Annotated in this window: 49 protein-coding genes, 1 tRNA gene and 1 other RNA gene (1 of these 51 running past the window's edge); 25 read left to right on the top strand and 26 right to left on the bottom strand. The window is 69.0% G+C overall.

Translation table 11 applies throughout. The features are described 5' to 3' along the window. A protein-coding gene (locus IEZ03_RS29200; RefSeq protein WP_184890118.1) for a helix-turn-helix domain-containing protein crosses the window boundary here: on the top strand, positions 1-1,203 show its 3' portion. 249 nt of this gene lie to the left of the window's left edge; the window shows 1,203 of its 1,452 coding nt (coding positions 250-1,452); the start codon falls outside the window, past its left edge; its stop codon occupies positions 1,201-1,203. Positions 1,204-1,246: 43 nt separating this feature from the next. Here IEZ03_RS29200 and IEZ03_RS29195 read toward each other — a convergent pair whose 3' ends face one another. From IEZ03_RS29195 to IEZ03_RS29180, 4 genes are all read right to left on the bottom strand, one after another. Then, a complete protein-coding gene (locus IEZ03_RS29195; RefSeq protein ID WP_132054584.1) occupies positions 1,247-1,555 on the bottom strand; it encodes a type II toxin-antitoxin system VapB family antitoxin in 309 nt (102 codons plus the stop codon). Positions 1,556-1,744: 189 nt separating this feature from the next. Continuing rightward, on the bottom strand, positions 1,745-2,944 hold the full coding sequence (locus IEZ03_RS29190) for a hypothetical protein (RefSeq protein ID WP_184890117.1): 1,200 nt from the start codon (positions 2,942-2,944) through the stop codon (positions 1,745-1,747). A 180-nt stretch (positions 2,945-3,124) separates the two neighbouring features. Next, positions 3,125-3,209 (bottom strand) — tRNA-Ser (locus IEZ03_RS29185). A gap of 10 nt (positions 3,210-3,219) precedes the next feature. Next, entirely contained in the window at positions 3,220-3,564 is a 345-nt protein-coding gene (locus tag IEZ03_RS29180; RefSeq protein WP_184890116.1) for a DUF952 domain-containing protein, read from the bottom strand. A gap of 60 nt (positions 3,565-3,624) precedes the next feature. Between IEZ03_RS29180 and ffs the strand changes: the two genes are divergently transcribed. From ffs to IEZ03_RS29155, 5 genes are all read left to right on the top strand, one after another. Next, positions 3,625-3,720: signal recognition particle sRNA small type (gene ffs, locus IEZ03_RS29175), an RNA gene on the top strand. Positions 3,721-3,775: 55 nt separating this feature from the next. Continuing rightward, positions 3,776-5,860 carry a DNA polymerase III subunit gamma and tau gene (locus tag IEZ03_RS29170; protein WP_184890115.1) on the top strand — a complete coding sequence of 695 codons (2,085 nt, stop codon included), beginning with the start codon at positions 3,776-3,778 and terminating at the stop codon, positions 5,858-5,860. A gap of 227 nt (positions 5,861-6,087) precedes the next feature. Further along, positions 6,088-6,504 (top strand): YbaB/EbfC family nucleoid-associated protein, encoded by a 417-nt coding sequence (locus tag IEZ03_RS29165; protein ID WP_229808671.1) that lies wholly within the window; start codon positions 6,088-6,090, stop codon positions 6,502-6,504. A gap of 29 nt (positions 6,505-6,533) precedes the next feature. Then, a complete protein-coding gene (recR, locus tag IEZ03_RS29160) occupies positions 6,534-7,133 on the top strand; it encodes a recombination mediator RecR (protein ID WP_184890113.1) in 600 nt (199 codons plus the stop codon). Continuing rightward, the gene (locus IEZ03_RS29155) at positions 7,126-7,683 is read left to right on the top strand and encodes a DUF5063 domain-containing protein (RefSeq protein ID WP_184890112.1); all 558 of its coding nucleotides are present in this window, start codon (positions 7,126-7,128) and stop codon (positions 7,681-7,683) included. The genes recR and IEZ03_RS29155 overlap by 8 nt, the downstream gene beginning before the upstream one ends. A 49-nt stretch (positions 7,684-7,732) precedes the next feature. Here the strand turns inward: IEZ03_RS29155 and IEZ03_RS29150 are convergent, their stop codons facing one another. The 4 genes from IEZ03_RS29150 to IEZ03_RS29135 form a co-directional block, all read right to left on the bottom strand. Continuing rightward, the gene (locus IEZ03_RS29150) at positions 7,733-8,017 is read right to left on the bottom strand and encodes a hypothetical protein (RefSeq protein ID WP_184890111.1); all 285 of its coding nucleotides are present in this window, start codon (positions 8,015-8,017) and stop codon (positions 7,733-7,735) included. 179 nt (positions 8,018-8,196) lie between these two features. Continuing rightward, a complete protein-coding gene (locus IEZ03_RS29145; protein ID WP_268248572.1) occupies positions 8,197-8,631 on the bottom strand; it encodes a DUF4345 family protein in 435 nt (144 codons plus the stop codon). Positions 8,632-8,701: 70 nt separating this feature from the next. Further along, positions 8,702-9,058 (bottom strand): hypothetical protein, encoded by a 357-nt coding sequence (locus IEZ03_RS29140; RefSeq protein ID WP_184890109.1) that lies wholly within the window; start codon positions 9,056-9,058, stop codon positions 8,702-8,704. A 192-nt stretch (positions 9,059-9,250) separates the two neighbouring features. Continuing rightward, the gene (locus tag IEZ03_RS29135; protein WP_184890108.1) at positions 9,251-9,745 is read right to left on the bottom strand and encodes a winged helix-turn-helix transcriptional regulator; all 495 of its coding nucleotides are present in this window, start codon (positions 9,743-9,745) and stop codon (positions 9,251-9,253) included. A gap of 91 nt (positions 9,746-9,836) precedes the next feature. On the opposite strand from IEZ03_RS29135, the gene IEZ03_RS29130 reads away from it, so the two are divergent. The 3 genes from IEZ03_RS29130 to IEZ03_RS29120 all read left to right on the top strand — a co-directional run bounded on the left by IEZ03_RS29130 (position 9,837) and on the right by IEZ03_RS29120 (position 13,776). Continuing rightward, positions 9,837-11,276, top strand: coding sequence for an MFS transporter (locus IEZ03_RS29130; RefSeq protein WP_221480941.1), 1,440 nt, complete (start codon positions 9,837-9,839; stop codon positions 11,274-11,276). Between the two features lie 277 nt (positions 11,277-11,553). Further along, positions 11,554-12,828 carry an aspartate kinase gene (locus tag IEZ03_RS29125; protein WP_184890107.1) on the top strand — a complete coding sequence of 425 codons (1,275 nt, stop codon included), beginning with the start codon at positions 11,554-11,556 and terminating at the stop codon, positions 12,826-12,828. Between the two features lie 279 nt (positions 12,829-13,107). Then, positions 13,108-13,776 carry a TetR/AcrR family transcriptional regulator gene (locus IEZ03_RS29120; protein ID WP_184890106.1) on the top strand — a complete coding sequence of 223 codons (669 nt, stop codon included), beginning with the start codon at positions 13,108-13,110 and terminating at the stop codon, positions 13,774-13,776. An 18-nt stretch (positions 13,777-13,794) separates the two neighbouring features. On the opposite strand, the gene IEZ03_RS38240 is transcribed toward IEZ03_RS29120, so the two are convergent. From IEZ03_RS38240 to IEZ03_RS29105, 3 genes are all read right to left on the bottom strand, one after another. Next, positions 13,795-14,664: a hypothetical protein gene (locus tag IEZ03_RS38240; protein WP_221480940.1), complete on the bottom strand. Its 870-nt coding sequence runs from the start codon at positions 14,662-14,664 to the stop codon at positions 13,795-13,797. A 145-nt stretch (positions 14,665-14,809) separates the two neighbouring features. Further along, positions 14,810-16,582 carry a S9 family peptidase gene (locus tag IEZ03_RS29110; RefSeq protein ID WP_184890105.1) on the bottom strand — a complete coding sequence of 591 codons (1,773 nt, stop codon included), beginning with the start codon at positions 16,580-16,582 and terminating at the stop codon, positions 14,810-14,812. 71 nt (positions 16,583-16,653) lie between these two features. After that, on the bottom strand, positions 16,654-17,415 hold the full coding sequence (locus tag IEZ03_RS29105) for a MerR family transcriptional regulator (protein ID WP_229808657.1): 762 nt from the start codon (positions 17,413-17,415) through the stop codon (positions 16,654-16,656). Positions 17,416-17,553: 138 nt separating this feature from the next. Here IEZ03_RS29105 and IEZ03_RS29100 point away from each other — a divergent pair, with 138 nt between their 5' ends. Then, positions 17,554-17,772, top strand: a complete 219-nt coding sequence (locus IEZ03_RS29100) for a hypothetical protein (RefSeq protein ID WP_184890103.1) — start codon at positions 17,554-17,556, stop codon at positions 17,770-17,772. A 34-nt stretch (positions 17,773-17,806) separates the two neighbouring features. On the opposite strand, the gene IEZ03_RS29095 is transcribed toward IEZ03_RS29100, so the two are convergent. From IEZ03_RS29095 to IEZ03_RS29085, 3 genes are all read right to left on the bottom strand, one after another. Next, positions 17,807-17,959, bottom strand: coding sequence for a hypothetical protein (locus IEZ03_RS29095; protein WP_184890102.1), 153 nt, complete (start codon positions 17,957-17,959; stop codon positions 17,807-17,809). Positions 17,960-18,081: 122 nt separating this feature from the next. Next, entirely contained in the window at positions 18,082-18,381 is a 300-nt protein-coding gene (locus IEZ03_RS29090; RefSeq protein ID WP_184890101.1) for a hypothetical protein, read from the bottom strand. A gap of 460 nt (positions 18,382-18,841) precedes the next feature. Beyond that, positions 18,842-19,735: a LysR family transcriptional regulator gene (locus IEZ03_RS29085; RefSeq protein ID WP_184890100.1), complete on the bottom strand. Its 894-nt coding sequence runs from the start codon at positions 19,733-19,735 to the stop codon at positions 18,842-18,844. Positions 19,736-19,825: 90 nt separating this feature from the next. Here IEZ03_RS29085 and IEZ03_RS29080 point away from each other — a divergent pair, with 90 nt between their 5' ends. Beyond that, complete coding sequence (locus IEZ03_RS29080) at positions 19,826-20,944, top strand: diaminopropionate ammonia-lyase (protein WP_184890099.1); 1,119 nt, start codon at positions 19,826-19,828, stop codon at positions 20,942-20,944. A gap of 165 nt (positions 20,945-21,109) precedes the next feature. Further along, positions 21,110-21,538, top strand: a complete 429-nt coding sequence (locus IEZ03_RS29075; protein ID WP_184890098.1) for a PucR-like N-terminal domain-containing protein — start codon at positions 21,110-21,112, stop codon at positions 21,536-21,538. Positions 21,539-21,598: 60 nt separating this feature from the next. On the opposite strand, the gene IEZ03_RS29070 is transcribed toward IEZ03_RS29075, so the two are convergent. Together IEZ03_RS29070 and IEZ03_RS29065 are read right to left on the bottom strand one after the other, a co-directional pair. Further along, entirely contained in the window at positions 21,599-23,257 is a 1,659-nt protein-coding gene (locus IEZ03_RS29070; RefSeq protein WP_184890097.1) for a catalase, read from the bottom strand. A gap of 309 nt (positions 23,258-23,566) precedes the next feature. Further along, positions 23,567-25,027 carry a methionine--tRNA ligase gene (locus IEZ03_RS29065; RefSeq protein ID WP_184890096.1) on the bottom strand — a complete coding sequence of 487 codons (1,461 nt, stop codon included), beginning with the start codon at positions 25,025-25,027 and terminating at the stop codon, positions 23,567-23,569. A 231-nt stretch (positions 25,028-25,258) separates the two neighbouring features. On the opposite strand from IEZ03_RS29065, the gene IEZ03_RS29060 reads away from it, so the two are divergent. Next, a complete protein-coding gene (locus IEZ03_RS29060) occupies positions 25,259-25,543 on the top strand; it encodes a hypothetical protein (protein WP_184890095.1) in 285 nt (94 codons plus the stop codon). Between the two features lie 197 nt (positions 25,544-25,740). Here the strand turns inward: IEZ03_RS29060 and IEZ03_RS29055 are convergent, their stop codons facing one another. Further along, positions 25,741-27,759, bottom strand: a complete 2,019-nt coding sequence (locus IEZ03_RS29055; protein WP_184890094.1) for an AfsR/SARP family transcriptional regulator — start codon at positions 27,757-27,759, stop codon at positions 25,741-25,743. 59 nt (positions 27,760-27,818) lie between these two features. Between IEZ03_RS29055 and IEZ03_RS29050 the strand changes: the two genes are divergently transcribed. Further along, positions 27,819-28,694 carry an alpha/beta fold hydrolase gene (locus tag IEZ03_RS29050; RefSeq protein WP_184890093.1) on the top strand — a complete coding sequence of 292 codons (876 nt, stop codon included), beginning with the start codon at positions 27,819-27,821 and terminating at the stop codon, positions 28,692-28,694. Here IEZ03_RS29050 and IEZ03_RS29045 read toward each other — a convergent pair. The 5 genes from IEZ03_RS29045 to IEZ03_RS29025 form a co-directional block, all read right to left on the bottom strand. Then, positions 28,654-29,220 carry a hypothetical protein gene (locus tag IEZ03_RS29045; protein ID WP_184890092.1) on the bottom strand — a complete coding sequence of 189 codons (567 nt, stop codon included), beginning with the start codon at positions 29,218-29,220 and terminating at the stop codon, positions 28,654-28,656. The genes IEZ03_RS29050 and IEZ03_RS29045 overlap by 41 nt on opposite strands. A gap of 151 nt (positions 29,221-29,371) precedes the next feature. Further along, positions 29,372-29,515 (bottom strand): hypothetical protein, encoded by a 144-nt coding sequence (locus IEZ03_RS29040; RefSeq protein WP_184890091.1) that lies wholly within the window; start codon positions 29,513-29,515, stop codon positions 29,372-29,374. An 89-nt stretch (positions 29,516-29,604) separates the two neighbouring features. Continuing rightward, a complete protein-coding gene (locus IEZ03_RS29035) occupies positions 29,605-30,363 on the bottom strand; it encodes an N-acetylmuramoyl-L-alanine amidase (RefSeq protein WP_229808656.1) in 759 nt (252 codons plus the stop codon). A gap of 161 nt (positions 30,364-30,524) precedes the next feature. Beyond that, positions 30,525-31,382 carry a CU044_5270 family protein gene (locus IEZ03_RS29030; protein ID WP_184890089.1) on the bottom strand — a complete coding sequence of 286 codons (858 nt, stop codon included), beginning with the start codon at positions 31,380-31,382 and terminating at the stop codon, positions 30,525-30,527. Then, on the bottom strand, positions 31,375-31,947 hold the full coding sequence (locus IEZ03_RS29025; protein ID WP_184890088.1) for an RNA polymerase sigma factor: 573 nt from the start codon (positions 31,945-31,947) through the stop codon (positions 31,375-31,377). The genes IEZ03_RS29030 and IEZ03_RS29025 overlap by 8 nt, the downstream gene beginning before the upstream one ends. A 167-nt stretch (positions 31,948-32,114) precedes the next feature. Between IEZ03_RS29025 and IEZ03_RS29020 the strand changes: the two genes are divergently transcribed. From IEZ03_RS29020 to IEZ03_RS29000, 5 genes are all read left to right on the top strand, one after another. Next, complete coding sequence (locus IEZ03_RS29020; protein ID WP_184890087.1) at positions 32,115-33,047, top strand: ankyrin repeat domain-containing protein; 933 nt, start codon at positions 32,115-32,117, stop codon at positions 33,045-33,047. A 435-nt stretch (positions 33,048-33,482) separates the two neighbouring features. After that, positions 33,483-33,770 (top strand): hypothetical protein, encoded by a 288-nt coding sequence (locus IEZ03_RS29015; protein WP_184890086.1) that lies wholly within the window; start codon positions 33,483-33,485, stop codon positions 33,768-33,770. A gap of 287 nt (positions 33,771-34,057) precedes the next feature. Further along, entirely contained in the window at positions 34,058-34,597 is a 540-nt protein-coding gene (locus tag IEZ03_RS29010) for a DUF1707 SHOCT-like domain-containing protein (RefSeq protein WP_184890085.1), read from the top strand. Between the two features lie 189 nt (positions 34,598-34,786). Then, complete coding sequence (locus IEZ03_RS29005; RefSeq protein WP_184890084.1) at positions 34,787-35,359, top strand: DUF6939 family protein; 573 nt, start codon at positions 34,787-34,789, stop codon at positions 35,357-35,359. A gap of 523 nt (positions 35,360-35,882) precedes the next feature. Further along, positions 35,883-37,226 (top strand): tyrosine-type recombinase/integrase, encoded by a 1,344-nt coding sequence (locus IEZ03_RS29000; protein ID WP_184890083.1) that lies wholly within the window; start codon positions 35,883-35,885, stop codon positions 37,224-37,226. Between the two features lie 358 nt (positions 37,227-37,584). Here IEZ03_RS29000 and IEZ03_RS28995 read toward each other — a convergent pair whose 3' ends face one another. Further along, positions 37,585-39,051, bottom strand: coding sequence for an ATP-dependent nuclease (locus IEZ03_RS28995; protein ID WP_229808655.1), 1,467 nt, complete (start codon positions 39,049-39,051; stop codon positions 37,585-37,587). A gap of 2,944 nt (positions 39,052-41,995) precedes the next feature. On the opposite strand from IEZ03_RS28995, the gene IEZ03_RS28990 reads away from it, so the two are divergent. Both IEZ03_RS28990 and IEZ03_RS28985 read left to right on the top strand, forming a co-directional pair. After that, entirely contained in the window at positions 41,996-42,847 is an 852-nt protein-coding gene (locus tag IEZ03_RS28990) for a hypothetical protein (RefSeq protein WP_184890081.1), read from the top strand. A 112-nt stretch (positions 42,848-42,959) separates the two neighbouring features. Continuing rightward, the gene (locus IEZ03_RS28985) at positions 42,960-43,718 is read left to right on the top strand and encodes an FkbM family methyltransferase (RefSeq protein WP_184890080.1); all 759 of its coding nucleotides are present in this window, start codon (positions 42,960-42,962) and stop codon (positions 43,716-43,718) included. Here the strand turns inward: IEZ03_RS28985 and IEZ03_RS28980 are convergent. The 3 genes from IEZ03_RS28980 to IEZ03_RS28970 form a co-directional block, all read right to left on the bottom strand. Continuing rightward, positions 43,715-47,212 carry an aminoglycoside phosphotransferase family protein gene (locus IEZ03_RS28980; RefSeq protein WP_184890079.1) on the bottom strand — a complete coding sequence of 1,166 codons (3,498 nt, stop codon included), beginning with the start codon at positions 47,210-47,212 and terminating at the stop codon, positions 43,715-43,717. The two genes, IEZ03_RS28985 and IEZ03_RS28980, sit on opposite strands and share 4 nt — an antisense overlap. 151 nt (positions 47,213-47,363) lie before the next feature. Next, the gene (locus IEZ03_RS28975) at positions 47,364-50,108 is read right to left on the bottom strand and encodes a phospholipase D-like domain-containing protein (RefSeq protein WP_184890078.1); all 2,745 of its coding nucleotides are present in this window, start codon (positions 50,106-50,108) and stop codon (positions 47,364-47,366) included. After that, a complete protein-coding gene (locus IEZ03_RS28970; protein WP_221480939.1) occupies positions 50,105-51,859 on the bottom strand; it encodes a hypothetical protein in 1,755 nt (584 codons plus the stop codon). The genes IEZ03_RS28975 and IEZ03_RS28970 overlap by 4 nt, the downstream gene beginning before the upstream one ends. A gap of 207 nt (positions 51,860-52,066) precedes the next feature. Here IEZ03_RS28970 and pglW point away from each other — a divergent pair, with 207 nt between their 5' ends. The 4 genes from pglW to IEZ03_RS38650 all read left to right on the top strand — a co-directional run bounded on the left by pglW (position 52,067) and on the right by IEZ03_RS38650 (position 57,599). Then, the gene (pglW, locus tag IEZ03_RS28965) at positions 52,067-56,644 is read left to right on the top strand and encodes a BREX system serine/threonine kinase PglW (RefSeq protein ID WP_184890077.1); all 4,578 of its coding nucleotides are present in this window, start codon (positions 52,067-52,069) and stop codon (positions 56,642-56,644) included. 273 nt (positions 56,645-56,917) lie between these two features. Continuing rightward, the gene (locus tag IEZ03_RS28960; RefSeq protein ID WP_184890076.1) at positions 56,918-57,157 is read left to right on the top strand and encodes a hypothetical protein; all 240 of its coding nucleotides are present in this window, start codon (positions 56,918-56,920) and stop codon (positions 57,155-57,157) included. Continuing rightward, positions 57,157-57,477, top strand: coding sequence for a hypothetical protein (locus tag IEZ03_RS28955; RefSeq protein WP_229808654.1), 321 nt, complete (start codon positions 57,157-57,159; stop codon positions 57,475-57,477). The genes IEZ03_RS28960 and IEZ03_RS28955 overlap by 1 nt, the downstream gene beginning before the upstream one ends. Continuing rightward, complete coding sequence (locus IEZ03_RS38650) at positions 57,414-57,599, top strand: DUF6879 family protein (protein WP_373293696.1); 186 nt, start codon at positions 57,414-57,416, stop codon at positions 57,597-57,599. Before IEZ03_RS28955 ends, IEZ03_RS38650 begins: the two co-directional genes overlap by 64 nt. Positions 57,600-57,671: the final 72 nt, after the last annotated feature.

Genomic DNA, 57,671 nt, shown 5'->3' with positions numbered 1-57,671 from the left:
CACCTCGCACTGCTGCGCGGCGACCCCGGCACGGCGGAGACGGGTTTCGACGAGGTGATCGCCCGCAGCGACGATCCCGACCTGACCGCCCGCGCGCGCTGGGGCCGTGCCCGCGCCCTGGAGGAGCTGGGCCGCACCGACAACGCGATCGCGCTGTTCGAAGAGCTGCGTGAGCACGCCGAAAGGGACCCGGGCAGGGCGAGCTGGCTGCCGCCGGTGATCGCGCTGGCCCGCTGCTACCACTCGGTGGGCGACCTGGGGCAGGCCATAGCCCTCGGCGAACGCGCCGTCGCGCGGCTGCAGCACCTCGGGCTCGGGGTGGGTGAGGAGTACACCGAAGTCGGGCGGATCCTCCTCCTCGCGTACGTGGATCGCTCCGCTCCGGCGCGCGCCCACGACCTCGGACGCCGTCTCCTGCACCCGGACGGCCCGGCGGACGAGCCGCTGAGCGTCCACTACCAGCGGGCCAGCTTGCGCGCGCTGGAGGAAGGCGCGATCGGCGACTCGCTGTACTTCGCCGACCAGGCCCTGGCCGCACGCAGCGACACCAGCCCGGCGCAGACCCGCGCACGCCTCTCCCTGGCCGCGGCCAAGGCGCTGCTCAGGGGAGTCACGCCGTTCTCGTCGGCCGCGCCGTCCGACGCGGTGCCGACGGGAGAATTCGGATTCGAACGGCCTCGTCCCGAAGGGTCGCGTGAGGCCGCGCAGGAGGCCCTGGAACTCCTGGAGGAGACCGCCGATCTCGGTGGAGCCGAATCGACCGAGAGCACGATCGCGAAGGCCCGCGCGCTGGTGCTGATCGGCGAACTGGACGAGGCCATCGCCACGCTGGAACAGTTCCTCGACACGGGCATGGCCCTGGCCGCCCCGGCGGCGACGTCCCATGCCGCGGCCCCGCAACCGGGCAGCGACCTGGCCGCGCGCACGCAGAAGACCGTCCTGGCCCGTCTCGTCCTGGCGCGCGCCCGCGTCGCCCAGGGGGACCCGGCGGCCGCGAAGGTCGTCCTGCGCGCCGCATCGGAGCAGCTGGCGACCCTGTCCGCCGGCCGCCCGGCGGCGCACCTGCTCAGGGAACTGGGCGAACTGTACGAGCTCGTCCAGGACGCCGACTCCGCGGCGGCCGCCTACCGGCGGGCACTCGAGGCCGCCGGTCTCCGCGCCCCCCGCAACCACACCGCCGACCGCGACCTGGGCCGCGTCTAGCGCGCCGCCCGGTGCACCGCTCTGACCGTCCGGTGGCCGGCGGTCAGGACATGTCGACGGCGTCCAGGTCGAGGACGCGGGCGTGCAGGACGAGGCGCTGGTGCAGCGCGGCGCGCAGGGCCCGGTGCAGGCCGTCCTCCAGGTACAGCTCGCCCTTCCACTGGACCACGTGGGGGAACAGGTCGCCGTAGAAGGTGGAGTCCTTCGACAGCAGCGACTGCAGGTCCATCTCCCGCTTGGTGCTCACGAGCTGGTCGAGGCGTACCTGGCGAGGGGGGATCTTGGCCCAGTCCCGGGACGAGAGTCCGTGGTCGGGATAGGGCCTTCCATCACCCACCGCCTTGAAGATCACTCTTCGAGTCTACGGCGTCGCGGTTGCCCGGAGAAGGCAACGCAACAACATCCGTCACTCCACTTGCCACCACTGGTAAACCAGTTACCGCCCAGCTCAGGGACGTGGTCATTAATCACCGTCGTTGGAGCGGGCGCGGCGGCGCGGCCCTCCGCGGGCGGTGCGGGCCGCGCGACGCCCGCGCCCGGCCTACCAGGTATTGATCTCCAGATCGCCCAGTTCGTGGACGGCGACGCGGTCCTCGACGGCGAGGATCGTCACCATCCGCTCGGCCTCCTCCGTCGTGACGAACCGGCCGTGCAGCTCCCGCTTCTCGGGGAAGGGCGCCTCCAGCCACAGCCGGGGCCCTTCGCGGCGCAGCTCGGCCGCCCACTCCCGCCGCTGCTCCGGAAACGTCTCGGGGGGCTTCATCTCCGGGCCGCCCATCCACATCATCTGCACGGCGTCGTCCGAGCGGCCGGCGAAGGTCAGGAAATGGCCGTCGACCGGCTCCAGACTCCGCACCCACTTCAGCGCGTCGTCCAGCATGACCGGCGACATCGGCCCGTCGCTCCGGTACCGGTTGTGCACCCGCACCATGAGCATCGGCGCGGACTCCTCCGGGCCGGCGACGAGGGTCGCGGCGCCGGTGTCCTCGCCGTGGAACAGCGGGCCCAGCCGCTCCCACAGGCGGTCGGCCGGGAGCGACACCTCCAGCTCGCTCCGGTCGTCCACGAGGATGCCGTTGAAGCGGTCCCAGTCGCGGCGCAGCCGGAGCTCCCGGTCCCGGACATCGCGCAGGAGGATCTCGATGCCGGGAGGGATGCTCCTCGCGTAGTTGTCCAGCACGGTCTCGGCGGAAATGATCATGTCCCGCGCCTTCGGGACGGACATCCCGTGCTTGGGCCCGTCGTCCCGGGTGACCAGGGCGCGCGGCACCGGGTCCCGGTCCCAGTGGCCTTCTCGTACGCTGAGGCCCTTGCCGAGGACGGCCCGCCGGAACCGCTCGGCGGGCTCCCCGTCGGCGACCTCGCCGCGGTGGGCGGGAAGGACCTGGAGTCCGCGCGCCCTCAGTTCGGGGCCGCGACTCTCCCAGAAGCCGGTCTGCCCGGGGCCGAGCAGCACGGCCCGGTCCAGTGCGAAGCCCGGCACGTCGATCGGCCTGGCGTGCACGGTGTCGCCGAACTCACCGTCCACCAGATCGGCGACGGCATCCAGCAGGGCTTCCATGACGTCGTCGCGGTACCCCCGGTTGGCCTTGGCGACCAGCACGCGGTCGTCGGTGAAGAGGTAGACGAAGGTGCCGACCGTCCCCTCTTCGACGAGGACGCCGTGCCGTCCGATGCGCCTGCGTTCCCAGTCCTGCGTCAAGCGCCGCTCCTTGGCGAGCGCGACAAGATCAAGCCCCATGCACCCGGACGCTAGTCCCCGCCGACGACACCCGTCCGAAAAGGTGCCGTCTGCGCCCGCGGGGCGCTGCCTGCCCGGACGATGACGGAGGACCGGGGGCCGCGTGGGAAGAGGGCCTGGAAAGCAAAGAGGGCGGCACCGGTGAGTGCCGCCCTGTGTGACGTCATGCCGTCAGGCGAGCGGAGGATGCGAGATTCGAACTCGCGAGCGCTTGCACGCAACACGCTTTCCAAGCGTGCGCCCTAGGCCACTAGGCGAATCCTCCACGGGGAAGCCTACCGGTTCCCGGGCAGTGACCTGACATCAATTACCGCGGAGACCGGAATCGGGCCGTAGACGTGCGGGAAGACCTCGTCGCCGGCGGGCTCGTAGCGCACGGGGGCGTCCAGCCGGGACACGTCGATGACCAGGACGACCAGGTCGGAGCGGGGAACGCCGGTGTAGAAGCGGCCGAGCACGCCGTCCACCTGGGCCATGTCCGACGAGCAGTGGACGAAGCCCTCCTCGTCCAGCGTGCGGCCGAGCGTCGACATGGCGTACGGCTCCCCCGCGTCGCGGGCGGCCTCCCAGTGGGGACGTTCGGCGATGTGCAGCAGCGTGGCGTGCGTCGGGACGGACATGAGGCGGAGACTACGCCGGAAGCGTGGCAATCCTGGGGGCGGGATGCCATAGACTCTGGGGCAGACCCCTCGCATGGCGTCACCCTGTGAACCTCCCCAGGGCCGGAAGGCAGCAAGGATAAGCAGGCTCTGGCGGGTGTGCGGGGGGTCCCTTGTTTGAAGGGTCACCGCGCTTGTGGCGCTCCGCTTCGCGAGGGAGGGCGGACCCCCGATGAGTCTGGCGCTGTACCGCAAGTACCGGCCAGCGACGTTCGCCGAGCTGAAGGGGCAGGAGCACGTCGCCGAGCCCCTGCAGCAGGCGCTGCGCAACGGCCGGATCAACCACGCGTACCTGTTCAGCGGTCCGCGCGGCTGCGGCAAGACGTCCAGCGCCCGCATCCTCGCCCGCTCGCTGAACTGCGAGCAGGGACCGACGCCCGACCCGTGCGGCAAGTGCGACTCGTGCGTCGCGCTCGGGCCCACCGGGACCGGGCACATCGACGTGATCGAGATCGACGCCGCCTCGCACGGCGGTGTCGACGACGCCCGCGACCTGCGGGAGCGGGCGTTCTTCGCCCCGGTGTCGGCGCGCTTCAAGGTGTACATCATCGACGAGGCGCACATGGTGACCCGGGAGGGCTTCAACGCGCTGCTGAAGCTCGTCGAGGAGCCGCCGCCGCACCTGAAGTTCGTGTTCGCGACGACGGAGCCGGAGAAGGTCATCGGGACGATCCGGTCCCGGACCCACCACTACCCGTTCCGGCTGATCCCGCCCGGCGTCCTCACCGAGCTCGTCGAGGAGATCCTGCGGTCGGAGGACGTCCCGTACGAGGCCGCCGCGCTGCCGCTGGCCGTCCGCGCGGGCGCCGGCTCCGCCCGCGACACCCTGTCGATCCTCGACCAGCTCCTCGCCGGGTCGGACGAGGCCGGCATCACCTACGCGCGGGCCGTCTCCCTCCTCGGGTACACCGACTCCGCGCTGCTGGACGAGGTCATCGCGGCGTTCGCGGCCCGCGACGGCGCCGCCGTCTTCGCCGCCGTCGACCGGGTCGTGGAGAGCGGCCAGGACCCGCGCCGCTTCACCGCCGACCTGCTGGAACGCGTCCGCGACCTGGTGATCCTGTCGAACGTCCCGGAGGCCGGCGGCTCGGGGCTGCTGAACGTCGCGCCGGACGAGCTGGAGCAGATGCGGCGCCAGGCGTCGTCCCTCGGGCCGGGGGAGCTGACCCGTGCGGCGGACCTGCTGCACACCGGCCTCACCGAGATGCGCGGCGCGACGTCCCCGCGGCTGCTGCTGGAGCTGATCTGCGCGCGGATCCTCCTGCCCGCCGCGTACGAGGACGAGGCGTCGATGTTCGCCCGCCTCGACCGCCTGGAACGCCAGGCCGCCCAGGGCGCCCAGGGCGGCTTCGCGGGCGGGCAAGGCGGTGGTGCTTCGCAGGCGGGGGGAGAACAACCCCCGCCCGCCCAGGGGGGCGACCCCACATCCAGTGTCAACCCCGGCCAGGACACGGCGCCGCCGGAACGAGCATCTGTGGATAACCGCGGCGGCGGCCCCGCCGCCCAGCGAGCCGGCACAACCGGGAGCCGCCCTTCCGCACCCTCCGCCCCACCCGCGAACTCGCCTGCGAGTCCGGCCCCGAACCGGCCAGCAGGTCCGGCTGCGAACCCGGCCGCGAACCCGGCCGCAGCGGCTGCGTCCGGCGGCCCGGCGGGCGGGGCCTCCGCCGGGGGGATGGACTTCGCCGCCGTCCAGCGGCTCTGGCCGGACGTCGTCGAGGCGGTGAAGCAGAAGAGCCGCGCGACCTGGATGGTCATCATGTCCGGCGTGCAGCCCGTCTCGCTCGACGGGAAGGTCCTCACGCTGGGGTTCGACGCCGAGGGACGGCGCCTCGGGTTCGTCAACGGCGGGCGCGACACCGTCCTGCGGGAAGTGTTCAAAGAGCGGATGGGCGTCGACTGGCGGATCGACACCGTCGTCGGCGGTGGACCTCCCGGCCCGCCACCGCCCCGGCCGGGCCCTAGCGCGGGGTTCGGTGGGGCGGCCACACCGGACCCGGCACCACGGCAGCAGCCGCGGCCGCCGGCACAGCCCCCTGCCCCGAGGCCCGAGGCGCCCTACGAACCGCCGCCCCCGCCACCGGACGAGCCTCCGCCGCCGCCCGAACCCGCCCCGGTGGACGAGAGCGACGAGGTCGACCCCGAGGGCGACGCGGACGCCGACGGCGCCGAGGCCGAAATGGGCGGTATGGCGCTCATCCAGCGGGAACTCGGCGGCCAGATCATCCGCGAGATCGACAACTCGTCCGCGACCTAGCCGAAGGCCGCCCCAGCGGCGAAGCCGGTCCGCACCCGGCCGCGCCCGTCCGAACCCGTCCGCGGCCTCGGGGCACGCCGGGCGGGCGCACCGGGGCCCGTACTTACGGGGGACCGCCGGAAACCCGTAGTCTCGGAGGACGGACATCCGGTGGCTGGCGGAGCGCCAGAGAGAAGGCCCTCTCGGGGGGCCGGAAGAGGAAGTGCACCGTGGAACCCGGTGGTCAGTTGAACATGCAGGAACTCCTCCAGCAGGCGCAGGCCATGCAGGAGCAGCTTTTCAGCGCGCAGCGCGAGCTCGCGGAGGCCGAGGTGAACGGCACCGCCGGCGGCGGGCTCGTCACCGCGACGGTCAACGGGCAGGGCGAGGTCACCGGCCTGTCGATCGACCCGAAGGTCATCGACGCCGACGACCCGGCCGACACGGCGGAGACCATCGCCGACCTGGTGCTCGCCGCGATCCGCGACGCGGGCCGTGAGGCGCAGCGGCTGCAGCAGGAGAAGATGGGACCGCTCGCCGAAGGCCTCGGCGGCGGCATCCCCGGCCTCGGCGGAAGCGGAGGCGAAGGCGGCGCCGGTGGAGCCGGCGGCGGGCTGCCCGGCGGTTTCCCCGGCCTCGGCGGCGGCACCGGCCCGGGCGCCTGAGCGGCCGGTAGAGAGAAAGGAGGGGTCCGTTGTACGAAGGGGTGGTCCAGAACCTCATCGACGAGCTGGGCAGGCTGCCCGGCGTCGGCCCCAAGAGCGCGCAGCGGATCGCCTTCCACCTCCTCTCCGCCGACCCCGCGGACGTCGAGCGCCTCGGCAAGGCGCTCAAGGAGGTCAAGGACAAGGTCCGCTTCTGCGGGACGTGCGGCAACGTCGCGGAAGAAGAGGAATGCCGGATCTGCCGCGACGCGCGCCGCGACCGCCACGTCATCTGCGTCGTGGAGGAGTCCAAGGACGTCGTCGCGATCGAGAAGACCCGCGAGTTCCGGGGCCGCTACCACGTGCTCGGCGGCGCGATCAGCCCCATCGAGGGCGTCGGCCCCGACGACCTGCGCATCCGCGAGCTGATGCAGCGCCTCGCGGACGGGACGGTGACCGAGCTGATCCTCGCCACCGACCCCAACCTGGAAGGCGAGGCGACGGCGACGTATCTCGCCCGGCTCGTCAAGCCCATGGGCCTCACCGTCACCCGGCTGGCAAGCGGCCTGCCGGTGGGTGGCGACCTCGAGTACGCCGACGAGGTGACGCTTGGCCGCGCATTCGAAGGACGGAGGCTGCTCGATGTCTGACACCAACAGCCCGCAGGACTGGAACGCCCTCGCCGAACGCGTGGCGTGCCATGTCGACAACTACCTGAGCGGCTTGGAGGCCGTCGCCCGCGGCGACGGCGGCGCCCGCACCATCTCGCTGCTGCTGCTGGAGGTGTCGCAGGTCATCCTGGCCGGCGCGCAGCTCGGCGCCAGCGCCGACGTGATCCTGCCCGACAACTGGGAGCCCGAGATCGGCGACGACCCCGACCTCGACGCCGTCCGGCAGGGCCTCCGCGACCGCCTCGTGGCCCTCGACGAGTACGTCGAGGTCTTCGACCCCTACAAGGACACCGAGCCCACCTCGTACCGCCTGTCGGACGACCTGGTCGACGTCGCGAGCGACCTCGTCCACGGGCTGCGCCACTACCAGCAGGACCGTCCCCTGGAAGCCCTCTGGTGGTGGCAGTACTCGTACTTCAACCACTGGGGCAACCACGCCGGCGCGGCGCTGCGCGCGCTGCACGCCTTCGTCGCGAACGCCCGCCTGAACGTGGCTCCGGAGGCCGCCCCGGAGGCCGCGACCGCCTAGCCCGCAACCACCGGCCGAAGCCATCGGCCGCCACCGCCGGCTCGAACCGCTAGCGCGGGCCGGCCGGCGTGGCGAGCGTCCACGCGATCAGCTCGGCCGCCTTCTCGGCGTCCGGGCCGATCTGCCCGCCCGGCTCCGAGTCCCATACGTACGCGTCGAGGTCGTCGTCCCAGACGACGGTGGCGGTCTGCCCCCGGTACGCGACGCGCACCCCATCGCCGTCGCGGGCGGGACGCGCCGCGGCGACCTGCGGCGCCCGGCGGCGCAGCGCCGCGTACAAGGACTCCAGCGGCCCCCTGCGGACCCTCGGCAGCTCGGCCATCAACGCTCCCATCAGCTCCCTCACCGGCCGCGCACCGGACCCCGGGCGCGACGAACCACCGGGCCGGGGCGGCCGGACGCACTCCGCCACCCAGCAATCCCGCCGCCCCGCCCCTAGGTAGACGCTTTGCCCGGCTTCCGGGTGGTCCGCCGAGAATCTCTGATTTGCCGTATTTGCGGTCGCCGCGGTAATCACATCGCCGCCGCCATCAGGAGGAGGCCGCCCCCGACGGCCTCGACCCAGAAGTAGAACCAGAGCGGGTAGAGCGCCAGCGGCCCTTCGGCGGCACGCGCGGCCAGCCGCCCGGCGGCCATGCCGAGGAGGGCGATGCCGACTGCGGCCAGCACACCGTGGCGGGCCGCGCCGGACGTGACCGCCGCCCAGATCAGCGCACCGCCGACGGCGACGCCGAACCCGCCGTACACGGCGCGGACCTCGGTCCGCGCCGCCACCGAGTCCGCCGCGATCCCGAACGGCCTGATCAGCGCGGCCGGCGCCACGAGGCCGTAGAGGCCCATCCCGAGGAACGTCGCGGCTCCCGCCGGTCCCTCCAGGTCTCCCCCACGTCCTTGACCACGACCGGGACCCGGACGGGTGCAGTAGCCGCCGCATGGCAGGACGGCCACCAAGGTGCGTGCGGAAGCGGACCCGGGGCGCCGCAGGTTCAGGTGCGGCGCCCCGATGCCGGTCGGCGGGTCAGGCGCTGATGAGGGTGCCGGCGTTCTGGAAGGCGCCGGTCAGGACGCGGCCGATCTCGTCGAGCTTCTTGCGAACCTTCGCGACGCCGATGGCTCCGCCGGACATGCCGGTCGTGGCGAGGCCGACGTCGAAGACGAGCGTGCCGTCCTGCTGGGGGTGGAAGAGCACGCGGTACTTGTAGTGGGTGCCGAACGCGCCGAGGAGCAGGGCCTTGGTGCGAGACCCCTTCTCGATGATGCATTCGCCGGCGTTCTCCCAGGTGAACCGGAAGCCCTCGCCCTGCAGCACCTGCTCCAGGACGGGACGGACCTGGTCGGGCGTACCGTTCACGTGAAGCTTGACGATGTCGGCCATGACGCTCCTTGCATACGGGGGTGGATCGAGTGTTCGACCGTCGAAGCAGCAGGACGACCTTCGGTGGCCCATGCGCCGGGGACGAAGCGGAGATGAGCATATTCCGGTCACCACCCGGGTGCCCGCGAGTTGTCCCTGATAGGCCTAGGCCGGAAATGGCACCGGCCTGCCGCGTCCGCTTCCCGGAGGGCGTCAGCGAAGGGCGGTGAGGGCCTCGCGGGCGATGGAATCGCGCTCGGCGGCCTCCCGCTCCGCCGCCTCCTTCTCGCCCTGGACGCGGGCGTCGTAGGCGGCGCGGGCCGCGGCGATGGCGTTCTGGTGCTCCTCCGTCCAGGCGACCAGCGAGCGGATCGTCTCGTGCAGCGTCGCCCCCATGGGGGTGAGCGCGTAGTCCACGCGCGGCGGGACGGTCGGGTGGACGGTCCGGCTGACCAGCCCGTCCCGCTCCAGATGGCGCAGGGTCCTGGCGAGCATCCGCTGGCTGATGCCGTCGATGCGGCGGCGCAGCTCGGTGAACCGCAGCGAACGCTGGTCCAGCAGCGCGATGACGAGCAGCGACCACTTGTCGGCGATGCGGTCGAGGATCTGCCGGACCTCGCAGTCGTTGCGCGTGTCCCACTGCTGGACGGCCTCATCGGCGGCGGTATCCCCGCAGTAACCAGGGGACGCGAAAGTTCCGTCTTCCATGGTCCCTGATAGTGACTGAGGATGCTGCCGGTAACAAGAGGGAACCGGCACTCACAAAGGGAACCGGCCCTCGTCGGAGAGGAGCCGGCTCATGTCCACATCCGCTGCCCGTATGGACGGGCGCGCCTGGGCGCAGTTGCTCGTGCTGTGCGGTGCGGTCTTCCTGGAGGGGATCGACGTCGCGATGCTCAACATCGCGCTGCCGTCGATCCGGGCGGACCTCGGCCTGTCGACCGGGATGCTCAGCGGCGTCATCAGCGCCTACGTGCTGGGATACGGCGGGTTCATGCTGCTCGGCGGGCGCACCGCCGACCTGCTCGGCCACCGCCGCGTCTTCCTGTTCTGGCTGGTGGTCTTCCTCCTGTTCTCCGGGCTGGGCGGGTTCGCGACGAACGGCTGGATGCTGCTGGCCGCCCGGTTCGTCACCGGTGTCGCATCGGCGTTCATGGCCCCGGCGGGGCTGGCGCTCGTCACGGCGATGTTCCCGGCCGGGCCTGCCCGCACCAAGGCGCTCGGCGTGTACGCGGGCATCGCCTCGGGCGGCTTCGTGCTCGGTCTCGTCGCGGGCGGGCTGCTGACCTCGATCGGCTGGCGCTGGGTGTTCTTCGCGCCGGTGATCATGGCGGCGCTGCTGCTGGCCGCGGCGGTTCCGCTGGTCAAGGAGCCGGAGCCGGCGGCGCGCCGCGCCGTCTCTGGCGGTTTCGACCTCCTGGGCGCGTTCAGCATCACCGGCGCGATGATGCTGCTCGTGTACGGGGTCGTCCGGTTGGAGCGCCCCGGCCATGACGTCGTGCTCACCGCGGCCGTCCTCGCGGGCGGTGCGGCGCTCCTCGCGGCGTTCGTCGCGATCGAGCACAGGGCGGCGCACCCGCTCGTCCGCCTCGGAATCCTCCGTTCGGGCGCGCTGGTGCGGACGAACCTGAGCGCGATGCTGTTCCTCGGCGCGTTCGCGGGCTTCCAGTTCCTGATGACGCTGTACCTGCAGGAACTGCGCGGCTGGACGACCTGGCAGACCGGCCTGGCCATGCTGGTCGTCGGCATCGACGTCGTCCTCGCGCCCACGCTGACGCCCCGCCTGGTGAACCGCTTCGGCAACGTGCGCGTCCTGCTGGGCGGCCTCGTCCTGGCGGCCGCGGCGTACGCGCTGTTCCTGCCGGTCGGCCTCGACTGGGCCTACACGGTCATGTTCCCGATCATCGGGCTGCTGGGCCTGTCGTTCGCGCTGGTCTACGGCCCGCTGACGATGGCCGCCACGGAAGGCGTCGACGAGAGCGAGCACGGCGTCGCGGGCGGCCTCTTCTACACCGCGATCCAGTTCGGCATGGCGCTCGGCCTGTCCGCGGTGACCGCCGTCAAGGTGGCGGCGCTCAGCGGCGGATCACGGGAGGCGGGCCTCGACGCCCTGCGGATCGCGCTGACGGTCCCCGTCGCCGCCGTGCTCGCCGCCGTCCTGATCACGGCGCTCGGCCTCCGCACCCGCCCGCGCCGGCCCGCCGAGCCCGCCCACGACCCCGTCAAGACAGCCGCGTAGGGGGCCGCGCAGACGTCGGCCGAACGCCGGGCGGCGCCGCGCGGTGGCCGAGGCCAGGTGCCCGCCACCGGCCGCGCCGGCTCGCGGCGCCGTCGGCGAGCGCGGGCAGGTGCCCAGCCACCGGCCGTGGCGGCGGCGTCGCGCGGCGCGCGACCCGCGCCGGGCCGCCGGTGCGGGCACGCGGTGTCCGCACCGGTTACCTGCCCGTTATCCAGTTCGGTGCGCTCTGTAGACTCTTTGCTCGGTACGCCGATCCCGATTCGAGGAGCGCCCACTCGTGGCTCTTGTCGTGCAGAAGTACGGTGGCTCCTCCGTCGCCGACGCCGATGGCGTCAAGCGGGTCGCCCAGCGCATCGTCGCAACGAAGAAGGCGGGCAACGACGTGGTGGTCGTGGTCTCCGCCATGGGCGACACGACGGATGATCTCATCGATATGGCCAAGCAGGTCAGTCCCCTGCCGCCGGGCCGTGAGCTGGACATGCTGCTCACCGCCGGCGAGCGCATCTCCATGGCGCTGCTCGCCATGGCCATCGCGAACCTGGGCCACGAGGCCCGCTCGTTCACCGGCTCCCAGGCGGGTGTGATCACCGACGGCTCGCATGGCAAAGCCAAGATCATCGACGTGACGCCCGGCCGGATCAGGACGGCGCTGGACGAGGACTCGATCTGCATCGTCGCCGGCTTCCAGGGCGTGTCGCAGAACACCAAGGACATCACCACGCTCGGCCGCGGCGGCTCCGACACCACCGCCGTCGCGCTGGCCGCGTCGCTGGACGCCGACGTCTGCGAGATCTACTCCGACGTCGACGGGGTCTTCACCGCGGACCCGCGCATCGTCCCCGCCGCCCGCAAGGTCCCGAAGATCTCCTACGAGGAGATGCTGGAGATGGCGGCGAACGGTGCGAAGATCCTGCATCTGCGCTGCGTGGAGTACGCGCGCCGGTACAACATCCCGATCCACGTGCGGTCCTCGTTCAGTCAGAAGGAGGGTACGTGGGTCGTCGACAGCAGCGACATCGAAGGACAGGACATGGAGCAGGCGATAATCTCCGGCGTCGCGCACGACCGGAGCGAAGCCAAGATCACGGTGGTGGGGGTGCCGGACAAGGTCGGTGAGGCCGCCGCGATCTTCAGCGTGCTGTCCGACGCCGAGATCAACATCGACATGATCGTGCAGAACGTGTCGGCCGCGTCCACCGGGCGCACCGACATCTCGTTCACGCTGCCGTCCACCGACGGGCAGAGCGCGCTGACCGCCCTGAACAAGCTGAAGGAGCGCATCGGGTTCGAGTCGCTCCGCTACGACGACCGGATCGGCAAGGTCTCGCTGATCGGCGCGGGCATGCGCTCGCACCCGGGCGTCACGGCCAAGCTCTTCACCGCGATCGCCGATGCCGGGGTCAACATCGAGATGATCTCCACCTCGGAGATCCGGATCTCGGTCGTCGTCGCCCAGGACGACATCGACGCCGCCGTCGTCGCCGCCCACCACGCCTTCGACCTCGACTCCGAGCAGGTCGAGGCCGTCGTCTACGGCGGCACCGGCCGCTGACCCACCGGTGGCCCGCGCCGGCCGGCGCACCCCACGCCCGCGCGCCGTTCACGTTGCCGGCCTGTGCGGGCGCTACTCGTCCGACCGGTCCTGCGCGGGTTTCGCATGCCCAGGTCCGCGTGGCCGGAGCCTGCCCGGCTGCGGCTCACTCGACGGCTCGCAGCCCGTTGACCTGTGGTTTTGTGGGGAAGGTCTGTGGTGGGGCGTTGGGAGGTCGGGTGGCGTGGCGGGCTGTGCGGGGGTGAGCCGGACGTCGCGGCGGGCTTTAGGGTGGCATGCGTGACCGAGACGAAGGCCGTGAAGTCCGAGCAGACGCGGCGCCTGATCGTCGAGACGGCGCTGCGCCTGTTCCGGGAGCGCGGGTACGAGGCGACGACGATGCGGGCCATCGCCAAGGAGGCGGGCGTCTCGGTCGGCAACGCCTACTACTACTTCGGGTCCAAGGAAGAGCTGATCCAGGCGTACTACGACGAGCTGCAGGAGGAGCACGTCGCGGCCTGCCGGGCCGTCCTGGACGCCGAGACGGAGTTCGCGCCCCGGCTGCTCGGCGTGCTGAGGGCCCGGGTCGACACGATGGTCCCGTACCACGAGTTCGCCGGGAAGTTCTTCAAGTTCGCCGCCGAGCCGACCAGCCCGCTCAACCCGTTCAGCGCCGAGTCGGGCCCGGCGCGCGACTCGGCGGTGGCGATCTACCGCGAGGTCGTGGAGGGCTCCGACCTGAAGATCGACAGGGAGTTCCGGGCGGAGCTGCCCGAGCTGCTGTGGATCTACTCGATGGGCATCGTCCTGTACTGGGTGCACGACAGCTCGCCGGGCTGCCGCAAGACGTACCTGCTGGTCGAGCGGACCGTCCCGCTGGTCAACCGCATGGTGTCGATGTCGCGCATACCGGGCTTCAAGTCGGTGACCCGGGAGCTCGTCGGGATCATCCGCGAGGTCCGCGCCTGACCGTGCCCGGCGGCCGGATCAGCGGAAGGTGATGTCCCAGTGGTCGCTCTCGCGGGCGAAGAGGGCGCCGTCGGGCGAGCGGTAGAGCCTCGCGCCGTCCCCGCGGACGCCGGCGAACGGGTGCCGCTCGACCGCGTCGTCGACGCAGCGGTTCGGCGAGATGTCGGCCTTGTAGCCGTTCCAGTGGCTGTAGGGGCCGCCCGCGTGGCCGCGCTCGGTGCCGCCGGTCACGACGATGTCGCAGCCGCTCGACCTCGCGAAGCGGACCAGGCCCTTGATCGTCCCCCAGCGGATCTGCTCGAACGACGTGCAGGTCCGTATCATCCGGTCGGAGCACCCGCCCGTCGAGCGTCGGCGGATCCCGTTCGCGCGCAGGACCACCTCGGCGAACCGGTGATCCACGCGGCGTGACTCGGGGATGCCCTCCGGCAGGGTTCCCGGCTCCACCGTTCCGGACGTGGTGGCCTCCGCCGGTTTTCCGTCCTGGGACGTGTTGTTCTGCGGCGGGACGTCCGGAGGTGCGGTGGTCGTCACCCGCGGGCCGGGAGACGGGCCGGTGAGCGCCGGCATCAGGGGCGGCCTGGCTCGCGTCCGCTGCCGTCCGGATGTGCGGAACGCCTGGTCGCTCGCCCGGGCCGCGGAGGCGGGCCGGCGGAACGTCATGAGCGCGGCGGCGCGTGCCAGGGTCGTCTTGGCCGCCGACGCGGGCCGGTGCGGCGGCGATTTCCCGGCCGCGGACGCGGCCGGCGCCGTGACGGCGAGGGTCGTGGTGGCGACGGCCAGCCCCGTCACCAGGGCCGTCAACCGGAACGCCGGGCCGTGCGGCACGGGTTTTCGGCGGCCGACGGCATGCCGGACGAGCCCATGGACGCGCTGAAGATGTTTCACGTGAATCCCCCCGGTCAGCGGCCGCCGGGGGGCGGGCCGGCTCCGTACCGGCTCCTTGATCACTCGCGGCCGGTGGGAGGCGTGCCCTGCCTTCGATCTTGTAAACGCCGGGGGCGGGCGGGGCCACCGCCCGCCCCCGGGAGGATCACGACATACCTAGATGCTTTCGGGCGAAGCCGATTTCGGCCGCCATCTGGGTGATCCGCTCCTCGACGACGAGGGAGCCGTGCCCGGCGTCGTACCGGTACACCTCGTGCGGATGGCCCATCTCGTCCAGCCGCGCCAGGTAGTTGTCGATCTGCCGGATCGGGCAGCGCGGGTCGTTCTCCCCGGCGAGGACCAGCACGGGGGCCTTGACCTCGGAGACGTACGTGATCGGCGACGACTCGCGGTAGCGGTCCGGGACCTCGTCGGGGGAGCCGCCGAACAGCGACCGGTCGAACGCCTGCAGCCCTTCCATCTCGTCCTCGTACGCGGCGACGTAGTCGGCGACGGGGACGGCGGCGACGCCGACGCTCCAGCCGTCCGGCTGGGTGCCGAGGCCGAGCAGGGTGAGGAACCCGCCCCACGACCCGCCGGTCAGCACGAGCCGCTCCGGGTCGGCGAGCCCGCTGGACACGGCCCAGTCGCGGACGGCCTTGATGTCCTCCAGCTCGGTGAGGCCGACGCGTCCCTCGATCGCGTCGCGCCACTCCGACCCGTACCCGGTCGAGCCCCGGTAGTTGACGCGGACGACGGCGAACCCGTGGTCCACCCAGGCGGCGACCGCGGGCCGGAACGAGTCGTCGTCCTGCGCGGTGGGCCCGCCGTGGACGTCGAACACCGCCGGGAACGGACGGTCGCCCTCGGGCTTGCTGACCAGCGCGTGGATGCGGCCGCCGGGGCCGTCCACCCACACGTCCTCGACGGGCACGGACGGGGGAGCGGGCGGCCCGGGGGGCGTGAGCACGACCTCGCCCGACGTGGACCTGATCACCGGCGGCTCGGCGGCCGACGACCAGGAGTACTCGATCGTCCCGTCCGGCCGGACGTCGGCCCCGCCGATCACCCCGCGCGGCGTCTCGATCCCGGTCAGGCCTCCGGTCGCCAGGTCGTACCGGTACAGCTCGTCCCGGGCCTCGTGCGAGTGGGCGATCAGCAGCGCCGTCCCGTCCGGGTACCAGGCCGCGCCGATCTCGCCGGGCAGGTCGAGGACGATCTCCTGCTCGGTGCCGACGACCGGATCCCAGATCAGCATCTCGTCGCGGCCGCGCCGCTCGTGGTTCACCAGCAGCCGCGAATCCCCCTCGACGGGGGCGAACCCGGCGGCGTGGACGCCCTTGCCGGGGCCGTCCCACAGGTCCGCGACCGTGGTGCCGTCCGGCCGCACCACGCGCAGCGCCATGTGGCGGCTGTCGCCGTGCTCGCTGTGCCCGATCGCGATCAGGCTCTCGCCGCGGGACAGCGCGGCGACGTGCGCGTCCTCCGCGTGGTGGTAGAGCACCTCGGGCTCCGCACCGGCCTGGCAGAGGTGGATCGTGTTGCCGTCCTCCGTCGTCCGCCCGACGACGGCGAGGCCGGTGCGGCCCAGGCACAGGCCGGCCGGATAGGACGGCTCCAGGCCCGTGACGGCGGGGACGCTCTCGGCCCCCTCCTCCGCGCCGAACGGCACGCGCTTCCAGACGCCGAACTCGTCGCCGTCGGTGTCGGCGAACCACCAGACCCATTCGCCGGACGGGTCGATGGTGCCGATCCAGGTGCCGTTCGGGCGGTCGGTCACCTGGCGGCGCTCGCCGGTGTCACGGTCCCACGTGTAGATCTCCCAGGTTCCGGTGACGTTCGACCGGTAGATGCTGTGGCTCGGGGCGTCTCTGGCCCATCGGGGCAGGCTCATCCCGGCGGCGCGGAATCTCGCCTTCCAGCGTTCGTCGTCGACCATCCCCCCAGTATTGCGGCCGACCGGACGTGCGGGGGAACCCCCGGCGTCCGGGGCGTGCCCGCCGGGGGCGCTCAGGGCGCGGCGAAGCGGCCGAGCAGCTGGTCGATCGCGGCGCGGACCTGCCGGTCCATGGCGCGGGCGAAGCCCGCCTCCACGGTGACCTGCGCTCCCGGACGCAGCCGCGCGAGGGTCTCGGTCAGCTCGCCGAGGTCCTGCTCGTCGATGCGCCCGACGACGTGCGTGGCGATCATCCGGAGGAACATCGCCGCGAGGTCGTCCATGGTGCGCTGGAGCTCCAGCCCGGCCGACAGGATCTCCTCCAGCGGCACCCCGGCCTGGACGAGCGTCACCGTCGCCTCCAGCTGGCGGCGGCTCCAGTGGGTGACGCGGTCGCCGTCGATCTCGATGTGGCCCTGCGCGACGGCCCGCTCCACGGACTCCGCGTCGACCTGGCCCGGGAACAGCGCCGCCAGCTCGTCCAGCGTCATCGTCACCGGGACCTCGCGCGACCACGGCGTCGTGACGGCCTTCTCGACGCCGAGGACGGCGCCGATGTCGCGGCCCTGCTCCCACGCCGAGAGCAGCTCGCGGATGCCTTCGAGGGTGTGGCCGCGGTCGAGCAGGTTCGCGATCATGCGCAGCCGCGCGAGGTGGTCCTCGGAGTACAGCCCGATGCGCCCTTCGCGGCGCGGGGGCGGCAGCAGCCTGCGCTCCTGGTAGTAGCGCAGCGTCCGCACCGGTACGCCCGCGGCCTGCGCGAGTTCGCCGATGCGGTACTCGCGGCCGCCGTCGCCGGGTTGGCCGTCATGGTCGTCCGTCGGCTGATCGCTCACGGCCGCCAGCATAGTTCGCGGCCGGAGGCGGTCACGTCCCGAGCTGTCCGCGGGGGAACGCTTTCGTCGGCTCCGCACGTCAGAGCCACGCCAGTGACACCCTGTCGCTGGCATGACCGTCGCATAGAGAGGCCGAAGATGGCGAAGACACGTCCGGTGACCCTCGCGCTGACCCTCGTGGTCGCGGTGGGGGGCCTGACCGCGTGCGGGGGCGAGAACCGGTGGTGCGAGCACGACGCGACCGACCGGCGGGTCAGCAACAGCTACTGCGAGCGCGGCGCGGCCGGGTACGAGTGGGAGTCGGACGGCGGCAAGACGAAGATCAAGAAGACGCGGAAGACGAAGTCGCGGCACTGACCCCGGTGGGCGGTGGGGCCGGGCGGCCGCGGCCCTAGGCCACGCGGCGGTTGGTCATGGTCCGGCGTTGTCGGCGGCGGCGCCTGTCGTCCGCCGGCCGCGGGGCCTGCGCCGCCTCGGTGGCGAGCAGGTCGCGGAGCGAACGCGGGACGATGTCCTCGCGGCGGTCGGTGAACGGTGAACGCATCGGGCTTCCTCCCTGTCCGTGCGGTGGCCCTGTTCGCGGGGTGGCGCTGATCTTGCGGTGGTGCTGTTCGTCCGGGGGTGCTGATCGCGGGGGACGCCGTTCGTCCGGGGGTGCCGGGACGGTCAGGCGGCGGCGAGGTCGCCGCGGTACGTCTCGGACACGGTGGTGAGGGCCCAGCGCATCCGGGCGAGGTACGTCTCCGGGTGGTCGCCGGCCTCCTGGGCGACGACGGCGAGGCAGGCGTGGCGGTCGCCGCCGCAGGCGCCGAGCCTGGCCTCGATGGCGGCGCGGACCTGCTCGGCGGTGGGGTGGTCGGACTCCTGCAGCCCGCTGCAGAACAGGACCTCGGCCAGCTCGGCGGCCGTCAGCGAGGGGATCGTCGGCGAGGCGTTCGTCGGCGAGGGGAGAGGGGTGTTCGACATCGTGTGCCTTCTTCCTGCGGAGGGGGCCTCGTCCCCCTGCTGCCATATATGACTCTGCCCGCCGGGCGGATTAATCGCCATAAGGGAAAACCCCGAACCGAGGCGGGGTCGTCCCTGGGTAGGCCCGTAGGACGGGCTCTCCCGTGCGGGTATCGGATTATCGGAACGGAATGGTGCTTCCGCGGCTGCGCCGCCCAGGCTCGGGGCTGTGACCTGGGCTTTTGGATCCGACTTGGTACGGACTGTACCCCTGGATTCACGGTCGCCGGGCGCACTCCGGCCGCGGGACCTTCCAGCGTTGAACGCACGTGTGCCCGAGGATAATCCCGCCGTCCAAATCGGGCGGCGGTTGAACGCGGTGCGCTCCGGTCGCGGGGTCGGGATCGGGAACCGGTGCGCCCTCGGGGTTCCGGTCTGTCCGTGAGGCGGGTTGCAGCCCGCACGAACAGTTCCTCCCAGGTTAGTCGCGGTATGCAAGTCCGGCGGCGAGCGCGTCCCGGAAGGCCCGCACCGCCGGGTGCGAGCCGCCGCCCCGGCGGGCCGCGGTGAACAGGCGGCGGGTCCGGTCCTCCTCCGGGAGCCGGACGACCGGCACCGCCGGCGGACGGCCCGACCACACGAGCCCCGGCAGCAGCGCGGCCGCGTGACCCCGCTCGACCAGCCGCAGATGCAGCAGCAGGTCGGTGGACTCGAACCGCACGTCCGGCTCGAACCCCGCCGCGCGGCAGAGCCGCGTCGCCCACAGCCGCGACGCCGTGCCCGCCGGCTCCATGACCCACGGCGTCTCCGCCAGCTCCCGCAACCCGGTGCCCCGCGGCGCGGGTCCGGGGAGGGCGAGGGAGATCTCGTCCGCGCCCAGCTCCGCGTACTCGATCCCGGCCGGGCGCGGGCTCGGGTCGCCCGGGTACTCCTCGGTGATGACCAGGTCGAAGTCCCGGGCGAGCAGGCCCGGCAGCGCGCTCTCGGGCTCCCGCTGGGTGATCTCGACGCGGAGCCGCGGGTGGGCGTCGCGGAGCGTGCTGAGCGCGTCCGGGACGAGCGCCAGCGCGGCCGTCTGGAACGCGGCGACGCGCAGCACCCCCGCGATGCCGCGCAGCGACGCGGCGAGGTCGGCTTCCGCGCGTTCGAGGCGCTCCAGGACGGCCTCGGTGTGCGCGACGAGGATCTCGGCCTGCGCCGTCAGCCGGACGCGCCGCCCCACGGGTTCGAGCAGCGGCACCCCGGCCTCCCTCTCCAGCACGGACAGCTGCTGCGAGATCGAGGACGGGCTGTAGGAGAGGGCCTCGGCGACGGCGGCGAGCGTCCCGCGGTGCTTGAGCTCGCGGAGCAGCCGGAGCCGGTGAAGGTCCAGCACGGGCGTCCCCCATTCATCGGCTGAGCTGATGATTATTCCTCGGAAACATTCGCTGGACCGATGAAAGGCGGCTGCGGGAGCGTGTCATGCATGGTCACAGCTCCCACTTCGCTTGATCTGTCGTGGTTCGCCCGGCCGTCGGCACGGGCCTGGACGTGCCCGCCGGCTCCGGGGGACGTCGCGTCTTTCCACCGCGGGCTCCCCGGCTACGCTCCGACGCCGCTCGTCGAACTGCCTTCGCTCGCGGCCGAGCTCGGGGTCGGGCGCCTGTTCGTGAAGGACGAGTCGGCGCGTCTCGGGCTGCCCGCGTTCAAGATCCTCGGCGCCTCGTGGGGCGTTCACCGGGCGCTCTGCGACCACTACGGGCTGGCGCCCGGCATTCCGCTCGGGCGGCTGCGCGAGGCCGCCCGCCCGCCGGTCCGGCTCGTCACCGCGACGGACGGCAACCACGGCCGGGCGGTCGCCGCCATGGCCCGCCTGCTCGGGCTCGCCGCGGACGTCTTCGTCCCGCAGGGCGGCGTCCACCCGGCGGCGGTGGCCGCGATCAAGGAGGAGGGCGCGGGGGTGACGGAGGTACCGGCGCCCTATGACGAGGCGGTGCGGGTCGCGGCGGACGCGGCCGCCGCCGGCTCGTCGGCCGTGCTCGTCCAGGACACCGCGTGGCCCGGGTACGAACGCGTCCCGCAGTGGATCGTGGACGGCTACTCCACCCTCTTCACCGAGATAGACGACCAGCTCGCGTCGGCTGGGACCGCCCCAGCGGGCCTTGTCGCCGTCCCAGCAGGGGTTGGGTCGCTGGCCCAGGCTGCTGTGACCCACTACAGATCTGGACGGTCCGCGCCCACCCTGCTCTGCGTGGAGCCAGATGCGGCCCCTTGCGTGCTGACGAGCCTGCACCACGACCGTCCGGTCACCGTCGAGACTGGGACGACGTCCATGGCGGGGCTTAACTGCGCTACGCCGTCGAGCCTCGCCTGGCCCTACCTCCGCTCAGGCGTGGACGCGGCAGTAGCGGTCACCGACACTGACGCCGCCCAGGCCGCCCGCGACCTCATCTCCCTGGGTGTGCCGGCAGGGCCTTGCGGTGCCGCCTCCTTGGCGGGCACACGCGCCGCTCTGGCCTCACACAACCGCTCGGCTCTCGCGCCTGAGCACGCGGACACGATCGTCCTGCTGAGCACGGAAGGGACGACGGCCAACCCCGCGTGACGCGTCTCGGACGTTTGCGGAGATAGGGGAGGCACATTGGCCTACGCGCCGGTAACATATTCGTACTCCCATTCGCGCGACCCGATCGTCCCGGCCAACCTCCTGCTCCCGCCGCCTGCCTCGTCGGCGCGGGCCCCCGCCCGCCAACGAAAGGGGGGACGACACATGAAGCCCGATCTGGAGCGGTTCCTCACCGCCCGCCTCGACGAGATCACCGCCGAGGTCGTCCACGAGATCAGCCTCCGCGTGCCCGCCTACACGCACGTGCGGGCCGGCGCCGTGGGGACGCTCGTCCGCGACGCCGTCTCCGCCTACCTCGGCGCCCGCGACAAGACCGCCGTGCTCGACTCGTTCCGCGTCCTCGGGGCCGGTGAGGCACGCGCGGGGCACGACGTCCACCACTTCGAGACCGCGATGCGCACCGGCGCCCGCGTCATCGTCCGCCGGACGGCCAACGCCGCCGCCCGCCTCTACCCGCCCACCGCCGAGTACATCACGGTGATGGAGACCGCCTTCAGCGCCGAGAACGAGATCGTCAAGGCCGCGGTCGAGAGCGCCCGCGCGACGGCCGGGGTCACCGTCAGAGGCGCCTGAACGACGCCAGGGCGCGGCGCTCGTCGCGCCGCACCCTGGAGGATCGTCCGGTCCGGTCTGCTAGCTCGCGTGGACCGCCCTTTCGTTCGGGACGCAGTGCGTCATCTTCAGGCCGTTGACGTCCCGCGGCCCGTTGCCGCCGAGGTTCGAGAGCCGCTTGCGGTCCTCGTCGGTCAGGTCCTGGCTGGCGAGCGGCTCCAGGTGCTTCACGTCGTCCGGGCCGATGCCGAGGCCCTCACCGACGCGCAGCCCGAGGTCGTCCTCGACCATCAGCAGATGCCACACCATGCGCTCCTTGACGGGACGCGCGCACTCGGAGATCGCGGCGACGAAGTTGTGGACGAGGTCGTCGCGCTCCCAGTCCTCCATCAGCAGGTAGCGCTGGCCCGCCTGCTTGTAGTCGTTGGTCCGCTCGATGCGCTTGCGGGTCACCCGGCCCCTGATCTCGGGGCCCTGCTCGTCCTGCGCCGGGAACTGCCCCTCACGCAGCCCGCCCGTGATGGACGGCTCGTAGTTCACGTGCGGGTTCTCGCCCGACGAATCGACGTAGTAGGTCATCTGCCCGTCGCGCTGGTTCGTCTTGACCTGGGAGCTCTTGGGCTGGTTGACGGGCAGCTGCAGGTAGTTCGGCCCCACCCGGTAGCGCTGCGTGTCGCTGTAGGAGAACGTCCGCCCGATGAGCATCTTGTCGTCGGAGAAGTCGAGGCCGTCCACCAGGACACCGGTGCCGAACGAGATCTGCTCGTTCTCGGCGAAGTTGTCCTCGACGTTCCGGTCGAGGACGATCCGCCCCACCGGCAGCGCGGGGAAGTCGTTCTCCGGCCACGTCTTGGTGTCGTCCAGCGGGTCCCAGTCCAGTTCGGGGTGCTCGTGGTCGTCCATCATCTGGACGAGCAGCTCCCACTCCGGGAAGTCGCCGCGCTCGATGGCCTCGTGCAGGTCCTTGCTGGCGTGCCCCAGCTCGCCGGCCTGGACCGCCGCCGCGTCGGCCTCCGTCATGCTCCGCACGCCCAGCTTCGGCATCCAGTGGTACTTCACGAGCTTCGTCTCGCCCGCCTCGTTCACCCACTTGTAGGTGTTCACGCCGAAGCCCTGCATGTGCCGGTAGTCGGACGGGATGCCCCGCGGGCTGAACAGGTTCACCAGCATGTGCATCGACTCAGGGCTCTGCGACATGAAGTCGAAGATGCGCGCCGGCTCCTGGCGGAACGTCACCGGGTCGGGCTTGAGGGAGTGGATGACGTCGGGGAACTTGATGGCGTCGCGGATGAAGAACACCGCGAGGTTGTTCCCGACGAGGTCCCAGTTGCCGTCCTCGGTGTAGAACTTGATGGCGAAACCGCGCGGGTCCCGCGCCGTCTCGGCCGAGTCGCGCCCGCCGATGACCGTGGAGAACCGCAGCGCGATCGGCGTCCGCTTGCCCTGCTCCTGGAACAGCTTCGCCCGGGTGAAGTTCGCGATCGGCTCGTCACCCCACTTCCCGTACGCCTCGAAGAAGCCGTAGGACGTCTTCCCGCGGGCGTGCACCACGCGCTCCGGGATGCGCTCCCGGTCGAAGTGGCTCATCTTCTCCAGGAACTGGTAGTTCTCCAGCGTCGCCGGGCCGCGGGACCCCACGGTGCGCTGGTTCTGGTTGTCGTAGACCGGGTGGCCCTGCCGATTGGTCAGCACCGGACGCTCGTCCCCCGGTTGCGATCCCTTGCTCGAAACGTCGGTCACGACAAGCTCTCCTCTCGCTGTTCAGGGGGTCGCTCCGCCCTCGGCGGGCTCGGCGGCTGACCGCCGCCGGACACACCGGACGAAAAGACTCGGTGACGCCCTACCCGAGAGAACCGCACCTAACGTCCGCATCCAAGTAAACCGTCCTCCAGCCCCCACCCGCCACCAATCAAAGGACGAGCTTCGCTCGGCGAACCGTCCTCCAGCCCCCACCCGCCACCGACCAAAGGACGAACTTCGCTCGGCGAATCGTCCTCCAGCCCCCACCACCGCCTGACCAGCTGGAACATCCTTGAGGCCAGGCAAGGGTCAGGCGAGGCGGCGGAACACCGGGGACGGGGGCGGGAGCCGGTCGCCGGCGCACTGGCGGGCGACGCGGTCGGCGGCGTCGGGCAGGAAGGGCGCCAGGTTCTCGGCGACGGCACGGCAGGCGTCGACCAGCTCGGCGAGGACGGCGTCCAGCCGCGGGTCTCCGGCCTTCGCCAGTTCCCACGGCCGCACCCGGTTGATGTGGCGATTGGCCTGGTCGACGATGTCCCAGACCGCGGAGGTGGCGCGGCGGAAGTCGTGGTCGTCCAGCGCGGCGCCGACGAGCGCCGGGGCCTCCCGGCACACTTCGTCCAGCTCGCCGCGGCCCTCGCGGGCGGGGACGACGCCGTCACGGTACCGGTGGACCATCGACACGACCCGGTTGACCAGGTTCCCGAGCCCGTTGGCCAGTTCGTCGTCGGCGCGGGCGACGAGCCGCTCGACGGTGAAGTCGGCGTCCCCTGCCTTCGGCACCTCCCGGAGCAGCCACCACCGGACGGCGTCCACCCCGTACTCCCGCACGAGCGCGACGGGATCGACGGTGGCGCCACCGGACTTGCTGATCTTCTGCCCGCCGGCGGTGAGGTAGCCGTGCACCAGGATCTCGTCCGGCAGCGGCAGCCCGGCGGACAGCAGCATCGCCGGCCAGTAGACCGCGTGGAACCGCAGCACGCCCTTCCCGACGAGATGGACGCGGCGGCCGTCCCCCGCCCACCATCGCCGGAAATCGGCACCGTCCTGCCCGTAGCCGAGTGCGGTGATGTAGTTGCCGAGCGCGTCCCACCAGACGTAAATGACCTGGCCGGGGTCGTCCGGCACCGGAATTCCCCAGCCGCGCGCACGCTCGGTCGACCGGGAGACGGAGAAGTCGGCGAGCCCGCCGGCGATGAACGAGAGCACTTCGTTGCGCCGCTCGGGCGGTTCTATGCGCAATTCGCCGCTGCTGATGAGGTCGTGCAACTTCTCCGCGTACCGGGACAGGCGGAAGAACCAGTTCTCCTCCGAGACGCGCTGCGGGACGGTGCCGTGTTCGGGACAGCGCCCGTCGATGAGCTCGCCCTCGCCGTAGAACTGCTCGCAACCGACGCAGTAGAGCCCTTCGTAGTGCCGCCGGTACAGGTCGCCGGAGTCGGCGCAGGCCCGCCACAGCCGTTCCACTCCGGCGCGGTGCCGGGGGTCGCGGCTGGTGCGGATGACGTCGTCCACCGACAGGGACAGCGGCTTGGCGAGACCGACGAACTCTTCGGCGAGCCGGTCGACGAATTCCTGGACGTTCTCGCCGGCGGCTTCGGCGGCCAGGACGTTCTTCAGCGAGTTGTCGTCCGTCCCCGCCTGGAATCGGACGGCGCCGGTGCGGCGTCGATGCCGGGCGAGCACGTCCGCTTGGACGAGTTCCAGCGCGAACCCCAGATGCGGGCGCGCGTTGACGTACGGAATCGTCGTCGTGATGTAAGTGCTCAAGGGAGCCTCCAGGGAATCGGGGCCCCACAATGAGAAAAGGCCCCGCGAACAGGGCCTCGAAGAACGTCCAGCGTCAGCGACCCCGCGAGCGGGGCATCATCTCCTGGGCGGCGAACGTCCTCATGCAACCGAGTCTAACCTCGAGCTCCGCCACGGAACCGGCCGGATCTTGCCAGTATTCGTTGGCGAGATGGCGTGACTTCCCTGGCCTGCGCGCTCAGACTCGGGCGCATGAAGAAGCTGACGATGGCCGTGGGCGCCGTGGCGCTCTCTGGCGCGCTGACCCTGACCGCAGTCCCGGCGCAGGCGGCACCGGAGCCCAAGCCTGAGATTCCGGAGAGCGTCATCCAGCAACTCCCTGCCCCGCTCCAGGCTGAGGTGAGGGAGAACCCAGGTGACATCGGGTGGGACGAGAACGGCCCCTACATCGTCTGGGGCAACCTGGCCTGCCGCATCCACCTCTTCCTCCCGTGGGAGTGGGCCTGGGCCTGGGGCACGGGCCCCTGCTGGTTCTAGCGTCTGCCGGTTCCGGCTTCGCCATGGTGCGGGTGATCACCGTGGTCACCACCGGGTACTTCAGCAGGAACAAGCCCAAGGGAGTGTGGGGACCTACCCGCGCGGGTCGCGCCTGGGACCGGTGGAGACCGGAAGTGGGGCGACGATCGAGTTCAAGGGCACCCATTTCGAGGTTCATGACGAGTACGTCGCGGTGATCAACGCCGCCGACGCCGAGGTCTTCTCCCGGGAGGACCTCCCTGTGGATCCGCTGCCCGACCTGTGACACCGCCCGCTGGTCCTGCTCGGTGAAGTGCGGCGTCGAGGTCGTCCATGTGCCGGGCCACCGGGCCGAAGGCCACCAGTCCGCTGCCTGCCCCGGCCAGTTCCTCGGCGGCCGGGGCGAGTGCGTCGCGGGCGCGGGCCATCGTCTGGCGGTCATCCGCGGCTATCGCCGCCTGGGCGAGGAGGCACCACAGGGCCTCGAACAGCAGGTCGCGGGGCGGTTCCGGTGCCTTGCGCAGCGCCGTGGCGGCCTCCTGTGGACGCTGCTGTGCCAGCAGGACCAGGGGGCGGGCCCACGGTGCGTAAGGCCCCCAGTCGGTGTGCGGATCCGTCTGCGCGGGCCGCCCCGCCTTCATGCGCAGCGACAGCCGCGCCAGCGCGGGCAGTCCGGCCGTGAGGCCGGGCATACCCGAACCGTCCAGCCGTGCGATGGCGTCCCGGTAGGCGGCCTCGACCTCCTCCGGCGCCCCGCCGGACGCGGCGAGCCGCAGCGCCCGGTACCAGGTGGTGAACACGCCGACCAGCGGCCGCTCGTGGCGCTCGGCAAGATGATCCGCCGCCGCCGCGTGCAGGTCTGCGGCCGTGAAGTCGGCGAGCGCGCTGCGTGCCTGCATCCGGACGAGATGCCCCAGCACGAGGTAGTTGTGCAGGTCATGCCGGACGGAGAGGTCGACCAACTCGGCGCCTATCTCGGCACGTTCCGGCGCCAGCCCCGCGCGGTGGAACGTCTGCATGAACACGCCGTTCAGCGTGAACGCCAGGAGCGCGGGATCGTCCAGGCCGCGGGCGATCCGCTCCGCCTCCACGGCCGCTTCGCGGGCGCGCCCGGTGCGGGTCCCGCGCGACTCCAGCGCGATCGTGGCCAGCAGCCGTGCCCGCGCCGCCCCCGACCCGCCGTCCGGTAGCCCGGCGAGGGCGCGTTCGGCCGCCGCCACGACCTCGGCGGCCTGCCGGGGATCGTCCGAGCGCGTCCAGATCGCCGGGACGTCGTACGCGCCGATCACCCGCGCGGTCAGCTCCGCGTCGCCGAGCCGCTCCGCCGCCGCGATCGCCGCCATGCGCTGCCCGCGCGCCGCCTCCAGCCCGCCGCCACCGGTCACCGCGAGGTTGCGCAGGATGCCGACCGTCGACTCCAGCCGCGCCCGGGAACCCGATGCGACGGTGCGGTCATAGGCGGCAGCCGCCTCCGCCCACACCTGGGACACCGTGTCCGGGTCTTTCTGGCGGAGGATGTTCTCCTCTAGGCGACGCAACGCCGGGCTTGGGTCGATGCCCAGTTGCTCTACCAGCATTGCTCGTGCCCGTTGCAGGACTGCCAAGGCGTCGCCTTGGCGGCCCGTGCGGTACAGCGCGAGCGCCAGGAGACGCCACGCGTCCTCACGCCAGGGATGCTCGGCGACGTGCGCGTCCAGATCCGGTACGGCGTCGGCGGCGAGATCCAGTTCAAGCTTGGCCTCGGCCCTGCGTTCGACGGCGCGCAGGCGGAGTTCGGTCAGACGCGACCGTTCCGCACGGGCCCAATCGTCGTCGGCGAACTCGGCATAGGCGGGGCCGCGCCACCACCCCAGGGCCTCGTCCAGGCCCTTGAGCGTCTCCTCCGGTGGGCGGGCTGCGGCACCGACCACCTGCTCGAAGCGCCAGGCGTCGACCGCGTCGGTGCGCAGGGCGTATCCCGGGCCTTCGGTGACCAGGAGCCGGGACGGAGCCCGCGGTGGACGTTCGGGCTCCAGCGCCCGGCGCAGCGCGGCGACGAACGTCCTGACGGCGCCGACCGCGTCCGCCGGCGGAACCGTCCACAGGTCGTCGACGAGCCGCGTCACCGGGACGACACGACCACGGGCGATGACGAGCCGGGCCAGCACGGCCCGATGCCTGGGCCCCTTCAGAGGAATCACGTCGCCGGAGCCGTCCCAAGCCGTCACCGGCCCCAGCACCCCGAAAACGACGTCCACGCAAGCCACGCTATAGCGCGCTCATCGAATGCTCATTCGCGTCGAGCAGCCTAAGGACCATGCTCAACGGATTCGATTACAAGCGCGTCGCCGTCGCAGAGGATGTCTCCCTCAACGTGGCGGTCGCAGGCACCGGCACACCTATCGTCCTACTGCACGGCTTCCCGCAAACGCACCTGATGTGGCGTCACGTGGCGGCCGACCTTGCGTCCTACCACACCGTCATCTGCCCCGACCTACGCGGATACGGGGACAGTGACAAGCCCGCCGACGACTACTCCAAGCGCACCATGGCCGCGGACATCGTCGCCCTTGCCCAAGCCCTAGGCCACGACCGTTTCGCCCTAGCCGGACATGACCGCGGAGCCCTGGTCGCCTTCCGCGCCGGCCTCGACCACCCCGACACGATCACCCATGTCGCCTGCCTCGACGTCCTCCCGACCCTGGACATGTGGGACGCGATGCACGGCGTGACCGCGGCGGTGGGCTTCCACCTCTACCTGATGGCCCAGCCGCCAGGGCTACCCGAACAGCTCATCGCCGGCGCACCCGACGCCTTCTTCGGCCACTTCCTCGACGTGTGGACGAACGACCCGTCCGCGATCCCCGCCGACGTCCGGACCGCCTACCTCGCCGCGTGCCGCGACGCCATCCCTTCGATCGTCGCGGACTACCGCGCGTCCGCGGGCATCGACATCGAACACGACCAGGCCGACCTGGCCGCGGGCAATCGGCTGCGGATGCCCGTCACCGTCCTCCAGCAGGACTGGGGAGCCGCCCTGGGCTACGACGCCGCCGCCCTATGGCGCGCGTGGGTCGCCGACCTCGACCACGAAACCGTCCCCTACGGCCACTTCATGGCCGAAGAGGCCCCGGCGGAAGTGACGAAGGCCCTCAGGACGCTGCTGGCTCGCGGCGCTCAGCGCGGATCATGACCGGATCGGACGCCGTTCCCCGGATCACCACGGAGGCCCCCAGCGCGCGGGCCTCGTCGTCCGGCGCCTCGACCTGCCCCCGGACGCCCACCTGTGCCCCGTCTTCGACGACCCCTTCGTACAGGCGGATGCGGCAGGTCGTCGGAGAGCCGTTGTAGTAGCCGCCGGAGCGCAACAGGACATCGACCCAGGGAACCTTGTCGAGGGTCGTCACCGGTGCTTCGTAATCCTGAGACACGGAGACACGTCCACCTGCTCCCTTGACCAGCGCGATCCCGCTGCCGTCGTCCACGAGGAAGTCGACCGCCTGCCCGAAGCGATGCGTCCCGTCCGACCCGTCCGAGCTGGGGACGATCGCCAGCCGCCGCGCCACATAGGCACGCCCGCTGGCCTCACTCACGGGGGCCGCTCCAAGCGCAACGGCCCGCCCGGCAAGCCGGCACACGCCCGGTTCCGCCGTCGCCACCGTCGATAGCGGCGTCCTCGCGAACACGCGGTTAACCGAGAAGCCCAGCCGCATGTACACCAGAACGAGTGCACCGACTGAAAGGACTATCAGCAGTAAGACAAGGACGACTTGCATGAGATCTCCCGGTGGGGGCGCGCTGCCCGCACGCCGCATCCTGCCGGGAAATCTCGTCCACTACTAGAGTCCGAATACCGGTGATATCAACCCTCTACCAGGGCGGGCCGCCTTGAGTCGCCGCCCATGCCCACACGTAGATGATGAACGCGGTAGCGACCAACCCGAGCAGCATCTCCCAGCTGAGCGCGCCGCGCAGCCTGCTGTGGGGTCCCTTGTGGGCTTCCCTGTGGGCCATCCTCATCACCCGTTCGTCCGACATACGTGTTGCATCTCCACGTAGCCGGACATTTCGCCCCACAATCCCATGGCTCGGCAAACAGTCGCCTACTGACCGAAGTAGACCTCGAACCCCTGCGCGATCGAGTCGGCCATGCGCTGCCGGAACGAGGCGCTCTCCATCTTGGCGGCGTCCCCCGCATTGGTCATGTTGCCGCACTCGATGAAGGCGGTAGGCACCTTGGCCAGGTTGAGCCCGCCGAGATCATCGCGCCGATCCAGCCCGTTCTCGCCGATGTAGGTCGAGTAGGGAATCCCGGTGCCGGACCGATACGCCCCACGGATCGCCTGGCCCAGCCGCACGGAGTCGTTCACGATCCCCGCGTTCTCGCCCACGGCCACCGGGACGATGACGTGGAACCCGTGCCCGGACGGCGGCCCACCGTCCCCGTGAACCGACACCGCCGCATCGGCCCCGACACGTCCCCCGGTGGCCGCCCGCCGGGTGATGCAGGGCCCGACCCCGTTGTCGCTCGCCCGCGTGAACTGGACCTCTGCTCCCTTGTCCCGCAGCACCTTCGCCAGGCGATTGGCCAGATCCCAGGTGAAAGCGTGCTCGGTGTACCCGCTTGCCGTAGCGGTCCCGGTCGTGTCACAGGCCTTACGCCCGTTCCCCACGGACACCTGCTTGTTGATCTGCCTGGGGTGGGTGGCATTCCCCCCGTTATGCCCCGGATCAACCACGATCTTCTTCCCGCGGACCGCCGCCCCCTGCGCGGCGGTCTGCTCGCTCGTGGGAGCCGGCGACGCCTCATCACCGCCGTCACCGCCCCCGCCGCACCCCGCGAGCAGCCCCAGCCCCAACACCGCACCGACGACCGGCCGAAAGCACCTCACAGCCCCGCCTCCCCCCGCTGACGGACGCCCTCCCGGACAGTCTGCACCCCAACCCACCCCCTCAAACGGCCTGAATCGTGCGGCTGGTGACCGATCTGCCGTCCACCAGCCGCACGACCGCGGCCCCTCGGCTACCGGGGGAGTGTGTCGGTCCATCTGGACGTGGAGGTGATCCCGCCCATCGACTCCTGCTTTCCGTTGACGTCGGCGTAGCCTTCGGCGTTCACTTCGGAGGTCTTGGGATTGACCACCAGCTTGGTACCGCCGCCGTCCCCGGCGAAGAGCAGGCTCTGCCCGCCAGGGACCTTCCCCAGGTTCTTGACGTGCGGAAGCGTGGCCAGCGCCCGCAGAGCCGCTGCCCGGACCTTGGGCGGTGCCGGAACGTCGCTGAGCAGATCGGTCAGCAGGAGCAGCAGGTTGGTCTCCTCCGTGATCTGCGCCCTCTTCTGCCCCGCCGTCCTGCTGCTGAGCAGCGTCGCCTTCAGCTCGGTGGCGGAGGTCGGAAGCTCCGCGATCTGCGCGAGCCCGAGGCGGGTACCGCGCACCGTGATGGGATGCCGCCCGGGAAGCCTCTTGAGGGCCCCTCCGTCGTAGCGGACCCACTGCCGGCCGTCGGCCGTGGTCCAGGACTCGAAGGTCTTGATGTTGGCGCTGCTCGGCGCGACGCTCTTGACGTGCCAGTAGGTGCCCGAGGCCGCCGGCTTGGTCTCCGCGACGGTGGCCGCGGCGAGAAGCACCTGCGGACCCGACATCTGGACGGTCGCCGTCCCTTCCCTGGTCGGGTCCGGCGACCCTCCACCCGTGACGATGGCGACCGCCGCGGCCCCCGTCGCGGCCGCCACCCCGATCGCGAGCACCGGCCGCCAGGCCCGGCGCCGCCGAACAGGTTCACGCATCGCGTTCTGCAGTTGGTACCGACCGCGCTCGATGATTTCGGCGGAAGGCTCCGGCTTGGTGAGCGTGGCTCCGAGAAGCTGCAGGTCATCCATTGATTGCCTCCAGATCGATCATCTGCTGGAACTTCTTGCGCGCCCGGCTGAGCCGGGACCGCACCGTGCCGTCGGCGATCCCGAGCGTCTGGGCCACTTCCTCATGACTGAGCTGCCCGACGGCGATGAGCAGGACGACGTCGCGTTCCCCCTGGTTCAGCTTGGTAAGGGCCTTGAGCAATTGCGGTTGCAGACGCCGCGCCGCCACCGAAGTGACCACGCGACTTTCGTGACCCTCGACGGAAGCCGTCGCGCCCGTCCGTATCAGCGCCTTGTAATGGCGGGCCTCTTTGCGCCGGTGCCGCGCCATCAGCTTCGTGGCGATACCGAACAGCCAAGGCCGCAGGCCGCCTCGCTCGGGATCGAAGCGGTCCCGCTGCGCGAATGCCACGCAGAACGTCTCCGCGGCGATGTCCTCGCCCGTCTGCACGTCCAGCCGCCCGACCGCGTACCGGTACACGTCGGGGAAGTAGCGGTCGTAGACGGCGGTGAACTCGTCCGGATCCCGCCGAAACCGAGCAACGAGCTCGGCATCCGCTACTTCCCGGCCCAAGTCAGCGGTCAATGTCGCATCTCCATCGTGCACACCCCTCATCCGAAGTACTCGCCCGTCACCACCCCCTTCGCCGCACCCCCGATTTCCGTTCCCGTCCCGCATACCGCGTGGACCGGGCATCCACCCAGGTCGTCCTCGCGTGAAATGACGGACCTGCGGGCCACAATCTGGTCCCCATGGACACCAACGCATGGGCGAACACGTCATGGCGCGACCTCGCCCAGGTCCGCGCGAACCTGGAAGCGGGCGCCGATCCGGACGCCCTCATATTCGGGTATCACCGTCCCCTGGACTACGCAGTAAGGTTCGGCACCCCCGAAGTGGTCGCGGAACTGGCCGGACACGTAAGGGACGTAGACGCCGAGGACCAGGGCCGAACCGCCCTCTGGAGAGCCGTCTTCGACAACCGTCCCGACTGCGCCCATGCCCTGGCCGAGGCCGGCGCCGACCCGTGGCGCCCCATGATGGCCGGCTGGTCACCCGGCCGACTCGCCCTCGCCGGCCCGCACCCGGACCTGTTCTCGCCGCCCCGCGCCGAGCTTTCGGCAGCCGAAGCCGCAACGGTCGCGGAAGCCCCACGCCTGATCAGCGCGTTGAACGATCTGTACTACGACGGCTTCAGCCTGGCCTGTGTAGCAGGCATCAGCGCGGACGATGCCGCCCGGCGCTTGGAGGCGCCGACGGTCGAGGCACCGGAGTCCGAGGAATACGGGGACCTCTTCGATTACGACGACTCAGTGGTCGGCGCGACCAACGTCCCGGGCGGATGCGCCATCGTCCAGCCATGGGCCTACGGAGCGTCCATGCCCGGCGTCGCCAAAGCCCTTTCGAAAGGGACCGTGTGCTACGCCATGTACGCCAACCCGAAGAGCGGAAACCAGGGAAGAATCGCCCGGGACGGCGTACTCGAAGCATGGGACCTGCATCCCGGAGGAGGAGAGGCCGGCGCCAACGACACGGCCGAGGAGGTCCTTCTCACCTACCTCTACCAACACAATGCCGTCGCGTTCTGCTTCGCCTACGCAGGACTGCGACCAACCGACGCGCGCCCGCTCACCGGCCCCACCGACATGTGGCTCCAACTCCCGGAACGCGACTACTGGCACTGACCCAACGCTCCCACACCGCGCTCTGGCTGTTGCCAGTACTCCGCGCCGAGTAACTTGCAGCGCGAATGCCCGCCGTAGCAGTTTCTGCTCGCGCGCCTCCTGCTCCTTTCGGCCGCCGCCTCGCGGGCCGTTGGCAGGCCGTGCCAGGCATGGAGGTGCCAGACCGAACGGAATCGACGGGATGATCGCCGTACCATCGCTCTCCACCTGTGGGTGATCAGGCTGGTGGCCTAGAGCAATGAACAGCGCCGCGTGGACGACATGCTCCGCGATGCGCTGAACGTCACCCTAGAAACTTGCACTGGACGCGGACCATGAGGCCGTACTTGGACCACTGTGCCCGCCCGGCAACACGCCGCTCCGCCTCTCACCCAGCGGCCCGTGCCGCCTCGTGGTCAGCCTCGCGTGGCGCTAGGAGACGCCAGGCGTCCTCACATGCTCGGTGTCATCTGCGTCCAGGTCCGGTATTGCGTCAGTGGCGAGGTTGGTCAGGGACGCGCCGCCATCGCCAATGGAAGCTCCATCAGTTTCTGGCAGGACACGATCACGTTCGCCGGGTACTCGATCTCGCCGCACGATTTGAGATTGCCGATGGGTCTTGATCGCCGCGTCGAGATCCGCGCGCACTGGACACCGCGACGATTTCTCCCCGACCCGGTGGCCGCGGCCGGCTCGCGCGCCCGCGCGCCGGGCCTCGCCGTCTACCGGCGGGCGCGTCCATGACGAACAGGCGACTCCTGGCGCCCGGGGGGCCGGCGCGCCCGCCAACGAGGCTGGCCGGCGATCTGCCGGCCGGCGGCGAGTCCGGCTCGTGCGTACTCGGCCAAGACTCGTGCGCTCCCGGCCGAGAGTCGAGGCGGCGAGTTCCTCATCCTCTGCATCCGCCGCGGGAGGGCCGCCCAGCCCAATCTCCTGCGGTCGTCTCGGAGAAACAATCGCGAGCACAGCCACGCGACTTTTGGGGGACGTCGTCTTCAGGGCGATCACCGGTACGGCAGTAGAGTGAGCCGGTGCCCCCCATACCGGACGATCCGTCACGACCGGTCAGCGAAGAAGACCGCGACACGGCCGTGCGGCGCCTGCAGGACGCATACTCCCTGGGGCACATCCCGCACGAGGAGATGGACGCGCTCCTCCACCAGGCGCTCACCGCCGAAACGCACGGCGATCTCGCGACACCCCTGGCCTCACTCCCGGAGGAACGGGCGGACACGTCCACGATCACCGCCCTCAGCGGACGAATCCGACGGCGCGGCCCGTGGCGGGTACCTCGCAACCTCAAGGTCGAGTCGGCGTTCGGAGAGGTGCACCTCAACCTGGCCCGAGCGATCATCGAGCACCCGGTGGTCGACATAGAGCTGCAACTCACCACCGGCAAGGCGAAGATCACCGTTCCACGCGACGCGGTCGTCGAAATCGAGGACCTGAGCACCGTGTGGAAGGACTCCCACTACAAGCCCCGTCGGCCCTCCCGCCCGGGCGGCCCAAAGATCCGCATCTCCGGGACCATGGGCTTCGGCCGCCTGAAGATCCGCCACGCTCGCCGCTAGCCGACAGAGGTCACCGGGGGGCAGACGGTTGCCGGTGGCTCGCAGCAGGGTCATCAGGTCCGTCGTCGCCTGCGCATCGGACGACGCTGACAAGGCGCGAAGGACGAGTGCGAATCAACTCACGGCGTCCTGTCTGTCAGTGGCATCGGGGATGCTGTCGGCTAACGTCACCGAGGCAGGAGCCGTGAGTTGTCGATCCACGTTGCCAGCCGCCGCCGGGGGACGGCGTCCCTAACCGCCGCGTTCCCCGACGCGGATTTCATCGACGTGACCTCCAAGGCTCCAGAACCATGGGTGCGGCTGAGCCCGTTCTACCCGCACGGCGGCATCCCGGTCCCCTACAGCGAGGGCGTGACCAGCCAGTCCGTGGAAGGAATCTGGCAGGCCCTCAAGGTCTTCCAGAACGCCGATGTAGACCCGGCGAAGTTGCGAATCACCACGATGAGGGGACTGAAGCGGACAGTACGCCGATACGGCCCCGTCCAAGGTCACCGCACCGGCCTCCACGGCACCCGGCTACTGCCCTACGAAACAGCACGACGCCGAATCTACCTGCCGTCCTACCGATGGACCCTCGAACACCGCGTCACCGACCTGGTCGAGCGTCTCCGCGCCAAAAAGAACGTCGTCCTCCTGGACTACACCACCAACGGCGACGTAACCGATCCCACCAGCCCGCTCTCCCATGCCGCACTAATCCAACTGCACATAGAAGACCGCTGGCCCCAAGAAGGCACCGCAGAATACGAGCACCTCCCATAAGGGCAGTCGGCTCGAGGCGACTTGGTGCGCCGCCGCCGCCACCTGGCCACACTGGCCGCTGGCCCTTGGGGTACGAGAATTTCTCGACGACGCAGCGATATGCCCACCTGCAGCCGGACGCACAACGCGGTCCGCGAGGCCCTCACGCAGCGGCGTGCGCAGTAAAACGAAACTCAGGCCCTGCGCACGCGTTGCGCCCGGCCGTCAGAAAAAGGCGCGCCACGATGCGCACGAGGGCGGCGGGCATGAAAAGGGTCCGACTCTCGAAGCGAGAATCGAGCCCCTGACCTGCACTGGAACCCTATGCAGTTCTGTCGGGGTGGCGCTATTTGAACCCACGGCCTCTTCGTCCCGAAGGGCATATTGTACGTTTTCTGCGGCTCGCAGAAAACGCTGGATCTCGATAAAATCCCAGGTAGATGGCCTGTTCGGCTGCCAGTGTGTGATCTCCAGGGTCACGCCATCACTCGCAGTCCGGGGTCAAACGAGGGTCAGATGATCAAGCCTGGGAGGCGGAGAGCCGATGGGGCAGACACGCAAGAGAATGGGTAAGGACGGCAAGCCTCGTTACACGGCCTACTACGACGACATTCGCGGCCAGCGAAGGTCTGCTGGGACCTTTGCGAGCAAGAAAGAAGCGGACAGAGCATGGCAGCGCGCCGAAGTGAAGGTCTCGGAAGGTAGAACCGGAGAACCTGCCCGCGGAAGGCAGCGATTCAGAGACTACGTCGAGAACACCTGGCTCCCGAACCATGAGATGGAGGCAAGCACCCGGGAGGGCTACACCTACGCCATCCACAAGCACCTCATGCCGGAGTTCGGCGGCATGAGGATGGTCGACATCCTCCCCGAGCACGTCCGAGCCTGGATCGCCAAGCTCAAGAACCAGGGCATGAAGCCCGTGACCATCCAGTGCAACAAGATCATCCTCAGCGCCATTTTCACCACGGCACTGGACGACCAGGTCACCTACCTACACCCCTGCCGTGGGGTGAAGTCTCCGCCCATCGCGCGCAAGCCTCTCCAGATCGTCACGCCTGAGCAGTTCGACGACGTCTACAACGCCCTCCCCGAAGGCACCTTCCGCCTCCTCGCCGAGACCGAGATCGAAAGCGGCCTCCGCTGGGGCGAACTCAGCGAGCTGCGTCCCAAGGACCTCAACCTCAAGACGCGCATCCTCACGGTCAGCCGCACGGTCGTGGAGCTCAACCCGAAGTTCCACCCGGAAGGCGGCCACTTCCTGGTCAAGGACTACCCGAAGGACAAGGAGTACCGCCGCTTCAAGCTCAGCGCCCAGATGACCGAGAAGCTCGAAGAGCACATCAGAGCGGCGCGCCTCACCCGAGACGACCTCTTCTTCCACATGCCGCCCCAGGACAAGCCCCGAGCCCGCATCACCGAGATCCCAGACCCGGAGACACTCGGCCGAACCGAACCCAACGAGAAGGGCCGCACCTACAACCACGGCACTCTCAGCGGCTACACCGCCGGCCGCTGCCGCTGTGACTACTGCCGAGGCGCCTTCTCCCTCTACCGAGCCGCCCGCCGCGCCAACGGCAAAGACAACCCGCGCCCCCTCCGCACGCGCATGACGGACGGCCACATCCCCAACGACTGGTTCCGCCGCAACATCTGGAACCCAGCCATCGCCGCGGCTGGCCTCGACTTCAGGCCGACCATGCGCGACCTACGCCACGCCCACGCCTCCTGGCTCCTCAACGGCGGCGCCGACCTCCAAATAGTCAAAGAACGCCTAGGCCACGCCTCCATCGCCACAACCGAGCGCTACCTACACACCCTCCCCGACGCCGACGAAACCGCCCTAGAGGCCCTGGCCAGAACCCGGAGCAGGTCAAGTCCTCGATAAGGTGGCAGCTGCACGCCACTGGAACTCGCACGTTCCAAAGCCGTGGTGACCCCCAGGAAGAATAGGGATACTCCTCGCTTATCTTGATGACCGCGCCGATCGGGCCAAGTGCAGCGTCGATCACGCGTGCTCTGCATCAATACATTGATATGTCGATGACCGGATGGTCGGTAGGCGATGCGTAACCTGGCAGAAGGCCCAACTGGGCCAGGCCTTCGCGGCGGGCCAGAACACGCCAACGTTCGGCCAGGTCGATAGGCCTAGCCGAGATCGATCGTGGCCTTAACTGATTGGCATCGGGACACAGCGAGAGCTGGACGCCAAGTTAATTGGCGCGGCCGCGTTGACCAGCCGCAGTTCACGGAGTGTCGCTGTCCCGGCGGGGAAGCCCGCCGCCGATCGCCTCCACCAGAGCCTCAACTTCTCCCGGGAACTTGTGGGCCCAGATCGTCAGGAACGCGCTTTTAACGATGTGGCCAGAGGTGAAGTCCAGATCGCCGCCGATTTGCTCCCAGACCATGTGTCTATCCCAGTTGGTCAGCGCGCGCTCCTTCACGACCTTCTTCACTCGCTCCTGGTCGTGCAGGCCAAGGTGAAGGGCCACCGCAAGCCGACCCGCTTCTTCGTCCAGACAATCCAGCACCCGATTTAGCACGTGGGCCTCGGGCGAGCTGGCCCCGGGCAGCGTGAAGATGCCCTTGTCGGGATTTGCGCGCTCGGACTGGTCGCCGTCAAGAATGCAAATCGACGGATAGGTACAGGTCGGGTCGATGTTGTGTTGAGCGTTGACCTTGATAGCCGGGTCGGCTCCTCCCATCGCATGCACTTTGATCTCATCCAACTCGATGCCGCCGTGGCTGCGAAGGGCGGTGGTGACCATGAGCTCGGCGAATTCGTCCTCGACGAAGATCGCAAGTTTGGCCTCAATCTGACCGGTGATGGTCCGCAATGCCTTCACGTCGAGCTTCCCCTGGATCACGTTACCGAGGAGCGCCGCCCAGATGGCCTTAGAGGGCAGTGGGGCGAGCGCATCATTTGAGTGCGTGGTGAAAACGACCTGGCACGATTTGCGGTGGGCGACACCGATCAAGTATTCGACCATGCGTTGAGCGGCCACTGGATGCAGGCCGTTCTCGATCTCTTCGATAAGAATCATGGCCCCAGGGGAGGCTGCTTCGACCTCGGCGACTATGCGGATGACGCTCGCTTCGCCAGCGCCGAAGTGGAACTCGGAGTAACCGTCCCCCCGAGGTGTGAGGCCAGAGAAGAGTGAGACCTTGCCGGCATCGTCCACATAGAGCTGTCGAAACCCCTCTATGGGCTTGGCAAGAATTTTCGCGGCATGCTCTGTGACCTCGGGAGCTAGAGTCACCTCGCGTGCGGCGGCGAAGGACCCGCCGATTGCAGCCTTGAGCTTGGACCTCTCGGTAGCGGGCAGGGTCCGCTCGACTCCGAACACCAGCACTTCCCGCTCTGGGGCGGTGCGGTTCCATTTCAGCTGTTTGAAGCTCGCGGTGCGCGAGACCGACAAACGAGGGTTGAGCTCCTTGTCAATGAGTTCATACTCAATCGACCAGTTTTGCATGCTGGCATCATATTTGCCGCTTTTGGCGAAGAATCGCCCCGGAGCGACGCTCTTGTAGGCAAGTGCTGCCGCCCCCAGGACGGTAGTCTTGCCCCCGCCGTTCGGCCCTACCAAAGCGGTGACCGGGAAGTCGAAGGTAACCTCACGGTCGGTGAAGCCTCGAAGCTTCCGCAGCGTCAGTCGCTTGAGGTATTTGCCGTAGTTCTCCTTGGAGACCTTGGTCTCCAAGTCGGTGATCACGCTCGGTCGGACTTCACTCCTGTAGTCAGCCACCACTTGCCCCGTCTGCGTCGCTCCTGTTTAGGAGGTCATCGTCGCAGATCCGACGGACCGAGAGGTAGTGTCCTTCTGCGTAGTTGGTCGCCCAAGTGTGGGCCTGACCTAGATGGACTGTCACCGCGCGGACATCGACCAACATTAATGACTTCGCGCAGGTCTCGATGTTCGGGCTACTCGGGTTGCGGATCTTTGAGGCTACCAGCGCCGACATTGACGACCTGGGCGAGGGACACGGCCACCGAGTCTTACGCGTGGTGTCAAGGGCACCGAATCGTCCTGATAACTCTCCGCCTGACAGTCGGCAGAGCCATCGACCGCGCCACCTGCGACCGGACGTCCAGGCCGATCCTGCTCGACACCCGCGGAGTTCGGATGGATCGACACGTCGCCACCTGCAGCCTGCGCCGGCTCGCGGCCGAATCCGTGGTCTGGTTGTCGCGGATGCACCGCACATGCTCCGCTACACCTTCGTGACAACCGTGCTCGACAACCTTGACCCCCGCGACGTACGGATCGCCGCACGCCACGCAGACCCACGCACCACCACGCGCTACGACCGAGCCCGCAAGGCCTCAATCACCACCCCAACTATAGCTCGCCGCCTACATGGCCTCCGGTGCCCGTCCAAGGGCTGCAGACCGGGAAAGGCTGGTCTGTCGAAGACCGATTTTGAGGCCAGTCAGCCGGACCGTACCGCCCATTTGAGCGAACAGGATGACCTAGCCTGATGTGTCGTGACGCAACCACTCGGCCAGCGATCGAAGACAAGTTGGACACACGAGACCGCGTCGGCGGAGATGGAACTGGTGCGGCTTAGGCCTCTCGGCCCGTACGTGCGTGCGAACGTCGCCTGGCGGTGCGAATGCATGGATTGCGGCGCCAAGGTAGCCCCCACGTTGAACAACGTGGTTCGCGGCAGAGTGAAGGGCTGTGAACATTGCGGTCGAGAACGTGCGAATGCTGCGAAGCTCGCAGCGGCGACCGAGAAGGCGCTGGCCGATCTGGACAAGGCTGGTTGGTTTCCACTGGAGGCATATCGGGGTGCTAACAAGTCGTGGACGAGTAGGCACCGAGCTTGCGGGACGGTCAGCGCGCCAACGATATCGAATATTCGGAGGGGGCACGGCTGCAAAACCTGCGCGGCCCGCCAAGCGTCGGACATGTCACGGCGCCGCGAAGCGGAGCGGGCCGTAGCGGACATGCGGAAACGGGGCTTTGAACCGCTTACCGACTACCCAGGCCGTTCAACGGAGCCGTGGTCTTCGTACTGCCTGACGTGCGGGAAGGAGTCACAGCCCCGTCTTGGAAATGTTAGACGTGGCAGCGGCTGCCGCCATTGTGCCGACAACGCCGCTACGGACGTCGAGGAAGCTGTGGCCGCCTTCGAGGCTCGGCATCTCAAGCCGCTGGTTCCGTTTCCCGGAACCCATCAACCATGGCGGAGCCGCTGCATGCGATGTGGCAACTACGTGTCGCCGAAGCTCACCCATGTGCGCAGTGGTCTCAGCAAAGGCTGCCGCTACTGCTCTGGTCTCGGACCAACCGACCCAGACGTGGCAGCGGCAAACATGAGAACTGCCGGAGCCGAACCCTGCGAGGCATTTCCTGGCTATAACCTTCCCTGGCCGTGCACGTGCTTAACGTGTGGAAACGCCATCGCACCGCGGTATGGCAACGTCAGGAATCGGGGCCGCGCATGCCGGATCTGCGCGGGCTGGCCGGACCTGGCTGCTCCGGCGCTGGTGTATGTGGTCATTCATCACGGTCTCGGCGCGGTGAAGGTCGGTGTCACCAGTCTCGAAGCTCGCACAGACCGTATCGATAGCCATCGCCGAAGAGGCTGGGACGTCGTCAATACGGTGAAGACCCCGACTGGCAGCATCGCCTACCAAATTGAGAATGAGGTGATCACTCATCTAGAGAAGGACCTGAGCCTTGAGCCCTATCTCGTCCCTGCAGACATGCCGCAGGGCGGAGCGACCGAAACGTTCGCGCTCGAGGCGGTCAGCAGCTCAGAAATGTGGGAGATTGTAGAGCGTTTCGCTGCTGCGTACGGCGGAAAAACTGTGCAAGGTCGCCACCTGCTGGCGGCCAGAGCACGGCGGGCGAGGACGTTCAGCGCCGAGCATGCGGTCGAGGTGATGGTCGCCGCTGGTCTGGAGCCTCTTGAGGATTTCCCTGGCTCCTCCAAGCCGTGGAAGTGCCGCTGCACCCGGTGCGACGCCATCGTCTACCCTCGGCACAACAACGTCGATCAGCGTGGCGGAGGATGCAAACCCTGTGGTGACGCCCAACGTGGGCTCGCTCAACGTGTCCCTGTCGAGATAGCGGAAGCTACGCTGTGTGCCGCTGGCCGCATTCCGCTTGAACCGTACCCAGGGTTTACCTCTGTACCCTGGAAGTCGAAGTGCGACCAATGCGACACCGTGAGTTCCCCAACACTGTCGCGTGTGAAATCGAAAGGCCGGTGCTGCAGACGGTGCTCTTTCGCGAACCGTTGCTAGACTAGGTAGACCGTCCGTCACCCGCTCGTGCCTGGAGGTCCCGAGTTCGGAGATCCGAGGCGCATGGTAATCGACCATCCGTTTGGCCTCGTGACTGAGGCTAGGAGCCAACGGATTTCCGTGGAGCAGATGTGCAGCGAGTGCGCCACCGCGGTGTTCAAGCCCGACAACTTCCCCTTCTGTCGCATGTAGTGCGCCCTGTGCCGCTCGGCAGCAGGTCGACGTTTAGCGTACGGGTGTCGATCCGCGTGATCTTAGGTGCCGGATCCCGCTGGACTGATGGCCGGACCAAAGGGCATCAGTTCAGCTCGCAACTCGTGTCGCGGCCGTCTTCTTTTCGTGAGACATTGGGCGAGAGTGGTAGGTGCGTGCCAGGTGGCCGGAACATTAGGGGGTCAGCCTTGTCAGCTGGGAGTATCGGCAAGTACCTGTACTGGTCTGGCCGGCGGATCGAGGCCTTCGCCGCAGATAACGGCCTCGACCTGGGACCGAAGCGGCAATTGTCGATCAAGTCGCCGGGCTCGATCGGGGGGGTGCCGGTGCCTCAGGTCGAACTCGCCGGTGGGGAGAAGAAGCAGCGCAACTTGCGTAGGGCCGCAGCCGTGATCGAGAAAGCGCTGGGAGACCAGGCTGTCTCGACCTTCGCTGATCCCCCTCCTGCTCTCTTCGCTAAGGGGGTCGGTCAAGTATCGTTCGCTAAGTTCGTGGGCGGACCTGCCAGCGACAAGGCAGCCCTTCTTCACACCCGGACTCGCAGCACCAGCGGGCAACGGGTCGAGCTGTGCCTGTTCGGCAGCCTGGACAACACCGCGGGCTTTCGTACCTCCGATGCCCTGGACACTGGCTGGTCATCGTCAGCAAGCCAGGCCATCGAGGAATTGTTGCAAAGCCATGGCCGGCAGAACAGTTCTCAATGGGACGACGAGGAATCTCGTGCCGTCGAGGCGTTGAAGATCGCACTCAACCAGGGCATCACGGGCGGTATCGCCGAGCACGAGAACAGGCCCTGGACGCGCGGATACACACTCGGTCACGCAAGAAATTGTGAGTGGCTAGCTGAGATTTACACCGACGTTATTCTAGATGGCCACCGTTGGGATTTCCGAGGAAGCCTCGCTGGCGCTGAACGCATCATGGTCGGAGTCCCCCTGTGGGTCCGTACCGCGAGCCCAAACTCGATCGTCAGGTACGCGGAGATGCGTCGGGATGCATCCGAACCGCCGACGAGGAGATGGCGGAGAAGGCTGGGCTGATCAGCCCTACCAAGGCCCCAACAGCCTTGACCATGGTGCTTCGAGTAGCTCAGAGCCTCTTGCTGCGCCAATGCGGTGTGGGGTGGAGCGAGCACGTCGTACGGTTGGCGGTATGGGGTCGAACCTACCCGCTGGGTGCGATCTGGTCGCGTATGGCGGGAACGCCGAGGACGTTGTGTTGGTGCGGGCCTTCGGCGACCAGCCTGATGGGTTCTTCGTGGATGTTGGGGCTGGGAACCCGGTTCAGGGGTCGCTGACCAAGAACTTGGTGGATCGGCTTGGATGGCGCGGGGTCAACATTGAGCCCCTGCCCGAGCGCTTCGAGAGCTTGCGGGCTGCCCGGCCGGGTGATGTGACGCTGGACGTGGCGATTGGAGAGCGCCCTGGTCTGGCGAGCTTCTTCCGGATCGTTCCGGGGCCGGGGAAGACCGGTGGTGGTGGCCTGAGCACGCTGGAGCGGGAGGTGCTGATGCTGCACCTGGCCGATGGATGGCGGTGTGAGGAGCTGCGCGTCGAGGTGACGCGGCTGGAAACGGTGCTATCGGAGTATGCGCAGCCGGGGTTCGACCTGTTGAAGGTAGACGTCGAGGGGGCTGAGGCGTCCGTTCTGGCCTCGGCGGATCTGGCGGCGTGGCGGCCGCGGGCGATCGTGATCGAGGCGACGGTGCCCTTGACCTCGCGTCCCAGCCATCACGAGTGGGAGCCAGGCGTGCTGGCCGCGGGGTATGACCTGGTGCTGTTCGACGGGCTGAACCGCTTCTATGCGCGTGATGACGAGCCTGAGCTCTGTGAGCGGTTGTCGGTGCCGGCCAACGTGCTGGACAACTACATCCCGTATCGATGGGCGGTGCGGCTGGGCCTGGCGGATTAGAGGCTTAGCTCGTCTTCCACTAGTGCCAGTAGGTCCGGATAGTGGTCGCGCAGATGACGGGCTATCCACTGGCCGTCTGTGTCGAATAGCCCCAAGGCGAAGGTGTCGATGAAGCGCCGCAAGAGCATGAGCGGAAGCAGCGCGTCCAGGGCCGCGTGATCGACTTCGCCGTAACCTTCTAGAAGTGGTTCGGTCGACCCGCCGTGTGGAAGGTCCACGGCAAGGGCCCAGGCCAGGTCGAGCATCGGCGGGCCCTGTTCGACGGCGCCAGGGTCCAGAACGCTGGTGAGGTTGTCGCCGTCAAACAGCGCGTTATGGCCGACGGCAACATCCCCGTGGATCGACGTCATTGGCATGGCTTCGCAGGCGTCGCTGAGACGTTGGGCGAGAGCAGGGTAGGCGCGAGGGACGGCGCGACGTGCCCAGCCGAGCAGGACGCCGAGCGCGCCGGGGTCGTCCAGCCGCAGGCCGGCGGCCGGGCTGTGTGAGTGCCACGAGCGCAGCATGCGTCCCAGCGCGCGCTGCTGCTCGAGAGTTGGCTGGTCGCTGTGTGTTCCGGGGAGCCGTTCGAGGACAGCCCACCAGGTGCCGCCAGGGACGGCGCCGTAGTCGAGGAGCCGCGGAGCCGGGATGCCGGTTGCGGTGCGGAGGTGCTCAAAGTGCAGGGCGGTCTCCAGGCGCTCGTGGGCGCGGCGCTGCAGCTTGATGACAGTTCGTTCCCCGTTGATGATCCCGTCGTCGGCATGCTGAAGAGGTGGCCCATCGAATGCCGGAGAGGCGGACGCCGACCGCACGGTGCGATCGAGGACATCGCCGGGTAGCCGGTTGGTGGGGATGAACGCCTCTCGGTCAGCCACGTCGAGCGGTGTGCACACACTACGGTGTTGGCGCCGAAGCCGGTCTAGGGGCTCCTTCCAACGCTGTAGGGCGGTGTCGGTGCTATCGAGCCATCGCAAGGCCGCATCCTCCGGGGCAGGGATGCTGGCCCACCAACTGGTCACTTGGACCCAGACGGGTAGGCACTCGGGTTGCGGACCTTGGGAGGACGCGGCGAGGCGCGTGGCGATGGCCATGGCTTGGTCGATGCGTCCGTCGGCGGCGTACTGCAGTACCCGGATGGCTTCCGCGGGGGTGAGTTCCCCGGTGGCGCCGAGCTCCTCGTACTGACGGGCTGCGCTTTCCAAGAGGTCTGCGGCCTGCACGTGCTCGCCTCGCAGGGCGTGAGCCATGGAGGCGGCCAGGTCGCACTGGGCCACACCGATCAGTTCCCCGACAGAGGAGTTGAGGTCGCGGGCGCGGGGGACGAGGGCGAGGGTGCGGTCGGGGTCGAACCACATGAGTGCGAGGGCTAGGTGGCGCAGGGCGCGGGCTTCCCACAGCGGCGTTCCCGCGGCCTGGGCGGCTTCCAGCGTGGTCTCGAAGAGACGGGCGGCGTCGGCGAAGCGGGCGTTGTGGATGTAGGTGTGGCCGAGCATGTCGGCGACACGGATGCGGTCGAGGCCTTCGTCGGTGGCTTTGTCCATCAGTTCGGCGACCTGCCGGTAGTCACCGCGGCGAAGGGCGTTGTCGGCCAAGCCGAACAGAGCGCTCGCGCCGATCAGCGAGCCGTCGGCCGTGATCGCTGACAGATGACCGATCGCTTCGTTCAGGTGTCCGGCGACGTGGGCGCGGGTGCCCAGCTCCCAGCGGTAGTAGTCGGCGAATGGGTCGATGGACTCGGGCGTTGCATGCTCACCGACCAGCCTCTGCATCGCCTGGTAGCGGTCCTCGGCGTTGAGGTCGCCGCGGGTGGTTAGCCGGGCGACGGCAGACAGCCGCGTTAGCTCGGGCACTGCGTCCGGTGCGGGGAGGGACGCTAGGACCTGCCAGTGGCCGGCGACGCTCAGGCTGTACGCGAGGTCCCCCAGCACCGGCGGCACTACGTCCTGCTCGATCGCGGCACGCAACAGCAGTAAGAACGCGGCGACGGTCCGGCGGCTCCGCTCAGCCAGCGAGGACGACTCTTCCTCGTCCCAGATCGACAACGCGACCTTCGCGAGGTGGTTGATGGCGCGCTGCAGGTGTTCGCGACGTTCGCTGAGGGTCCATCCATCGGGTGTGTGAGCGTCACAGTCCAGGACACTGCGTCGCAGGTTGTCGTGCAGCCGGTATGCGGGCCACACCGACTCCTCGCGCCGGACGAACGGGCGGGAGGTGAAGGCCTCGATTCGCCGGCGGCGGATGCTCGGGAGCATCGCTTGCAGCAGGTCGGCATCGAACGCTTCGAGCAGCGCGGCGGCACGCAGGAGGTCACGGTCGGTCTCCGACAGGTCCCTCATCGTCCGCAGCACCAGCTCTGGGAACCCGAGTCCGAACACCTCCGGGGGTGGCGCCTGGCCGCGCGCGAGGTACTGCCCGTACAGGCTCGCCGACAGGTCCAGGTACAACGGTGAGCCGCCGGATCCGGCGATCATCCGGTTCCGCACCGCCTCGTCGATGGCGGGGCGGTCGTCCACGGTCAGCCGCGTCGTCAGATACTCGTTCGCGGACACCGGATCAAAGCCGTCCAGCCTGAGCTGGACCGGTCCGGCGAGATCGGGCCAGCGGTGCGCGCCGCCGTAGGTCAGTCCAAGGGCACGGACCGGGTCGTGCCAGCCCAGCGGCAACCGGCTGGCCGCCAGGAACGCCACGTTCGGCATCAGATAGACCAACCGCGACACCAGGTCCTCCAGGCCGCCGCGCTCGGACGGCAGCCCTTGGACGATCTCCAGTGTGTCGAGAACACACACTGCGAGTACGGGCCTCTTGGCTCGGGCGCGTTCCAGGTCGGCCGAAAGTAGGACGGGCATGTAGCCGAGCATCCGGTCAGGGTCGGGCTCATCGAGGATGGGGTCGAGGGCGGGCAACTCGTTGCGCAGTGACTTCAGCTTGGCCTTATGCGCGACGGTGCGTCCGAGCTTGTCCAAGACCTGGTAGGTGACGCTGATCGCGCCGAAGCCGCCGAGGAACTGGTCGACGGTCCCGCTCACCTGATCCGCTGCTCGCCGTCCGTCCACCGACCCCTTGCCGAGAAAGGCGGCCAGCGACTCACCCGGATGCTTACGCTCCCAGTAGAGGGCCAGCGCGACGTCGAAAGCTGGCCAGGAACGCGTCAGACCCCCCAGCCCAGCCCGGACACGCATTAGCAACGACTCGAAGCTGGAGCTGTCGGGGTCTGCGAAGTCCAGCACGGCGCACGCCCGATTCTTGGGAAGCCCGTCCAACTCTCCCCGAACCGCGAGGTCAGCGACGTGCCGCGTCAAAGTGGATTTGCCGATGCCGCCCTCTCCAGCCACCGCGAGGACGTTGACCGCGGGCCGTTGGAAGTCCATGAGCGCCGGGACGGGCCATTTACGGGCGGAGTGTCCGATCAGCCAGCGATGACACCGATCGATCTGCTCTCCCCTGTTGGTGAACACCTCGTTGGTGGCGAACGGAGCCTCAGGCCCGTAGCCGAAGAACTGGTCGATGCTCACCGGAACAGCCGACCACATGGGACCGCTTGATGACAACGCCGTCCGCAGCGTGCCCCTTGCCAGGGGGCGTTGTGAGCCAAGCGCTTGCGGGCGGCGACGCGGGCCAAAGCAGTCCTACCCGCCGTTCGCCGCCTATCGGCGGGGGCTCAACCTAGGCGACAACCCGAGTGGGCCTGCGCGCATCTGCCCAGTCTTGAAGTTCGTCAAGGACGAACAACCAGTCTGGCCAGGGGGGATCGAGAGCGAGGCCCTCGATCTGTTCGTCGCCGATCTGGATGAGAAGCTTCCACTCGTCACCGCCTTCGTCCCAGATCCCCACGTCCCGTCCGTTCCCTGCAAAGCGGATGCGAAGGTAGGAGTGATCGAGGCCCGCGAGGCGGCGCGCTACGGCCAGTCGGCCAAGTGCGGCTCGTACTTTGTCGCTATTGAGAGCGAACACGTGCTCGCGGACGACCAGGACGTCCGTTTCCAGGTTGGTGATCCGGCCGGCGCGTGAGCGCCGGACGTCTGCGACTTCCCAGGTGGCGGCAAAGCGTGACACTTTCAGGGGGGAGAGTATGCACTCTTCCCGTTCCCGCTGGCTGGAGGTTCTCGCGATCTTCGCGAGGACGGCGAGCATGGTCGGGGTCCGGCTGCCCTGAGGGTCTAGTGCCTGGAGAAGCTGCTCGTCGAGACCGAACGTGTGGTCGACGATCAGGTGGCGCAACTGGTCGCGGATCGCGCTACTCAGCGCCTCATCCAGGTCCTGATCATAGATCCAGACCATGGCCCGCATTGCCGCCGCTTGTACTCCTGCCTCTGAGAGTCGTGCTGCTATCTCTGCTTTCTCGTCCTCGGCAGCCGTATCAAGTACCCCGCCTCGCCCCGTGGGCGACCCCCATAGCAGTTCCCAGAGGGACAGCTGGGCTTCTACGATGCGATGTGCGTCCGCGTGGTCCATCTCCGCGAGCTGTTCCAGTAGGTTACTGAAGATGGCCGCGTTCGTCGCAGCCACGAGTGGGCCCATCTCCTCGATGAATCTGTCGTCCCGCGTGGCGAGGGCGTAACGCCTGATGAATCGGTTCAAGGCCATGCGGCCTTTGGTGCTGATCGAAAGTGTCTGCCTCGTCACCTCATCTTCCATGTCATCCTCGTTTTCCTCCGCCTTGTCGGCAGACTCCGTACCCCCCTCGCGTGCCAAATCCGATTCATCATCGTCGCTGTCGAGCGTCGGGGGAAAGACGCCGAGTTCTCCGAGGCGACCGCTGATAGCAGCGAGGATGAGCTGGATGTCGGTCGGCGCGGTGCCGTGGCTGCGCGGCAGGGAGCCCGTGTACCGCGGGTCACGCCGGACACGATCCCAGTCGAGGTCGTCCCACGAGATCGACGCACCCTCACCATCTGTCTCGGGCGGCGGCACGGTCGGCTTTACCACCCGCCAGGCCGTGGCGGCGTCGATGATGAGTGACTGTTCCAGCTCGTGGAGAAGCTCGATCAGTTCCGCTTCCTTGTCTGGAAGGCGGCCGATCCTGGCCAGGTTTTCCCGTCGGTCGGCTCTCTCCAAGCGCCCTCGGAGCTGGGCGAGTTGATACGGCCACGCGTGGCTCGCTGTATCTTCGTCGCCGCCGAAATGGACCTCAACGGCCCCGCCTTCCGTCACCATGGCGGCCGACTGGGCGGTCAGTTGCAGCTTGACGGATGTCCCATCGAACTGGATCGCGGCGTGCTCAAGACCCACGCCACCGGTGGTCACCGACAACTCCAGCCCAGCATGGGGCTCGTGGACAACGCGGTCGAAGACCAGGGTGAGTGCCTTGCCGTCCAGCCGGCTCCACCACAGGATCGGATGGCCCGGCTGAACGATCTCCTTCTTGGTCGAAGGTTGGATGCGAAGCCCTAGCTCTCCGACGTCCGCAACGGGCGTTCGAACCAGGTGCTCGTAGATGGAGGCGAATCCTCCCTTCGCGCTCTCGCGAATCAGGCCGACCTCGATGTTCCCGGTCTCGGCGGTCTGCAGCAGGGCTGAGCGCGACAGGTTGGCCGATCCGCTCAGGAGCACCTCTCTGTCCTGACCGAGCAGGTGGACCCACTTCGCATGGATGTAGGTCGTCGCGTGCCCCTCTACGGTGATGGCCTCCGTGGACGCGGCCCCGGCTCTCGACAGAACCGAGTTCAGGTGCTCGGGGTCAACTGAGGTCCCCTTACTCACGAGGGCGGTGACCTTTGCGGGGGAGAACTTCGCGATCAGCTCGGCAAGGGCGGCACACTCGGGATCGTGGAAGGGCGCATACGCCACGAGTTCGTGGACCGGCCAGGTGACCCTGTCAGCGAGCTGCTCGATTAAGGGGCGAGCGAGATTGTGCTGTACGAGGGTGTCGACGGCCCCCTTGGCCGGCATCCAAGGCGCTGTTCCCCATACGTCCCCCAGTAGCTCCACGACCGGAGGATCCAGGAGGTCACGCCTGGCCATGCCATCGATGAGTGATCGGGCTGCCACGAACTCCGGAAGGTGGCCGGGGCGTTCGTCGTGATAGCGGAAGATGCTCCAGAGTTCCCCGGACGACGCGTATCCGTCGTGACCGAGGTTTCCAGATCCGACGACCAGTAGCCCCTCCTGCTCCGCGGTCAGCATGATGACTTTGGCGTGCGCAGACCGTTGGTGTCGGATCGGCCCGGCCACGTACGTCCGGTTGGCCCGCTTCCAACGCTGGCCCGTGGCAGCTGCCTCCGCGAGTTTCGCTCCGAGTTGCTCGCCATCGGCGAGGATCACCCGGAGGGGAACTTGCGAGAGCTGGCTGAGGAGCCTGTTCTCGAAGAACCCGAGCTCGGCCCCGAAGGTCAGGATGACCAGACTCGACCATGGCCCTTGGAGGAGTTCCGGCACGACTAGTTGTGCGGGGACGGTCGACTCGGTCACTTGTCGTCCCCCTGTGGGGGCTCGAAGGCAGCCGCCGCAGCTTCCAAGTCCCCTGCCTCGAGGTCCCCTTGTTCAAGCAGTTCGCGGCCGGGCGCCGTCAATCTGCGGTTGGCATCTCGTAGGGGGCTCACCAACCCCAGTTCGTGAACGGTCGTGCTCAGCGCGAGAAACCGGCTGTCGTTGAAGCGCGCTGGCGCCTCCTGCACGAAGAACCGCAGATGTTCGCCGGACCGTCGCACTCGGAAGGTGTCATGCGGGAGCTTGGACGTCGCGACCCGTTCGTGCTGGATGATCACGTGGTATTCGATGACCCAGCGTGCGAGTCCGGACAGAGTGACTCCTGCCAGGATCTTCTTGTGGAGCCGGTTGAAGAAGCCGAGCATCCCGATCCGCAGCGATTCACCGCTGCGGAGGATGCCCCAGTCCGCTTCGAGGTCGGCGCGCCGTCCCGGCGTGCCGAGTCGGCGGTAGAGGAGCAGAAGGATGGCCAGCATCGCCACCAGGGTCTCGGCATCGTCCACCTGGGAGCTGCACCGCTCATAGAGTGCATGCTCGTCGACACTGGCATGGCGCGGCCAGATGGCATCGACCGCGGGACTGAGGTCGACGTGCTGGGCCAGCAGGTCGGCGAACGTTGCCGCTGTCGTGGAGGCGTCCACGACGTGGTCGCCAAGGTCGGTCTCGCTCACGAAGCTGCTGTCGTCGAGGGCCCGATCGACTATCTCCCAGAGTCGGCCGATAGGAACGGGTGAGAGCCCATCCTCCGACTCTTCAAGCCCCGTGCGGCTCACCCAGCCAAAAAGGCGGTTGAACGCGAAGGAGAAGTACTCGCGCGCCTGATAGAGCCGCCAGCGGCGGGCAACGGCGGCCAAGTCCTCCCGCGGCTCGTACGTTGCACCGCTTAGCTCGCGATAGAAGGCGAGCTGGCGGAACTCTTTCTCCTCGATTCCGACCGCCTGCGAACTCTGACTGAGGTCAAGGACGAACCGTAGCGTTCCCCGGCGAGCTTCAGGCTCGCCAGCGTGACCGACGTGCAGGAACAACTCCCGGACGAGGGGAAGATCAAAGTTGTCGGCAAGGCGGAGTCGGCATAAGCAGGCTGCGTCGGCGAAGGCGGCAACATCCTGACGCGAAACTCGTGCCGGTATCCTATCGGCCGAGAGCATCTTCCCAAGGTTCGTCTTCTCGACAGATCGCCCATAGGCCGCAGCAAGCGCTCTGCCGGCCGGGGTCGGGGCGTCGAAGGGGAAGCCGTTGTCCGTTCCGGCTATGACCAGAACCCCCATCGCCTCCATGGCCGACCGGTAGTACAGGCCGTAACCGCCGAGAGGCTCCTTGATGTAGTCGTACTCGGGATCGAAGGTCTGGCCGTTCCGAAGACCGTTGACGCGCCGCGACCCCACTATGTTGCCGACGAGTGTGTCGTGCTCGGGAGCCTCGCACACGTGGCAAGCCATTGAGAACAGCGCCTCACGAGGCCGGTAGAAGCCTCTGAACGATGCCCTCGTCCGAGGAAGATCGTCTCGGTTCCAGAATGTCGCCAGCACCCATGCGTAGAACGACCAGTACCTCGGGTGGATGGTCAGCACGTTGATGCCCGGCGACAACGTCGGCAGTATCCGGTCCGAGCTTACCGAGCCGAGACCCAGGTGATCCTGTCCGCCCTTGGGGTCATATGCCTGTGCGCCCCAGACCGGGCCGGTCTTGTCCTCCCAGCCCCAGTCAGATGTCGTGGACTTCTGCTTCGCCATGTCGCGCCGCCACTAACTCGGGTGCTTGCGGGGGTACGAGGCAATACCTCCTGCGGTCGCTCGCGGATGCTTCAGTGGGACTCTCGCCCGATGATAAGTCGAGAACTCTTCGTGGGGAGCCCGAATGTCCGGGCCCGGCTATAGCATCTGAGCATCGGCGGCAGGGTGGGCGGCCGGTGAAGTGGGCGTCGATGAGCGAGGTTGGGGATGCTCGAAGGTCGATGGACGACGGTCACGGAGTCCCAGTTCGAGCATGAGCGGCGCGGCCTGGAGGCGATTCGGGAGCAGCTGCCGGACGCTGATCCGTGGCGTGCATGGTCGAACTTCACGTTCACTGCCAACACCGGCCACATCCGGGAGGTGGACCTGCTGGTCGTCACCCCCGGTGGCGTCCACATGATCGAGCTGAAGAACTGGCATGGCCGGCTGGCCACCGAGAACGGCAACTGGGTGCAGACGACGCCGACCGGGCGTCGCATCCCGCACGGCAACCCGCTGCACCTGGTCAACCAGAAGGCCAAGGAGCTCGCCGGGCTACTGGCCCAAAAGGGCGAGCGCGTTTGGGTCGGTGCCGGTGTGTGCTTCACCGATTCCTCGCTGCGGGTCCGGCTGCCGGTGGGTGAGCAGCACAGCGTGCACACCATTGACGAACTCCTACAGATGCTTCGTCGTCCCCCGAACGACGAGCGACGGCGCATCACCGGCCCCCGCTCCCGGGCGATCAAGTCTGCGCTGGATCGGGTCGGCATTCGCCGCAGCGAGGCGGAGTTCAAGGTGGGCCCGTACCTGCTGGAGCGCAAGGCGTTCGACACCGGCCCGACCTGGGCCGACCATCTGGCCCGGCACAGCGAGCTGCACGAGCCGGCGCGGGTCCGGATCTACCTGAGCGAGCGCGGCGCCGACGCTTCCATTCGCCGGTCGGTAGAGAGCGCCGCCCGACGCGAGGCCGCCGTTTTGCAGCGGTTCCGTCATCCAGGCGTGGTCCAGCTGAAGCAGTACGACCCGTCCGGCCACTCCGCCGGCCCGGCCCTGGTGTTCGACTACAACCCCGACACCCTGCGGCTGGACGAGTATCTCATCCGCTACGGGGATAAGCTCGGCATTCTCGACCGTATGGCACTGGTCCGGCAGCTCGCCGAGACCATCCGCTCTGCGCACTCCAGCCGCATTCATCACCGTGCTCTGGCTGCGCGCTCGATTCATGTAGTTCCCCACCCGCGCCGCCGTGGCGCTGACCCGTCCGCCGTCGGGGACGCCCGCTGGCTGTCCCCGACGCTGCAGATTTCCGACTGGCAGATCGCGATCCAGCGGGCCGGATCGGCGGGCTCGACGCGCTTCGCGCCGACCAAGTTGTCGGCGATCCATCTCTCGGACAGTTCCGACGCCTATCTGGCGCCAGAACTGACGGCGGTCGATCCAGACGCGGTCGCCCTCGACGTGTACGGGCTCGGCGTCCTGACGTACCTACTGGCGACTGGCCGACCTCCCGGCAAGTCCCAGACCGAGGTCCTGGTGCGCTTGGAGAAGGGCGAGGGCCTGCGGCCGAGCGGGGTCGTGGACGGTCTGTCCTCGGATATCGACGAGCTGGTGCAGGCTGCCACCGCCTACCGTCCGGAACGGCGGCTAGCGACGGTCGACGAGTTCCTGGAGATGCTGGAGTGCGTCGAGGACGCGCTGACCGCTCCGGTCGCCACCGATCCCGGCCCGGCACCCGTCCCGGACAAGGACCCGTTGGAGGCCGTCCCCGGCGATGTGCTGTCGGGCCGCTGGGAGGTGCGGCGGCGCCTGGGTACCGGCTCCACGAGCCGAGCCTTCCTCGTACGGGACCTGCACGCCGATCCGGCGGCCCACGGCGGCCGGGTACTGGCGGTACTCAAGGTCGCCCTGTCGGATGCGCGGGCCGCGGTCCTCGTCCGCGAGGCCGAGGTTATGGGGCGGCTGCGTGCCGACTCCCGCGTTATTCGCCTGGTCGAGCCCGACCCGCTGGTCATCGCCGGGCGCACCGTGCTGGCCCTGGAGTACGTCGGCGATGAACGCTTCACCGACGATCAGCCCATCACCGGCACGACCCGGCACCGTCAGGAGACGGTGGCGCGCGAGCTGCGCGAACGCGGACGCCTCCAGATCGACCAGCTTGAGGCCTACGGCGACTACCTGTTCGGCGCGGTCGACTTCCTGGAGGGCGAAGGCGTCTGGCACCGCGACATCAAGCCTGACAACATCGCGATCCGGATCCGTCCCAACCGCACCCGTGAACTCGTCCTGATCGACTTCTCGCTGGCCGGCTACCCCGTGCAGGAGACCGAGGCGGGCACCGACGGTTTTCTGGACCCGTTCATCGGCGGCCTGACCCGCTCGGTGTACGACGCGCACGCCGAGCGCTACGCCGTCGCCGTCACCTTGCACCAGATGGCGTCGGGCGAGCTGCCTAAGTGGGGCGACGGCAAGGCGTCGCCGCGGCAGCTCGACCCGGAGGAGTGGCCCTACCCGACCATCGCGGCCGACGCCTTCGACCCGGCCGTCCGCGATGCGCTGGTCACGTTCTTCCGCAAGGCCCTGCACCGGGACGCCGACCGGCGGTTCCCCGAACTTAAACCGATGCGGGACGCCTGGAAGAAGATCTTCCTGGATCTCGCCGAGAGCGCCCCGTCCACCATCCCGGGCAGCCGCCATCCCGCCTCCACCGCCGGCGACGCGGCGGGGAACGGCGGCATCGCCGACGCGGAGCCGGAGACGGCACAGCAGCAGCGCGACCGGGTCGCCGCGCAGGTCAGCCGCGATACACACCTGTCGGCCGCGGGTCTCACCCCCGCCGCCCAGTCGTTTCTGTACGGCCTCGGTATCACGACCGTGGGCGAACTGCTGGAGTACAGCCGCCGCAACCTCGTCAACGGCCCCGGCCTGGGGCCCAAGACCCGCACGGAGATCCAGGGGCGGCAGCGTGAATGGGCCGAACGTCTCGGCCGGGTCCCGCAGTCTCCGCTGACACCCGAGGGACGCAAGGTCGCGGCGGGCGAACTGAAGGAACTCAGTGTCGCTGAGGCATCGCTGGTCGATTCCGCGGCGACGAGCGAGGAAGCCGAGACTCTCGCCGGGCGCGTGCTGCGGGCGGCCAGCCTCGACGCGCTGGCGACCCTGCTGGTGCCGAAACTGAAGCCGGACGGGTCGAACCGCAACGAGGTCGAGATCGTGCGGCGGCTGCTGCGGCTGCCCGACGAGACTGGCGATCTGCCCGATGTGCCGGTATGGCCGACACAGGCGAAGGTGGCCGAGCCGCTGGACATCAGCCGGGGTCGGGTCCCGCAGGTGTTGAAGGAGCAGCGCAGGCGCTGGCGCAGGCTGGCCGCGGTGAAGGAGCTGCGCGAGGAGATCCTGGAGCTGCTGGCCGGGCTCGGCCGGATCGCGTCCGCGACGGAGGTCGCCGAAGTGCTCACCGTCCGGCGCGGCACGGAGTTCCAGAATCCCGAGCTGCGCCGCGCGATGGGGCTCGCCGCGGTCCGGGCCGTGGTGGAGGCGGAACAGTACGTCCCGGAGAACAGCGCGTTCCGCCACACCCCGAACCGCGACGCCGCCGGTGACGCGGCCGGCGGGGGCCTGCTCGCCCTGGAGGTCGGGGAGGACGACGGTCCCGACACCCCCTCGGCACCCGGCCTGCACGACTACGCCGTGCGGCTGGGGAAGGTCGCCGACCGCCTCGCACGTCTCGACACGCTGCCGACGGCCGGGACGGTCCTCGGCGAGCTCGGCGCGATCCGCCCGCCGGAGGGCACGATCGACTGGGACGAGCGTCGCACGGTCGAGATCGCCGTCGCCGCGGCGAAGAACGCCGCTGTGACTCCCCGCCTGGAGATCTACCCTCGCGACCTTCCCCTTGTGCGGGCGCTGCGGCTTACCCAGGCGGGCCTGGTCCGGCTCATCCCCGGCGTCCCGGAGGAGAACCAGCCCGGCCTGACCACCGAGGAGGTCCACGGCCGGGTCCTCACCCGGTTCCCCCGTTTCGACGAGACCGGCGACCGGCTGCCCGCCGGCGGCGCGCTGACCGGGGCCCTGCGCGAGGCCGGTTTCGATCTCACCCTGTCCCAACGCATGGACACCCGCACCCTCCGGTACCTGCCCGCCAAGCTGGACATCGTCTCCAGCTATGTCACCGCGCTGGCCGGGCGTCGCCGCAGTACCCGCAAGGGCGGCGCGATGCGGTACTCCAGCGACCCGCTGACGGCCGCCGCCGTCGAGGCGGAGGAACGGCTGGAGTCGTCCGTTCACCGCGACGGTTTCCGGGTCCTGACGGTCCGGGCGGGCCTGACCGAGCAGGCCGTGGCGGAATTGTCGGGCGCCCGTTTCGGCGCGGATCCGCTGTCGGTGACGGCCCTGTTCCTGGAAGCCTTGCACGAACTCGTTCCGCCCGGCACGAAGCCGACCTGGGAGACGATCCTGCGCGCCGACGTCGCCGAGCCCGGCAGCAAGGCGGCGCGCAAGCTCGGCGAGTACACGCGCACCGCGTGGGGCCGGGTGGAGCCGGCGATCCGGGACCGGATGGAGCGAGGTGCCGGGCCGCTACTGCTGACGGAGACCACGGCGTTCGCGCGCTACCAGGCGATGGGTGCCCTCACCTCGCTGGCGGCGGCGGCCCGCAGCGGTGGACGCGGCCTGTGGCTGCTGTGCCCGCAGGGCGATCCTTCCCGCGAACCGCGCCTCGCCACCGTGGCCGTCCCCTACCAGGACGCCCTCGGCGAATGGATCAGATTGCCCGACTCCTGGGTCACCAACCTGCACCGCGCGGCCTGACCCGGGCCTGCCCACCGGGCAACGAGTACTTTGATCCGCGACGGGTCAAAGTGCTCGTGACGGACGTCGGTGACGCGCGCATCGAGACGTCCATCGGCCCCGGTCACGCATTTCAGGTTGATCGGCTGCGCACTCGTGGTCATCCGTTATCCTGATCGACTTCTTCCTATGGCGAACGTCGACCGGCCCGGTGCGGCCATGAGTGAGAACCGGCGTTTTCCCAGGCTGCGAGCCGGGTAGGGTCAGCCGCGATTTCCTATCCAGTAGGTTTTCATGAAGGTGATCGGCCGACTCGGCAGAACACCTGCCGAGCGCGGTGACACGACCTCGACGACCGGTTCCCCCGACATTCTCACGCTCAGCGATGGCGCATTCACGGTCATCGGCGTCGACATTACCGAGGAACTCGGGCCGGATCCATGGAAAGACGCCCGGTGCGCACCGAACGAACGCATCGTTCGAGTCACCCGCACTACCCTCATCGCCGCGAAGAATGACATCCCGGACGAATGATGCATCAACCGCCTGCGTGGGCACTGGACGAGAGTGAGCGGCTGACCCTGGAGGGCTTCCTGGAGTCTTTCGGCGCGGCCTGGGAACGCACGGAGCGGCGCTTCCTCAAACTGGAGTGCTGGCAGTCCTACCGCGAGGCGGACGGCGTTCGATCGCAGGAGGCATTCCAGGCGGGCGACACCGCGCTGGCCCGCCGCCTTCTGGAAGAGGAGGCGATGGGAGACCAACCTCTCCGCGACGATGTGCGGCGCGGCACCTGGAGTTCACCCGGGTTCGGCTGCTCTCCTACCCGCTCACCGACTACCTGCGCTACGAAATGATCAACTTCGAGGTGCGCGGCCGGCTGGGCGAGAACATCGAGTTCTTCGTACCGCCGTCTCCCGTGGACAGCTACTTCGACTTCCTGCTGTTCGACTCCCACACCGCCCTCATCCACGACTAGGGCGTGTCCCGTGATCTTTGGTGGCGGTTTGGTGTAGATCGTCTGTGTGGATGAGGAACGTCTGAAACGGCA

The sequence above is a fragment of the Actinomadura livida genome (assembly GCF_014648675.1).
GTDB lineage: Bacteria > Actinomycetota > Actinomycetes > Streptosporangiales > Streptosporangiaceae > Spirillospora > Spirillospora livida.
This window is presented reverse-complemented; position numbering and strand designations above follow the sequence as displayed.

Bases quoted from the DNA above. Each gene is read 5' to 3' on its own strand.
- IEZ03_RS29190 (WP_184890117.1), bottom strand. From the start codon at position 2,944: ATGGGGCTTGATCTTGTCGCGCTCGCCAAGGAGCGGCGCTTGACGCAG.
- IEZ03_RS29180 (WP_184890116.1), bottom strand. From the start codon at position 3,564: ATGTCCGTCCCGACGCACGCCACGCTGCTGCACATCGCCGAACGTCCC.
- IEZ03_RS29170 (WP_184890115.1), top strand. From the start codon at position 3,776: ATGAGTCTGGCGCTGTACCGCAAGTACCGGCCAGCGACGTTCGCCGAG.
- IEZ03_RS29155 (WP_184890112.1), top strand. From the start codon at position 7,126: ATGTCTGACACCAACAGCCCGCAGGACTGGAACGCCCTCGCCGAACGC.
- IEZ03_RS29150 (WP_184890111.1), bottom strand. From the start codon at position 8,017: ATGGGAGCGTTGATGGCCGAGCTGCCGAGGGTCCGCAGGGGGCCGCTG.
- IEZ03_RS29140 (WP_184890109.1), bottom strand. From the start codon at position 9,058: ATGGCCGACATCGTCAAGCTTCACGTGAACGGTACGCCCGACCAGGTC.
- IEZ03_RS29135 (WP_184890108.1), bottom strand. From the start codon at position 9,745: ATGGAAGACGGAACTTTCGCGTCCCCTGGTTACTGCGGGGATACCGCC.
- IEZ03_RS29130 (WP_221480941.1), top strand. From the start codon at position 9,837: ATGTCCACATCCGCTGCCCGTATGGACGGGCGCGCCTGGGCGCAGTTG.
- IEZ03_RS29110 (WP_184890105.1), bottom strand. From the start codon at position 16,582: ATGGTCGACGACGAACGCTGGAAGGCGAGATTCCGCGCCGCCGGGATG.
- IEZ03_RS29100 (WP_184890103.1), top strand. From the start codon at position 17,554: ATGGCGAAGACACGTCCGGTGACCCTCGCGCTGACCCTCGTGGTCGCG.
- IEZ03_RS29095 (WP_184890102.1), bottom strand. From the start codon at position 17,959: ATGCGTTCACCGTTCACCGACCGCCGCGAGGACATCGTCCCGCGTTCG.
- IEZ03_RS29090 (WP_184890101.1), bottom strand. From the start codon at position 18,381: ATGTCGAACACCCCTCTCCCCTCGCCGACGAACGCCTCGCCGACGATC.
- IEZ03_RS29080 (WP_184890099.1), top strand. From the start codon at position 19,826: ATGGTCACAGCTCCCACTTCGCTTGATCTGTCGTGGTTCGCCCGGCCG.
- IEZ03_RS29075 (WP_184890098.1), top strand. From the start codon at position 21,110: ATGAAGCCCGATCTGGAGCGGTTCCTCACCGCCCGCCTCGACGAGATC.
- IEZ03_RS29060 (WP_184890095.1), top strand. From the start codon at position 25,259: ATGAAGAAGCTGACGATGGCCGTGGGCGCCGTGGCGCTCTCTGGCGCG.
- IEZ03_RS29050 (WP_184890093.1), top strand. From the start codon at position 27,819: ATGCTCAACGGATTCGATTACAAGCGCGTCGCCGTCGCAGAGGATGTC.
- IEZ03_RS29040 (WP_184890091.1), bottom strand. From the start codon at position 29,515: ATGGCCCACAGGGAAGCCCACAAGGGACCCCACAGCAGGCTGCGCGGC.
- IEZ03_RS29030 (WP_184890089.1), bottom strand. From the start codon at position 31,382: ATGGATGACCTGCAGCTTCTCGGAGCCACGCTCACCAAGCCGGAGCCT.
- IEZ03_RS29020 (WP_184890087.1), top strand. From the start codon at position 32,115: ATGGACACCAACGCATGGGCGAACACGTCATGGCGCGACCTCGCCCAG.
- IEZ03_RS29015 (WP_184890086.1), top strand. From the start codon at position 33,483: ATGCTCGGTGTCATCTGCGTCCAGGTCCGGTATTGCGTCAGTGGCGAG.
- IEZ03_RS29000 (WP_184890083.1), top strand. From the start codon at position 35,883: ATGGGGCAGACACGCAAGAGAATGGGTAAGGACGGCAAGCCTCGTTAC.
- IEZ03_RS28985 (WP_184890080.1), top strand. From the start codon at position 42,960: ATGGGGTCGAACCTACCCGCTGGGTGCGATCTGGTCGCGTATGGCGGG.
- IEZ03_RS28970 (WP_221480939.1), bottom strand. From the start codon at position 51,859: ATGGCGAAGCAGAAGTCCACGACATCTGACTGGGGCTGGGAGGACAAG.
- pglW (WP_184890077.1), top strand. From the start codon at position 52,067: ATGCTCGAAGGTCGATGGACGACGGTCACGGAGTCCCAGTTCGAGCAT.
- IEZ03_RS28960 (WP_184890076.1), top strand. From the start codon at position 56,918: ATGAAGGTGATCGGCCGACTCGGCAGAACACCTGCCGAGCGCGGTGAC.
- IEZ03_RS28955 (WP_229808654.1), top strand. From the start codon at position 57,157: ATGCATCAACCGCCTGCGTGGGCACTGGACGAGAGTGAGCGGCTGACC.